The 54,799-nt window shown below is 72.1% G+C and carries 58 protein-coding genes and 2 pseudogenes (2 of these 60 cut by a window edge); 26 read left to right on the top strand and 34 right to left on the bottom strand.

Annotated elements, in window-relative coordinates:
- The 4 genes in view from AB0A90_RS28450 to AB0A90_RS28435 are tightly spaced (each overlapping or abutting the next) and all read right to left on the bottom strand, a layout consistent with a single transcriptional unit that may run on beyond the window.
- Positions 1-935, bottom strand: partial view of a uroporphyrinogen-III synthase gene (locus tag AB0A90_RS28450; RefSeq protein ID WP_357253884.1) — the 5' portion only. It extends 646 nt beyond the left edge of the window; only the first 935 of its 1,581 coding nucleotides appear in the window; its start codon is at positions 933-935; its stop codon lies beyond the left edge, outside the window.
- On the bottom strand, positions 932-1,900 hold the full coding sequence (gene hemC, locus AB0A90_RS28445) for a hydroxymethylbilane synthase (RefSeq protein ID WP_357253882.1): 969 nt from the start codon (positions 1,898-1,900) through the stop codon (positions 932-934). The genes AB0A90_RS28450 and hemC overlap by 4 nt, the downstream gene beginning before the upstream one ends.
- Positions 1,897-3,294 (bottom strand): glutamyl-tRNA reductase, encoded by a 1,398-nt coding sequence (locus AB0A90_RS28440; RefSeq protein WP_357253880.1) that lies wholly within the window; start codon positions 3,292-3,294, stop codon positions 1,897-1,899. Before AB0A90_RS28440 ends, hemC begins: the two co-directional genes overlap by 4 nt.
- On the bottom strand, positions 3,291-4,061 hold the full coding sequence (locus tag AB0A90_RS28435; RefSeq protein WP_357253879.1) for a redox-sensing transcriptional repressor Rex: 771 nt from the start codon (positions 4,059-4,061) through the stop codon (positions 3,291-3,293). Before AB0A90_RS28435 ends, AB0A90_RS28440 begins: the two co-directional genes overlap by 4 nt.
- Positions 4,062-4,429: 368 nt before the next feature.
- Here AB0A90_RS28435 and AB0A90_RS28430 point away from each other — a divergent pair, with 368 nt between their 5' ends.
- Positions 4,430-5,734 (top strand): sensor histidine kinase, encoded by a 1,305-nt coding sequence (locus AB0A90_RS28430; protein WP_357253877.1) that lies wholly within the window; start codon positions 4,430-4,432, stop codon positions 5,732-5,734.
- 53 nt (positions 5,735-5,787) lie between these two features.
- The gene (locus AB0A90_RS28425; protein WP_357253875.1) at positions 5,788-6,441 is read left to right on the top strand and encodes a response regulator transcription factor; all 654 of its coding nucleotides are present in this window, start codon (positions 5,788-5,790) and stop codon (positions 6,439-6,441) included.
- Here the strand turns inward: AB0A90_RS28425 and AB0A90_RS28420 are convergent.
- Entirely contained in the window at positions 6,422-7,084 is a 663-nt protein-coding gene (locus tag AB0A90_RS28420; protein WP_357253873.1) for an HAD hydrolase-like protein, read from the bottom strand. The genes AB0A90_RS28425 and AB0A90_RS28420 overlap by 20 nt on opposite strands.
- A gap of 20 nt (positions 7,085-7,104) precedes the next feature.
- Positions 7,105-7,359 (bottom strand): glutaredoxin family protein, encoded by a 255-nt coding sequence (locus tag AB0A90_RS28415; RefSeq protein WP_357253871.1) that lies wholly within the window; start codon positions 7,357-7,359, stop codon positions 7,105-7,107.
- 734 nt (positions 7,360-8,093) lie between these two features.
- Between AB0A90_RS28415 and AB0A90_RS28410 the strand changes: the two genes are divergently transcribed.
- From AB0A90_RS28410 to AB0A90_RS28400, 3 genes are all read left to right on the top strand, one after another.
- Complete coding sequence (locus AB0A90_RS28410; RefSeq protein ID WP_357253869.1) at positions 8,094-9,050, top strand: ECF subfamily RNA polymerase sigma factor, BldN family; 957 nt, start codon at positions 8,094-8,096, stop codon at positions 9,048-9,050.
- Between the two features lie 279 nt (positions 9,051-9,329).
- Entirely contained in the window at positions 9,330-10,217 is an 888-nt protein-coding gene (locus AB0A90_RS28405) for a DUF5667 domain-containing protein (RefSeq protein ID WP_357253867.1), read from the top strand.
- A gap of 127 nt (positions 10,218-10,344) precedes the next feature.
- Positions 10,345-11,220: an HAD-IB family hydrolase gene (locus tag AB0A90_RS28400; protein ID WP_357253865.1), complete on the top strand. Its 876-nt coding sequence runs from the start codon at positions 10,345-10,347 to the stop codon at positions 11,218-11,220.
- Between the two features lie 6 nt (positions 11,221-11,226).
- On the opposite strand, the gene AB0A90_RS28395 is transcribed toward AB0A90_RS28400, so the two are convergent.
- The 9 genes from AB0A90_RS28395 to AB0A90_RS28355 all read right to left on the bottom strand — a co-directional run bounded on the left by AB0A90_RS28395 (position 11,227) and on the right by AB0A90_RS28355 (position 20,121).
- On the bottom strand, positions 11,227-12,123 hold the full coding sequence (locus AB0A90_RS28395; RefSeq protein ID WP_357253979.1) for a lysophospholipid acyltransferase family protein: 897 nt from the start codon (positions 12,121-12,123) through the stop codon (positions 11,227-11,229).
- A gap of 179 nt (positions 12,124-12,302) precedes the next feature.
- Positions 12,303-13,376: an NAD-dependent epimerase/dehydratase family protein gene (locus tag AB0A90_RS28390; protein ID WP_357253863.1), complete on the bottom strand. Its 1,074-nt coding sequence runs from the start codon at positions 13,374-13,376 to the stop codon at positions 12,303-12,305.
- 122 nt (positions 13,377-13,498) lie between these two features.
- Positions 13,499-13,600 (bottom strand): AURKAIP1/COX24 domain-containing protein, encoded by a 102-nt coding sequence (locus AB0A90_RS28385; RefSeq protein ID WP_007465623.1) that lies wholly within the window; start codon positions 13,598-13,600, stop codon positions 13,499-13,501.
- 214 nt (positions 13,601-13,814) lie between these two features.
- Complete coding sequence (locus AB0A90_RS28380) at positions 13,815-14,024, bottom strand: helix-turn-helix domain-containing protein (protein ID WP_110563213.1); 210 nt, start codon at positions 14,022-14,024, stop codon at positions 13,815-13,817.
- A gap of 296 nt (positions 14,025-14,320) precedes the next feature.
- Positions 14,321-15,505 (bottom strand): ABC transporter permease, encoded by a 1,185-nt coding sequence (locus AB0A90_RS28375; protein WP_357253861.1) that lies wholly within the window; start codon positions 15,503-15,505, stop codon positions 14,321-14,323.
- The gene (locus AB0A90_RS28370) at positions 15,502-16,398 is read right to left on the bottom strand and encodes an ABC transporter ATP-binding protein (protein ID WP_357253859.1); all 897 of its coding nucleotides are present in this window, start codon (positions 16,396-16,398) and stop codon (positions 15,502-15,504) included. Before AB0A90_RS28370 ends, AB0A90_RS28375 begins: the two co-directional genes overlap by 4 nt.
- The gene (locus AB0A90_RS28365; RefSeq protein ID WP_357253857.1) at positions 16,395-17,786 is read right to left on the bottom strand and encodes an efflux RND transporter periplasmic adaptor subunit; all 1,392 of its coding nucleotides are present in this window, start codon (positions 17,784-17,786) and stop codon (positions 16,395-16,397) included. Before AB0A90_RS28365 ends, AB0A90_RS28370 begins: the two co-directional genes overlap by 4 nt.
- Positions 17,787-17,828: 42 nt before the next feature.
- Positions 17,829-19,118, bottom strand: coding sequence for a hypothetical protein (locus AB0A90_RS28360; RefSeq protein ID WP_357253856.1), 1,290 nt, complete (start codon positions 19,116-19,118; stop codon positions 17,829-17,831).
- 82 nt (positions 19,119-19,200) lie between these two features.
- Positions 19,201-20,121, bottom strand: a complete 921-nt coding sequence (locus tag AB0A90_RS28355) for a proline dehydrogenase family protein (RefSeq protein ID WP_357253855.1) — start codon at positions 20,119-20,121, stop codon at positions 19,201-19,203.
- Between the two features lie 107 nt (positions 20,122-20,228).
- On the opposite strand from AB0A90_RS28355, the gene AB0A90_RS28350 reads away from it, so the two are divergent.
- Genes AB0A90_RS28350 through AB0A90_RS28340 form a run of 3 tightly spaced genes read left to right on the top strand, consistent with a single transcriptional unit; the run spans position 20,229 to position 22,276 of the window.
- Positions 20,229-20,501 carry a hypothetical protein gene (locus AB0A90_RS28350; protein WP_357253853.1) on the top strand — a complete coding sequence of 91 codons (273 nt, stop codon included), beginning with the start codon at positions 20,229-20,231 and terminating at the stop codon, positions 20,499-20,501.
- A 1-nt stretch (position 20,502) separates the two neighbouring features.
- Complete coding sequence (locus AB0A90_RS28345) at positions 20,503-21,669, top strand: glutathionylspermidine synthase family protein (protein WP_357253851.1); 1,167 nt, start codon at positions 20,503-20,505, stop codon at positions 21,667-21,669.
- A gap of 19 nt (positions 21,670-21,688) precedes the next feature.
- Positions 21,689-22,276: a CGNR zinc finger domain-containing protein gene (locus AB0A90_RS28340; RefSeq protein WP_357253850.1), complete on the top strand. Its 588-nt coding sequence runs from the start codon at positions 21,689-21,691 to the stop codon at positions 22,274-22,276.
- A 31-nt stretch (positions 22,277-22,307) separates the two neighbouring features.
- Here the strand turns inward: AB0A90_RS28340 and AB0A90_RS28335 are convergent, their stop codons facing one another.
- Both AB0A90_RS28335 and AB0A90_RS28330 read right to left on the bottom strand, forming a co-directional pair.
- Positions 22,308-23,114, bottom strand: a complete 807-nt coding sequence (locus AB0A90_RS28335; protein WP_357253847.1) for a sugar phosphate isomerase/epimerase — start codon at positions 23,112-23,114, stop codon at positions 22,308-22,310.
- 75 nt (positions 23,115-23,189) lie between these two features.
- Positions 23,190-24,134, bottom strand: a complete 945-nt coding sequence (locus tag AB0A90_RS28330) for a Ppx/GppA phosphatase family protein (RefSeq protein WP_357253846.1) — start codon at positions 24,132-24,134, stop codon at positions 23,190-23,192.
- 80 nt (positions 24,135-24,214) lie between these two features.
- Between AB0A90_RS28330 and AB0A90_RS28325 the strand changes: the two genes are divergently transcribed.
- Both AB0A90_RS28325 and AB0A90_RS28320 read left to right on the top strand, forming a co-directional pair.
- On the top strand, positions 24,215-25,012 hold the full coding sequence (locus AB0A90_RS28325) for a hypothetical protein (protein ID WP_357253977.1): 798 nt from the start codon (positions 24,215-24,217) through the stop codon (positions 25,010-25,012).
- Positions 24,955-25,278 carry a type II toxin-antitoxin system death-on-curing family toxin gene (locus AB0A90_RS28320; protein WP_357253844.1) on the top strand — a complete coding sequence of 108 codons (324 nt, stop codon included), beginning with the start codon at positions 24,955-24,957 and terminating at the stop codon, positions 25,276-25,278. The genes AB0A90_RS28325 and AB0A90_RS28320 overlap by 58 nt, the downstream gene beginning before the upstream one ends.
- Positions 25,279-25,293: 15 nt before the next feature.
- Here the strand turns inward: AB0A90_RS28320 and AB0A90_RS28315 are convergent, their stop codons facing one another.
- Positions 25,294-25,872, bottom strand: coding sequence for a TetR/AcrR family transcriptional regulator (locus AB0A90_RS28315; protein WP_357253843.1), 579 nt, complete (start codon positions 25,870-25,872; stop codon positions 25,294-25,296).
- A 241-nt stretch (positions 25,873-26,113) separates the two neighbouring features.
- Between AB0A90_RS28315 and AB0A90_RS28310 the strand changes: the two genes are divergently transcribed.
- Positions 26,114-26,767, top strand: a complete 654-nt coding sequence (locus tag AB0A90_RS28310; RefSeq protein ID WP_357253840.1) for an NAD(P)-binding domain-containing protein — start codon at positions 26,114-26,116, stop codon at positions 26,765-26,767.
- 61 nt (positions 26,768-26,828) lie between these two features.
- Here AB0A90_RS28310 and AB0A90_RS28305 read toward each other — a convergent pair whose 3' ends face one another.
- Both AB0A90_RS28305 and AB0A90_RS28300 read right to left on the bottom strand, forming a co-directional pair.
- Positions 26,829-27,512 (bottom strand): response regulator transcription factor, encoded by a 684-nt coding sequence (locus tag AB0A90_RS28305; protein WP_039906992.1) that lies wholly within the window; start codon positions 27,510-27,512, stop codon positions 26,829-26,831.
- Between the two features lie 22 nt (positions 27,513-27,534).
- The gene (locus AB0A90_RS28300; protein ID WP_357253838.1) at positions 27,535-28,818 is read right to left on the bottom strand and encodes an ATP-binding protein; all 1,284 of its coding nucleotides are present in this window, start codon (positions 28,816-28,818) and stop codon (positions 27,535-27,537) included.
- Between the two features lie 205 nt (positions 28,819-29,023).
- On the opposite strand from AB0A90_RS28300, the gene phoU reads away from it, so the two are divergent.
- Complete coding sequence (gene phoU / locus AB0A90_RS28295) at positions 29,024-29,677, top strand: phosphate signaling complex protein PhoU (RefSeq protein WP_357253836.1); 654 nt, start codon at positions 29,024-29,026, stop codon at positions 29,675-29,677.
- Positions 29,678-29,726: 49 nt separating this feature from the next.
- On the opposite strand, the gene AB0A90_RS28290 is transcribed toward phoU, so the two are convergent.
- Complete coding sequence (locus AB0A90_RS28290; RefSeq protein WP_357253834.1) at positions 29,727-30,494, bottom strand: phosphoglyceromutase; 768 nt, start codon at positions 30,492-30,494, stop codon at positions 29,727-29,729.
- Between the two features lie 152 nt (positions 30,495-30,646).
- Between AB0A90_RS28290 and AB0A90_RS28285 the strand changes: the two genes are divergently transcribed.
- Entirely contained in the window at positions 30,647-31,930 is a 1,284-nt protein-coding gene (locus AB0A90_RS28285; RefSeq protein ID WP_357253832.1) for an MFS transporter, read from the top strand.
- A gap of 75 nt (positions 31,931-32,005) precedes the next feature.
- Positions 32,006-33,283, top strand: a complete 1,278-nt coding sequence (locus tag AB0A90_RS28280; RefSeq protein WP_357253830.1) for an MFS transporter — start codon at positions 32,006-32,008, stop codon at positions 33,281-33,283.
- Between the two features lie 373 nt (positions 33,284-33,656).
- On the opposite strand, the pseudogene AB0A90_RS28275 reads toward AB0A90_RS28280, so the two are convergent.
- The 4 genes and pseudogenes from AB0A90_RS28275 to mshA form a co-directional block, all read right to left on the bottom strand.
- Positions 33,657-34,181, bottom strand: a pseudogene (locus tag AB0A90_RS28275) (hypothetical protein); the annotation flags it as partial.
- Between the two features lie 372 nt (positions 34,182-34,553).
- Positions 34,554-34,856, bottom strand: a pseudogene (locus AB0A90_RS28270) (hypothetical protein); the annotation flags it as partial.
- 311 nt (positions 34,857-35,167) lie between these two features.
- On the bottom strand, positions 35,168-35,683 hold the full coding sequence (locus AB0A90_RS28265) for a YbjN domain-containing protein (protein ID WP_357253828.1): 516 nt from the start codon (positions 35,681-35,683) through the stop codon (positions 35,168-35,170).
- Between the two features lie 57 nt (positions 35,684-35,740).
- Positions 35,741-37,105 carry a D-inositol-3-phosphate glycosyltransferase gene (mshA, locus tag AB0A90_RS28260; RefSeq protein WP_357253826.1) on the bottom strand — a complete coding sequence of 455 codons (1,365 nt, stop codon included), beginning with the start codon at positions 37,103-37,105 and terminating at the stop codon, positions 35,741-35,743.
- 205 nt (positions 37,106-37,310) lie between these two features.
- Here mshA and AB0A90_RS28255 point away from each other — a divergent pair, with 205 nt between their 5' ends.
- Both AB0A90_RS28255 and AB0A90_RS28250 read left to right on the top strand, forming a co-directional pair.
- On the top strand, positions 37,311-38,072 hold the full coding sequence (locus AB0A90_RS28255; RefSeq protein ID WP_357253824.1) for an SDR family oxidoreductase: 762 nt from the start codon (positions 37,311-37,313) through the stop codon (positions 38,070-38,072).
- Between the two features lie 62 nt (positions 38,073-38,134).
- Positions 38,135-38,923 (top strand): class I SAM-dependent methyltransferase, encoded by a 789-nt coding sequence (locus AB0A90_RS28250; protein WP_357253822.1) that lies wholly within the window; start codon positions 38,135-38,137, stop codon positions 38,921-38,923.
- Positions 38,924-39,142: 219 nt separating this feature from the next.
- Here the strand turns inward: AB0A90_RS28250 and AB0A90_RS28245 are convergent, their stop codons facing one another.
- Positions 39,143-40,225, bottom strand: coding sequence for a UDP-N-acetylmuramate dehydrogenase (locus AB0A90_RS28245; RefSeq protein ID WP_357253820.1), 1,083 nt, complete (start codon positions 40,223-40,225; stop codon positions 39,143-39,145).
- Between the two features lie 69 nt (positions 40,226-40,294).
- On the opposite strand from AB0A90_RS28245, the gene AB0A90_RS28240 reads away from it, so the two are divergent.
- The 4 genes from AB0A90_RS28240 to AB0A90_RS28225 all read left to right on the top strand — a co-directional run bounded on the left by AB0A90_RS28240 (position 40,295) and on the right by AB0A90_RS28225 (position 43,695).
- On the top strand, positions 40,295-41,053 hold the full coding sequence (locus tag AB0A90_RS28240) for a maleylpyruvate isomerase family mycothiol-dependent enzyme (protein WP_357253819.1): 759 nt from the start codon (positions 40,295-40,297) through the stop codon (positions 41,051-41,053).
- A 201-nt stretch (positions 41,054-41,254) separates the two neighbouring features.
- Positions 41,255-42,262, top strand: coding sequence for a LacI family DNA-binding transcriptional regulator (locus AB0A90_RS28235; RefSeq protein WP_357253818.1), 1,008 nt, complete (start codon positions 41,255-41,257; stop codon positions 42,260-42,262).
- 121 nt (positions 42,263-42,383) lie between these two features.
- Positions 42,384-42,797 carry a RidA family protein gene (locus AB0A90_RS28230; RefSeq protein ID WP_357253816.1) on the top strand — a complete coding sequence of 138 codons (414 nt, stop codon included), beginning with the start codon at positions 42,384-42,386 and terminating at the stop codon, positions 42,795-42,797.
- A 1-nt stretch (position 42,798) separates the two neighbouring features.
- Positions 42,799-43,695 carry a GNAT family N-acetyltransferase gene (locus AB0A90_RS28225; RefSeq protein ID WP_357253814.1) on the top strand — a complete coding sequence of 299 codons (897 nt, stop codon included), beginning with the start codon at positions 42,799-42,801 and terminating at the stop codon, positions 43,693-43,695.
- Between the two features lie 36 nt (positions 43,696-43,731).
- Here AB0A90_RS28225 and AB0A90_RS28220 read toward each other — a convergent pair whose 3' ends face one another.
- Together AB0A90_RS28220 and AB0A90_RS28215 are read right to left on the bottom strand one after the other, a co-directional pair.
- Positions 43,732-44,247: an O-acetyl-ADP-ribose deacetylase gene (locus AB0A90_RS28220; protein ID WP_357253812.1), complete on the bottom strand. Its 516-nt coding sequence runs from the start codon at positions 44,245-44,247 to the stop codon at positions 43,732-43,734.
- A 1-nt stretch (position 44,248) separates the two neighbouring features.
- Positions 44,249-45,040: an EI24 domain-containing protein gene (locus AB0A90_RS28215; RefSeq protein WP_357253810.1), complete on the bottom strand. Its 792-nt coding sequence runs from the start codon at positions 45,038-45,040 to the stop codon at positions 44,249-44,251.
- A gap of 197 nt (positions 45,041-45,237) precedes the next feature.
- Between AB0A90_RS28215 and AB0A90_RS28210 the strand changes: the two genes are divergently transcribed.
- Genes AB0A90_RS28210 through AB0A90_RS28190 form a run of 5 tightly spaced genes read left to right on the top strand, consistent with a single transcriptional unit; the run spans position 45,238 to position 49,804 of the window.
- The gene (locus tag AB0A90_RS28210; RefSeq protein ID WP_357253808.1) at positions 45,238-46,146 is read left to right on the top strand and encodes an ABC transporter ATP-binding protein; all 909 of its coding nucleotides are present in this window, start codon (positions 45,238-45,240) and stop codon (positions 46,144-46,146) included.
- A 13-nt stretch (positions 46,147-46,159) separates the two neighbouring features.
- Positions 46,160-46,894, top strand: coding sequence for an ABC transporter permease (locus AB0A90_RS28205; RefSeq protein ID WP_357253806.1), 735 nt, complete (start codon positions 46,160-46,162; stop codon positions 46,892-46,894).
- Between the two features lie 11 nt (positions 46,895-46,905).
- The gene (locus tag AB0A90_RS28200) at positions 46,906-48,174 is read left to right on the top strand and encodes a sensor histidine kinase (RefSeq protein ID WP_357253804.1); all 1,269 of its coding nucleotides are present in this window, start codon (positions 46,906-46,908) and stop codon (positions 48,172-48,174) included.
- Positions 48,171-48,812, top strand: a complete 642-nt coding sequence (locus tag AB0A90_RS28195) for a response regulator transcription factor (protein ID WP_357253802.1) — start codon at positions 48,171-48,173, stop codon at positions 48,810-48,812. Before AB0A90_RS28200 ends, AB0A90_RS28195 begins: the two co-directional genes overlap by 4 nt.
- Positions 48,813-48,835: 23 nt before the next feature.
- On the top strand, positions 48,836-49,804 hold the full coding sequence (locus tag AB0A90_RS28190; RefSeq protein ID WP_357253800.1) for a YafY family protein: 969 nt from the start codon (positions 48,836-48,838) through the stop codon (positions 49,802-49,804).
- On the opposite strand, the gene AB0A90_RS28185 is transcribed toward AB0A90_RS28190, so the two are convergent.
- The 6 genes from AB0A90_RS28185 to AB0A90_RS28160 form a co-directional block, all read right to left on the bottom strand.
- Positions 49,795-50,709, bottom strand: a complete 915-nt coding sequence (locus AB0A90_RS28185; RefSeq protein WP_357253798.1) for an SDR family oxidoreductase — start codon at positions 50,707-50,709, stop codon at positions 49,795-49,797. The genes AB0A90_RS28190 and AB0A90_RS28185 overlap by 10 nt on opposite strands.
- A 55-nt stretch (positions 50,710-50,764) precedes the next feature.
- Positions 50,765-51,502, bottom strand: a complete 738-nt coding sequence (locus tag AB0A90_RS28180; RefSeq protein ID WP_357253796.1) for an alanyl-tRNA editing protein — start codon at positions 51,500-51,502, stop codon at positions 50,765-50,767.
- An 11-nt stretch (positions 51,503-51,513) separates the two neighbouring features.
- Positions 51,514-52,401, bottom strand: a complete 888-nt coding sequence (locus AB0A90_RS28175; protein WP_357253794.1) for an alpha/beta hydrolase — start codon at positions 52,399-52,401, stop codon at positions 51,514-51,516.
- On the bottom strand, positions 52,398-52,712 hold the full coding sequence (locus tag AB0A90_RS28170; RefSeq protein WP_357253792.1) for a DUF2516 family protein: 315 nt from the start codon (positions 52,710-52,712) through the stop codon (positions 52,398-52,400). Before AB0A90_RS28170 ends, AB0A90_RS28175 begins: the two co-directional genes overlap by 4 nt.
- Positions 52,713-52,783: 71 nt before the next feature.
- Positions 52,784-53,476 carry a hypothetical protein gene (locus AB0A90_RS28165; RefSeq protein ID WP_357253790.1) on the bottom strand — a complete coding sequence of 231 codons (693 nt, stop codon included), beginning with the start codon at positions 53,474-53,476 and terminating at the stop codon, positions 52,784-52,786.
- Positions 53,473-54,087, bottom strand: coding sequence for a helix-turn-helix transcriptional regulator (locus AB0A90_RS28160; protein WP_357253789.1), 615 nt, complete (start codon positions 54,085-54,087; stop codon positions 53,473-53,475). The genes AB0A90_RS28165 and AB0A90_RS28160 overlap by 4 nt, the downstream gene beginning before the upstream one ends.
- 112 nt (positions 54,088-54,199) lie before the next feature.
- On the opposite strand from AB0A90_RS28160, the gene AB0A90_RS28155 reads away from it, so the two are divergent.
- A protein-coding gene (locus AB0A90_RS28155) for an alpha/beta hydrolase (RefSeq protein ID WP_357253788.1) crosses the window boundary here: on the top strand, positions 54,200-54,799 show its 5' portion. 198 nt of this gene lie beyond the right edge of the window; only the first 600 of its 798 coding nucleotides appear in the window; it begins with the start codon at positions 54,200-54,202; its stop codon lies beyond the right edge, outside the window.

Here is a 54,799-nt window from a genome sequence, read left to right as displayed (position 1 = left end):
ACCGCGTTCACCGACGTGAAGATCACCCAGGCGTACCGGCCGTCGACCAGGCCCTTGACCGCCCGCTCCATCTGCGCCGGAGTGCGCGGCGGCTCGACCGCGATGGTCGGCACCTCACACGGGATCGCCCCGTACGCGCGCAGCCGCGCGCTCATCGCGCCGGCCTGCTCCTTGGTCCGGGGTACGAGCACCTTCCAGCCGTACAGCGGGCGGTTCTCCCACCAGCTCAGCTTGTCGCGCTGACCCACCCCGACACCGACGGTGAGCACCACCCGGCCGGTGAAGCCGAGCGCGGCAGCCACGAAGCTGTCCACGGTCGACGTGGTCGTGTACTGGGTCTCGCCGGTGCCGTCGCCGGTCACCCCGACGCCGGTGGTGCCGTCGACCCCGGCGGAGAGCAGCCCGTCCCGGACGGCGGCGAGGTCACCGGCGTCCACGGCCAGCGCGAGCGAACCCCGGCCGACGGCAGCGGCCAGCGCCTCGAAGTCCAGTGCGCTGACGTCCTCGACGTCGGCGGCGGTACGCACACCGGGCAGCGGAACACCCGCGTAGGTGGCCACACCCTCGGCCTGGCCGACACCGGGCACCACCTCGAAGTGGGCGGCGGTGCGGGCCACCGCCTGCACCTCCTTCACCACCGAGTCGTGGCCGAACGGGTCGCCGGCGACCAGGTGCACCGCGTTCAACCCGGATCGGGCCGCGGAGATCAGCACCTTCGCCACGTCCCCCGGCGCGCCTTCGGCGGGGGTGAACTCGGCATCGTCCCTGGCCTCGGCGCGAACGACGGCGAGCAACGACTCCGGGACTCCCCGGTCGTAGATCACCTGGTCAGCGTCGACCAGGGCGTCGTGGGCCCGACGGGTCAGCAGCCCAGGGTCACCGGGGCCAGCCCCGACGAACGCGATACGGCCGACGGGCTTACGGGTGCGGGTCATTCTGTGCTCCCAAATTGCTGGGTCCCCGGGCCGGTGTGTCCATCGTGGCCGAGGATCGAGTCGGCGCCGAGGTCGAGGAGTTCGGCGGCGAGTGCCTTACCGATCTCCGTCGCGTCGGCGGGCGTTCCGGTGCGGGACAGCCGGAGGTCACGAGTGCCGTCCGGGCTGATCACCGCCCCGCGCAGGTAGATCTCATCGCCGGTATCGCCCTCGGCGAGTTCCGCGTAGGCGGCGACGGGTGCGCTGCACCCAGCCTCCAGGGTTGCCAGAAACGCGCGTTCCGCGGTGACCGCGGCTCGCGACGGTGCGTGGTCGAGCACCGCGAGCAACTCGACCAGGCTCTGGTCGTCGACCCGGCACTCCACGGCCAACGCTCCCTGGGCGGGGGCGGGCAGCATCAGCATCGGATCCAGCGTCTCGGTGATCTCGTCGGCCCGACCGATCCGGGTCAACCCGGCCCGGGCCAGGACGACGGCGTCGAGGTCGGCCTCGGGACCGACCACCCGCGCCAGGCGGGTGTCGATGTTGCCGCGGATCGGGGTGACCTCGAGTTGCAGGCCGAGCGCGTGCAGTTGGGCGATCCGGCGCAGCGCGCCGGTGCCCACGGTGGCGCCGGGCGGTAGTTCGGCGAGCGTCCGGCCGCCCCGGGCGATCAGCGCGTCGCGCGGGTCCAGTCGGGCCGGCACCGCCGCGATGTGCAGCCCGGCGGCGATAGCCGTGGGCAGATCCTTGTAGGAGTGCACCGCGAAGTCGATCGTCCCGGCGGTCAGGGCGTCGCGCAGCGCGGAGACGAACACCCCGACGCCGAGCCGGTGCACCGGTGCGTTGGAACGATCGCCCGCGGTGACCACCTCGACCAGCTCGACCGGGCGACCGGTGGCGGCGGTCACCGCCTCGGCGACCTGGCCGGACTGGGCCATCGCGAGGGCGCTGCCGCGCGTGCCGAGGCGTAGGGGGGCGGTCATCGCGCACCTCCGGTGGGTGGGGTGGGCTCGGGGGCGTCGGCAGCGGACACCGGGTCGACACCGGGCAGCGCCATACCGAGGTCGGGGGTCAGCACGTCCGGGACGGTGTCCACCGGAGAGGTCTGCGGCACCTCGAGGTCGAACAGCTCGCGCAGCAGGGCCGCGTACTGGTCGCCGCCGGGCTCCGCGGCCAACTGGCGGACCTTGACGGTGGGCTGGTGCAGCAGCCGCTGCACGACCCGGTGCACGGTACGGGCGACCTCGGCGCGCAGGTCGTCGCCGAGGTCGGGGCGACGTTGGGCGAGCCGGCGCAGCTCGGCGGTGACCACGTCGTCGGCTCGGCCGCGCAGCGCGGCCACGGTGGGCGCCACGTCGGCACCGCGCAGCCAGGTGAGGAAGCTCTCCACCTCGCCCCGCACGATCCGTTCGACGGCGGCGGCGTCCGCGGCGGCCGGACCGTCGGCGAGCAGCGCCGCCATCCGGTCGATGTCGATCACCTCGACGCCGGACAGCTCGGCGACACCGTCCTCGACGTCACGCGGGACGGCAAGGTCGAGCAGGACCAGCGGGCCCCGGACCGGGTCCCGTTCGGCGAGCGCCGCGCTGACCACCGCCCGGGTGAGGACCGGTTCGGTGGAGGCGGTGGCGGCCACTACGATGTCCACTGTGGAAAGGGTGTCGGCCAGCTCGGTCATCGGCGCGGCACTCGCCCCGTACGACTCGGCGAGCCGGACGGCCCGGTCGGCGCCCCGGTTGCTGACGGTGAGCGGACCGGCGCCCCGCCGGGACAGCGTGGCCACCCCGAGTGAGCCCATCGCGCCGGCGCCGACCACCAGGGCCGGGTGGCCGGCGAGGTCGCCGTCGAGGTGCCCGGCGGCCAGCTCGAGCGCGGCGGTGACGACGCTCTGGCCGGCACGGTCGATGCCGGTCTCGGCGTGGGCGCGCTTGCCGACCCGCAGGGCCTGCTGCATCAGCTCGTGCAGCAGGCGGCCGGCCGAGTCGGCGCCGGTGGCCCAGTGGTACGCGTCACGCAGCTGGCCGAGGATCTGCGCCTCGCCGACCACCATCGAGTCCAGACCGGTGGCGACCCGGAAGACGTGCTCCACGGCGGCGGTGTCGTAGTGCACGTACAGGTGGCTGGCGAGTGCCGCCGGCGAGGTGCCGGCCTGCTCCGCCAGGACGGCGCACACGTCGCCGAGCCCACCGTGGAAACCGGACACGGCGGCGTAGACCTCCACCCGGTTGCAGGTGGAGACGATCACCGCCTCGGCCACGTAGGGCTGGGCGACCAGGCGGTCCAGGGTGCGGGTGAGGTCTGCGGGAGGCACGGCCAGTTGTTCCAGCGTGGCGACCGGGGCGGTCCGATAGGACGCGCCGACGACGAGCAGTTTCACGTGCCGATCGCCTCCTGGGTGTCGGTGGCCGCGAACCCGCCCGGCAGGGCCGTGAGAGCGGACCCGCCGGTGGCGGGCAGCGCGGTCAGCGACGCCTTGCGGTGCTCGTGGAAGGACAGAATCTGCAGCTCGATGGCGAGATCGACCTTGCGCACGTCGACCCCCTCCGGAACCGAGAGTACGCACGGCGCGAAGTTGAGGATGCTCGTCACGCCGACGGCGACCAGCTGGTCGGCGACCTGCTGGGCGGCTGCGGCCGGGGTGGCGATCACGCCGATCGCGAGGGATTCCTCCGCGGCGACCGTCGCCAGATCGTCGACATGCCGGACCACCAGGCCATTGATCTCTTCGCCGACCCGGGAGGGATCGGCGTCGAGAAGTGCGGCGATCCGGAAGCCCCGGCCGGCGAAGCCGTCGTAGCCGGCCAGAGCGTGACCGAGATTACCCACGCCGACCAGGGCGACCGCCCGGCGTTGGGTGAGCCCGAGCACATTCTCGATCTGCTCGATCAGCAGCGTGACGTCGTAGCCGACGCCCCGGGTGCCGTACGAGCCGAGGTGCGAGAGGTCCTTGCGAAGCTTGGCGGAGTTGACGCCGGCGGCTGCGGACAGCTCCTCGCTGGAGACCGTCTCGTGCCCGGTGTCGGCGAGGTTGTGCAGCGCGCGCAGGTATTCCGGGAGCCGAGCGACGGTGGCCTCGGGCAGATCCGGGAGCGCTGGTACGGCACCGGCGCGGCCGGGCGCGCCTGGGTGACGGTGCTGACTCATGAGACTCCGTGCGGTGCGATCCTCGGCCAACTCCGCTGGTCGGCCGCTTATGGACTCCCGCTGGCGACCGAGGTTGCCGGCTGTGCTAGCAGGGCGCGTCGGAGTCACAGAGTAGGCGCTTGTGAAGACGTGCACAAATCGCGATCTTGTCGCTGCGTGCCGCGACTCCACCAACAGCTCCATTCCGCAAGATCGATTTAGCGACTTTCGTCCGTGCCGCCCAGGCAATTATTGCTCAATACCGACTTCTCTGACCAATCCCGCGCTGAGCCTCACCGGGCCGTTCCGCAGGTGGTAGGGGCAGCACTACGGGGGAGAGGCAGGGCTTCGGGATGGGGACCGGAAGTCGGAATGCCTAGCCTTTTCCCATGACCGCCGTTGCCGCCACCAGCGACCCACCGACGCTGGCACCGAGCATTCCCCGCCAACTCTTCGTCGACTCCGGCTACGTGCTCCTCGGTCTGCCTCTGGCGGTGGCCAGTTTCGTCGTCCTCATCCTCGGCACCGCGGTCGGCATCGGCCTGGTGGTCACGGTGATCGGTCTGCCGATCCTCAGCGGCACCCTGTACGCCGCCCGTGGGCTGGCCGACATCGAACGGCTACGGCTGCCCGCGGTGCTCCGGCAACCCCGGATCCGGCCGCACTACCGGCTGCCCGAGGCGGGCGCGAACGCCTGGCGAAGGATCTTCGTGCCGATGCGGGACGCCCAGTCCTGGCTCGACCTGGCGCACGGCATCCTGCGGCTCATCGCGGCGGCCGGCACGTTCGTGGTCGCCGTGGTCTGGTGGGCCGGAGCGATCGCCGGCTCGCTGTACTGGGTCTACGACTGGGCCCTGCCCCGCGCCAGCGGCGAGGGTGACCAGGACCTCGCCCAACTGCTCGGCCTCGGCGACTCGACCACCGCCCGAATCGGCCTGAACACCGCGATCGGGGTGTTCTTCCTGATCACCCTGCCGATCGTGGTGCGGGGATGCGCCCTGCTGCAGGCCAGCTTCGCCAAGGCCATGCTGACCGGGGTGGCCGAGATGCGCGACCGGATCACCGTGCTGGAGGAGCAGAAACGGGCCGCCGTGTCCGCCGAGGCGTCCGCGCTGCGCCGGCTGGAACGCGACATCCACGACGGCCCCCAGCAGCGCCTGGTCCGCCTGGCCATGGACCTCAGCCGCGCCCGGATGCAGCTCGCCTCCGACCCGGAGGCCGCCGGCCGGACCATCGACGAGGCGGTCACGCAGACCCGGGACACGCTCGCCGAGCTGCGGGCACTGTCCCGGGGCATCGCCCCGCCGATCCTCGTCGACCGGGGCCTGCCCAGCGCCCTGGCCGCGATTGCCGGTCGCGGGCTGATCCCGATCGAGCTCCAGGTTGATCCGCAGCTCGGCACTCCGGGCGGGCGGCTCGACCCGGCGGTGGAGAACACCGCCTACTTCGTGGTGTCCGAGGCGTTGACGAACGTCGCCAAGCACGCGCGGGCCACCGAGGCCGTGGTGGCCGTCGCCCGGCAGGGCACCCACCTCCAGGTGCGGGTGGGCGACGACGGTCAGGGCGGCGCACACCTGGCCAAGGGGCACGGGCTGGCCGGCATCGCCGACCGGGTCCGGGCCGCCGGCGGTGAACTGGCGGTGGTGAGCCCGATCGGCGGCCCCACCGAGATCCGCGCCGAGCTACCGCTGTGAGCAGTCCCGCGCCGCCCCCGCACGACGCGTCGGACGTGGTAGACAACACAGCCATGCGCATCGTGATCGCCGACGACGGCGTCCTGCTCCGCGAGGGACTGGTCCGGCTGCTGACCGAGAGTGGCCATCAGGTGGTGGCCGCCGTCGGGGACGGCGACGCGCTCGTCGAGGCGGTGGTGGAGCACCAGCCGGACGTGTCGATCGTCGACGTCCGGATGCCGCCGTCGCACACCGACGAGGGACTCCGGGCGGCGGTGGAGGCACGCCGGCTGGTGCCGCGTACCCCGATCCTGGTGCTCTCCCAGTACGTCGAGGTCTCGTACGCCGATGATCTGCTGGCCACCACCGGCGCTGCCGGCGGCGGTATCGGCTACCTGCTCAAGGATCGGGTCGCCGCGATCGACGAGTTCCTGGACGCGCTGCGCCGGGTGGCGGCCGGCGGCACGGTGCTCGACCCGGAGGTGGTCGGCCAGCTCTTCGCCCGACGCCGCCGCGACGACCCGCTGCGCGAGCTGACGCCCCGCGAACGTGAGGTGCTCGCCCTGATGGCCGAGGGACGCTCGAACACCGCCATCGCCCGCGCCCTGGTGGTCAGCGACGGCGCGGTGGAGAAGCACGTACGCAACATCTTCACCAAGCTCACCCTGCCGCCGGACACCGAGCAGCACCGGCGGGTGCTGGCCGTCCTCACCTACCTGCGGAACTGACCTCCCGCGCCAGGTTGACCGCGTCGAGGAGGGTGTCGGCCACCGGGTGGCCGGAGGCGCGCAGCCGGGCCGGGTCGGTGAACCCGCCGGTGTAGAGCACCGCACGACCGCCGACCGCGAGCGCGGCGTCCGCGTCGTCGATGGAGTCCCCGATCAGCACCACCGAGGCGCCGTCCACGCCCAGCTCCGCCAGGTGTGACCGGAGCGACTCGGCCTTACGGCCGCCGCCGACCGTGGCCCGCAGCCCGTCGACCCGGGTGAAGTGGCCGGTCAACCCGTACGTGTGCACGGTCGGCACCAACTCCTCGTGGAACCACATGGAGAGCAGACTCTGGCTGCCCGGCCAGGAGGCCATCGCGTCGCGCGCGTCGGCGGCCAGCTCACAGGTGGTGAGGCCGGTGCGGTACGCCTCGTGGAAGATCCGGTCCAGCCGGCCGAACTCGTCGTCGTCGACGGCCTGCCCGAGCACCTCGGCGTAGTACTCGGCGATCGGCCGCCGGAACCGCACCCGGTGCTCGTCCAGGGTGACGGTCGGCCCACCAAGGCTCGTGAACACGACGTTGGTGGCGGACACCACCAGGCTGAGGTCGTTGAGCAGGGTGCCGTTCCAGTCCCAGACGAGGTGCGGGGGTGCGGAGGTCATCGGAGCACCATAGGTACCGCTCAGAGCTGAGGTGTGGTCAGGTCCCGCAGCAGCCGGTCCTCCTCGACCCGCCAGTAGCCGTGCTCCTTGCCGTCGAGCAGCACCACCGGCAGTCGGTCTCCGTACTCCCGCTCCAGCCCCTCGTCGTCGGTGACGTCCCACTCGACCCACTTGTCGCCGGTCACCGCCACCACCCGGTCGAGTGCCGCCTTGGCGTCGTCGCACAGATGGCAGCCGGGTCGGGTGATCAGGGCGAGCCGGGCGTCACTGGACATCGGTTACCTCCGTATGGGGTTTTCGGCGCTCGCCGGCAGTTCGGTCGGCATCGTCACCGGTCGCGCCGACGCCGCCACCACGTACGCCCGCACAGTCTCGCCGGTCCGCGGGGGCGGCACACCCGGTACCGCCGACTCGGCCGGCGCGGTGATCAAGTCTGGCACAGCGGCCGACGACCCGGCCACGACCGACGGTGCGAACAGGTGCCCGAGCGGCGCGAGGGCGACCGTCCCGTACACGGGACTGTCAGGTGTGCCATCGGTGGTCCGATCAAGTCCCGCCGATGGGATGGTCGGCGTCGTCCGCAGACGTTTCGGCCACGCCCGCGCCGCCACCCGCAGCGACCGGTCCAACCGAACGGGCGACCCACCCCACCAGGGCATCCACCGAGGAACACCGGGTCGACGGAAAGTCAATCGCACACGACGGACAACCGGTCCGGCACCGCACGGAGGGAGCGGGAAATACTTCCGCCTTGTGTAACGGACTTGCCACGCGCGGGTGACGTTGGCCCTATCATCACTCGGGTCGGCTCACCCCATTTGCCGTGAGTCGACACCCCTCAGCCCGAGGAGGCCCCCGTGCCTGTTAGCGCATTGGACCAGCACCTCCAGGGGATTTGCCGCCCATCGGCAACCCCCGTGACCGTCCTGCCCGGCCGACTCCCCGGTCGGTCCGCCCCGACGACGCACAGACCGGCCCATCCGGCGACCGACGGGACGGGGGTAACCCGGTGACCACCTTCGGTTACGCGGAACGCCCAGTCGGCCTGACCGGCCAGCCGGCACGCTCGCACGTCAACGAGAGACCGACGGCCCGTGCCCCACTCGACGAACCCCACGGCGCCGCCGTGCTCGGCGACGGCACAGCCCCCCGCACCCGCAGCCGGCCGCACCACAACGAGCCGCCGCCGCGGCCCGTGGTGCCCGGCGGGAACGCGCGGCCGACCGGCGGCCGGGTCGCCGTTCCGCCTCGACCGACGATGCCGGCGCAGGGTCGACGGGTCAGCGAGACACCGACGGTGACCACCGATCCGGCGGCGGGCGAGACGGCGGTGATCCCGGCGGTGCCGGCCGCCACCGCCACGACCCCGACCGGCTTTCCGAGCCGCCCCGACCCGTCCGACCCGGCCACCGAGGTCTGGACGCTGATCGAGCGCGCCCAGGCCGGCGAGTCCGAGGCGTTCGGCCTGATCTACGACCGGTACGTGGACACCGTCTTCCGGTTCATCTACTTCCGGGTCGGCAACCGCCAACTCGCCGAGGATCTCACCTCGGACACCTTCCTGCGTGCGCTCAAGCGGATCGGCAGCTTCACCTGGCAGGGCCGCGACCTCGGCGCCTGGCTGGTGACGATCGCCCGCAACCTGGTCGCGGACCACTTCAAGTCGGGCCGGTACCGGCTGGAGGTCACCACCGGTGACGTGCTCGACGCCGATCGGGAGGACCGGGGCCCGGAGGGCAGCCCGGAGGCGGCGGTGGTGGAGCACATCACGAACGTCGCGCTGCTCACCGCCGTGAAGCAGCTCAACCCGGAGCAGCAGGAGTGCATCGTGCTCCGCTTCCTCCAGGGCTTCTCGGTGGCCGAGACGGCCCGTGCGATGGGCAAGAACGAGGGTGCCATCAAGGCCCTCCAGTACCGGGCCGTACGCGCCCTGGCCCGGCTGCTCCCGGACGGCTTCCAGCCGTAGTTTGCGACGGCGGGACCGATGGGCGTCGATCGACGTCCGCGCAGCTCAGGGTCGGTCCCGCCCGGTGACGACGATCACTTTCTGTAATTTCCGCTCCGCCCGGCCCGTAACCCGTGAACGGTCCGCCGCGTTTCTCCGGGTGCGACCGGTGGTTGTCCCGGCAGGCCGGGTCACCGAGGTCCGACCGGCAAGCCGGCGGCGCCTCACCTCCGTGGTGTCACACTGCCGCCCGGTCTCCGGCAAGGACGGCGGCCGACCGGCCGTGACCAGCGAGAGGAGGTGCCTGCGGTGGACGACATCCTCATCTCCCGCCGGCGCGCCGAGCGCTTCGCGCAGCTTCTCGACGAGGCCAACGGCGCTCGGCGACACCACGTACGAGCCCGGGTGGACGGTCAACTCGCGCCCCTCGTCGCGGTGGGCCAACGGATCAGCACCGACCCCCCGACGGTCGAGGTGGACCAGGACTTCCGGACCGGCCTGCGGGCGATGCTGCTCGCCACCGCCGAACGGGAAGGGCTGGGCACCACACCGGCGGCCAGCGAACCGGCCGCCACGCGTCCGGCCACGACCACCCGGGGACGGCTTCTGCCGGCGGTCACCGCCCGGCGGGCCCGAGCCCGGGGCGCGATCCTGGTCGGGATCGCCGCGGGCGCCATCGCCGTCTCCGGCATTTCCGCCGCCAGCGAGAACGCGGTGCCCGGTGACGCGCTGTACGGGATGAAGCGCTCGACCGAACGGGCTCAGCTCGCCCTGGCCAGCTCCGACATCAGCCGCGGTCAACTCTTCCTGGACTTCGCCCGGACCAGACTCGGCGAGGCCGCCGAGTTGCGCGGCGACCGGATCGGCTACAGCGCCGTCCTCGACGACATGGACGCCGACACCCGGCAGGGTGTACGCCTGCTGACCACCGCCGCGGCACAGCGGGCGGAGCCGGGCAGCCTGGACACGCTCAACACGTTCGTCACCGGGCAACGCCGGGCGGTGAGCGGTCTGCTCGACGGGAGCACCCGCGTCGACCGGGAACGGACCCAGCGGTCCCTGCGCCTCCTGGACAGCATCCGGGAGCGCTCGGACTCGCTGCGCGCGGCGATCGCCTGCGGCCTGCCGGCCCCGACCGCCAGCGACACCCTCGGCCCCGACCCGAGCACCTGCCCCGGGGCTCGCTGACCTCCCACCCCCTATACCGCACGTCCGACCGGCCTCGCCACAGTTCGTGCTGTGCCCGGCCGGTCGGCCGCGCACGGCGGCTACCCTCGCTGGGGGCATCCGTCGTATCGGTGAGGAAGGGAGTCGCGTGGCGCGCAGCCGTAAGGTGACGGTCAGCACCGACGCCGAGGGGCACACCGCGGGCTGGGCCGAGACCGACCTGACCCCGGCCGTCGCCTCCGCACCGGACCCGACCGCTGCGGCCTTCTTCGACGTGGACAACACGATGATGCAGGGCGCGTCGATCTACTGGTTCGCCCGTGGGCTCGCCTCCCGCAACTACTTCACCTCCGCCGACCTGGCCCGCTTCGCCTGGCAGCAACTCCGGTTCCGGTTGTTGGCCCGTGAGCACGCCGGTGACATGTCGCTGGCCAAGGAGGCCGCGCTGGCCTTCGTCGAGGGCTGGCGCGTCGACGACGTGGAGCACCTCGCGGAGGAGATCTTCGACGAGATGATGGCACCCCGGATCTGGGCCGGCACCCACCAACTCGCACAACGGCACCTGGCGGCCGGCCAACGGGTCTGGCTGGTCAGCGCCGCCCCGGTGGAGATCGGCCGAGTGATCGCCGCCCGGCTCGGCCTGACCGGTGCCATCGGCACGGTGGCCGAGGTGGTGGACGGGGCATACACCGGGCGGTTGGTGGGTGACCTGATGCACGGGCCGGCGAAGGCCGAGGCGGTCACCCAGCTGGCCGCGGTGGAAGGGCTCGACCTGGCCCGCTGCGCGGCGTACAGCGACTCGGCCAACGACCTGCCGCTGCTCTCCGCCGTGGGCCGGGCGGTGGCGGTCAACCCGGACGGCGCCCTGCTGCGGCAGGCCCGCCAGCACGGCTGGGAGGTACGGGACTTCCGCACCGGTCGGCGAGCGGTCAAGATCGCCGTACCGTCCACCGCGGCCGCCGGGCTGGTCGTCGGCGCGGTCACCGCCGGGCTGGCGTTGCAGCGCCGCCGCCGCGCCGGCTGAGATACGTCAGGGACCGAACGGGTCGGGTCGGCGCTCCAACAGTGTGTGCAGGGTCTGCTGAATGGTCTCCCGCACCTGGTCGGCGAGGTTGAAGACCACCAGCGGGTCGTCCGCCGAGTCGGTCAGGTGCGCGGTGGGGATCGGCGGACAGAACTCGATGAGCCACTTGCTGGGCAGCGGCACCATGCCCAGCGGCCCGAGCCACGGGAAGGTCGGCGTGACCGGGAAGTAGGGCAGCTTGAGCAGTCGCGCCAGGGGCTTGATGTCGGCGAGCATCGGGTAGATCTCCTCGCCGCCGACGATGGCGACCGGCACGATCGGGGTGCCGGTGCGCAGCGCCGCCGAGACGAAACCGCCCCGCCCGAACCGTTGCAGCTTGTACCGGTCGGCGTACAGCTTGCCGATGCCCTTGAAGCCCTCGGGGAACACCCCGACCAGGTCGCCGCCGCTGAGCAGCCGCTCGGCGTCCGGGTTGCAGGCCACCGTGCCACCGGTCTTGCGGGCCAGCTCGGAGACCACCGGCATCCGGAAGACCAGATCGGCGCCGAGCAGCCGAAGGTAGCGGTGGGCGGGATGCTTGTCGTGCAGCGCCGCCGAGAGGATCAACGCGTCCAGCGCCACCGTCCCCGAGTGGTTGCCGACCACCAGGGCTGGTCCGTCGACGGGCACGTGCTCGACGCCGCTGACCTCGGTGCGGAACCAGTCCCGGTAGAGCAGCCGCAGCAGGGGGTGGAAGACCGCGTCGGTCAACTCCGAGTCGAAACCGAACTCGTCGACCTCGTAGTCGCCGGAGAGACGCCGGCGCAGGAAGGCCAGGCCGTTCGCGACCCTGCGGTCCCAGTGGTCCCCCGGCCGGTCCGGCACCGCCGGTTCGGTGCCACCCGACGTCGGAACGTCGACCAGGTCCCCGGCGGGCTCGTCGGTGGTCGCGGTGTCGATCTCGTCGGTCGGCGTCGGGGTCGGCGCGGCCTGAGCGGCCGGTCGATGTCCGTTCCGCCGCGCCGGCTCCACGTCCGCCGCCAACGGCTGCGGTACGTCGAAACGCCCGACCCCCCGCGGATCGCGCCCCTCACCGGGCCCGGTCACGACCGATCCCGAACTGCGGAGCGGACCTGCCGGATGCCGTCCAGGACGAGTTGCTCGGCGGCCGCCAACTGCCCCCGGGTGACGACCACCCCACCGTGGTGGGCGCGAATGAAGTCGTCGAACGCCTCGGCGGTCGATCGGGGTGTGAAGCCGTACTCCTGCTCAAGCTGGCTGGTGTCGACCACCCGTCCGTGCACGAAGAGGTCGACCTGGTCCAGGCCGTAGCGGCCGAACCCCATGGTGCGGGCCAGCGCGGCGGCACCGGAGAGACTCGGCTCCAGCACCGGTACGGCGACCCGACCGGCCCGCCGGATCGCCTGCGACAGCGACAGCACCCCCGGACCGGCGACGTTGTAGGTGCCCGGATGGTCCTCCACGATCGAGAGGTGCAGCACCTCCAACGCGTCGTCGAAGTGCAGGAACTGCAGACGGGGGTCCCGGCCGAAGACGGTGGGCACGAACGGCTGCGCGAAGTAGCGGGTCAACGTGGTGTCGGCGGTCGAGCCGATGAACGGGGCGAAGCGCAGCACCGTCGCGGTGACGTCGGACCGGCGGCGCCGGAAGCCCCGGACGTACCCCTCAAGGTCGAGAATGTCGCGGCCGAAACCGCCACGCGGCACCTCGCGGGGCTCGGTCTCCTCGGTGAAGACCGCCGGATCCCGGAACGACACCCCGTACGCGGCAGTCGACGACCGGACCACGAGCTTGCGCAGCCGGGGAGCCCGTTGGCAGGCGGCCAGCAGGTGCATGCTGCCGATGACGTTCTGGTCCTTCATCGCGGACCGGCCACCGTGCTGCTTGTCGGGGGAGCTGACCAGGGCGAGGTGCACGACGGCGTCGACGTCCAGGTCGGCGAGGAGGCCACCGAGCGAATCGTTGTCGACGCGGATCCGTTCGACCCGGTCCAGCAGATCGGTGAACTCGGTGCCGGAATCCGGTGCGTCGACGCCGATGACCCGCTCGATACGCGGGTCGGCGGCCAGGCGGGCCGCCACGTGGGCACCCAGATAGCGGCCCACCCCGGTGACGAGGACGACCCCCGGGGCACCTGAGGTGCCACCGAGGGTCATCTGACGCACCTACCCCGGCAGGAAGGACCGAGCCGGGACGACCACGGCCTGATCACCTGAGCCTCCGGGGGTCGACAGTTTGGCAAGTGCCGCCGAATGCCGGGCTCAGCGCCCGGCGGCGATCACTTGCCGAGACGGCGACGCTGGACGCGGGTCTTACGCAGCAGCTTGCGGTGCTTCTTCTTAGCCATGCGCTTACGGCGCTTCTTGACCACCGAGCCCATACGACAGCCTTTCGATACAACGTGCGGGGCGGACCGGATGACACCACGCAGGTGGCGACGGCGACCGCTTGCGGACAACGGACCGGACCAGTCTGGGCGGCGGGGCGCACCGGTGGGGTCTCGGTCGGGCTCCAGGGTAGCCGGAGGGCCTCGGCCGGACCAACGCGCCCCCGTCGATGCCGGTTGGACGGCACCCGGGGAGCCGAACGACGGCTCAGGCGGTCTCTTGGAAAGCGCCCCGGAGATATTCGTGTACCGCGTGCTCGGGCACCCGGAACGACCGGCCGACCCGGACGGCGGTGAGCTCACCGCTGTGCACCAGGCGATAGACAGTCATCTTCGAGACCCGCATGACCGTCGCCACCTCCGCGACGGTCAGGAACCTGACCTCCGACAGTCGCCCGTCGGACTGTGACCCGGCCATGGCTCACCAACCCATCCCATGCCCGGCGCGTGCCAACCCGACGGATGCTCCGGGCCGGGCGGCGACGCGCGTGTTACCAGTACGGTAGCGGGGCGGCTGTGACCGGCGCGATCCCTTCGTACAACTGATCATGTTTCTTCTCGCCGTTCACCCGATCCACACTCCCGGAATCTCCCCGCCCGCGCCCGGCGTCCCGGTTCCACCGACGCCGCCCGGCGTCCCGGCCAGCTCCGACGCCGCCCGGCGTCCCGGCCCGCTCCGACGCCGCCCGGCGTCCCGGCCCGCTCCGACGCTGTTCACTCGGCGCGTAGCGCGACCACCGGGTCGAGTCGGCCGGCGCGCTGCGCGGGGACGACCCCGAAGACGATGCCCACCACCGCGGACACGCCGAAGGCGAGCGCCAACGACCACCAGGTGATCGCGGCCGGGATCGGTGACAGCCCGTTGATCAGCAGGGCGGTGCCCACGCCCAACGCCATTCCGGTCACCCCACCGATCGTGGTGAGCAGCACCGCCTCCAGCAGGAACTGCACACCGATGTCGCGGGGGCGGGCCCCGACGGCCTTGCGTAGCCCGATCTCCCGGGTCCTCTCCCGAACGCTCACCAGCATGATGTTGGAGACTCCGACACCGCCGACGAGCAGGGAGATGCCGGCGATGGCCGCCAGTACGCCGGTGAGAACGCCGAGGATGTCGCCGAGCACACCGAGGATCTGCTGCTGGGTGACCGCGCTGAACTCGGTGTCCGGGTGCCGGCGGTTCAGCTCCGCGACGATCCGTTCGCCCAGCTCGTCGATCCGTTCCCGGTCCGGGGCCTTCACGGCGATGCCGTCCACCCGCTGGGTGCCCCAGAGCCGCTGCGCGGCGGTCACCGGCACGTGCACCTCGTCGTCCCGGTCGACGCCGAGGCTCTGCCCGAGGGGCGCGAAGACGCCGATCACCCGGAACCGCACCCCGGCCAGCGTCACCTGCTGGCCGAGCGGGTCCCGGTCGGGGAAGAGCGTGCGGGCCACCGAGTCGCCGAGCACCGCCACCCGGCGGCTGGTGTCCACGTCGGTGCCGGTGAGGTAGCGACCCCGGGCCAGCGACCGCGTGAACACCGTCGGGGTGGTCTCCAGCACTCCCTGCACGGTGGTGAAGTCGGAACGGGCACCGGCTCGCGCGGTCGCCCCGGAGGCGACGGTGACCGCCACCCGGTCGGGGTCGCCGACCACCCGGGTGACGGCGTCGACGTCCTTCAGGGTCAGCGGCGAGACCACCGGGGCGTTGCCCACCTCGATGCGGCCGGGCACGACCAGCAGCAGGTTGGAGCCGAGGCCCTCGACCTGCTGTTCGACCTTCTGTTTGGTGCCGGTGCCGATGGCCACCAGCAGGACCACCGAGGCGACTCCGATGATCACCCCGAGCATGGTCAGCGCGCTGCGCAGCCGGTTGGCCCGCAGGGCGTCCAGCGCCACCCGCCACGCCTCGGCGACCCTCACGGCTCGCCCCCCGGCCGCTCGACCTCGGGCCGGCCCGGGTCCACCTCCTGCGGAAGGCGCCCGGTGGCTCCGGCGGCGCCACCGGAGCCACCGGACGGGTGCCCCGGAGCGCTTCCGGACGCGGACCGGGGCTCCGCGCTGGGAGCGGAGACCAGTGTCGCAGGTCGACCGGGATCGACGGACGGCGGTCGATCATGAGGGTCGTCGCTGTCCGCCACGACCACTCCGTCGCGCATCGTGATCCGCCGCTGGGCCCGGGCCGCCACCTCCTGGTCGTGGGTGACCATCACCAGCGCCACCCCGGACTCCACGTTCAACTGTTCCAACAGCTCCAGCACCGCCGCACCGGTGACGCTGTCCAGGTTGCCCGTCGGTTCGTCGGCCAGCAGCACCGTCGGCTCGGTGACCAGAGCGCGGGCGATCGCCACCCGTTGCTGCTCCCCACCGGACATCTGGTTGGGCCGGTGGTCCAGGCGGTGCCCGAGGCCGACCCGGCCGAGCATCGCCGCCGCCCGCTCCCGACGCTGCCGCGCCGGCACGCCCCGGTAGACGAGCGGGAGGGCCACGTTCTCCACCGCCGAGGTACGCGGCAACAGGTGGAACGCCTGGAAGACGAAGCCGATCGTCTCGTTGCGCAGGGCGGCCATCTCCGGCGGCGTGAGGGCGTTGACGTCCCGACCACCGATCACCAGACGCCCACCGGTCGGCCGGTCCAACCCTCCGAGGAGGTGCATGAGGGTGGACTTGCCCGAGCCGGACGGACCGACCAGGGCCACGTAGTCACCCGCTCGCACGACCAGCGACACCCCGCGCAGGGCCTCGACGGACACCCCGTCCAGTTGGTACGTCCGGGACACCTCCACCGCCTCGATCGCCGGCGGGGCGTCGGTCACCGCACCTCCTGGCCGTCGCGCACCTGGTCGGTGCCGCGCACCACGATCCGGTCGCCGGGCTGCACGCCGTTGATGATCTGCACCAGATCCGACCCCTGGACGCCCACGGTGACCGCCGCCCGCCCGGCCCTGCCGTCGCGGACCACCCAGACCGCGTCCCGGCCGTCGGCGGAGAACACCGCCGAAGCGGGTACGGTCACCGCGTCGGCGGCCTCACGCACCCGCAGATGGACTATCGCGTTCATGCCCGGGCGGGGCGTCGGAGCCGGCTCGTCCTCGGCCAGCTTTCCGGCGCCCAGCGCGAGGCGCACCCGGTAGGTCACCCCGCCCTGGGCGGAGTTGGTGGGCAGCACGTCCACCGAGCGCACCGTCGCGTCGTAGCTGGCGCCGCTGACGGCGTCCAACTCGACGGTGGCGGTCACCCCGGCCTTTACCAGCAGCACGTCGGTCTCGTCCACCTCGGCGAGCAACCCCAACTGCCCGGTGTCCACCACGGTCAGCACCGGTGTGCCGGCGGTGACCTGGCCGCCGACCGCGACCGCGTCGTCCACCCCGGGAGGAGGCCCGCCCTGGCCGGACGTCAGCGCGGACGGGTTGAGACCGGCGGCCTGGGCACCACCGGCCTGCTCCAACAGCCCCGCGAGGCCACCGGTCGCGCCACCGCCCGCCCGGGTGCCGCCCGGTTGCACGATGCCGGCGATCGGGGCGCGCAGGGTCAGCGCGTCGACAGTCGCCTTCGCCAGGTCGTACGCCTGCTGGGCCTGGAGCCGTTGGGCCGCGGAGAGCGCGCCGACGGCCGAGCTCAGCCCGTTGATCCCCCGCTGCACCGCGCGGACGGCCTGGTCGGCGCTGCGCGCGGCGGCCGCGTACTGCCGCTGCGCGGACGTCACCTGGGTCAGCAGGGCGTCCCGCAACTGCGGTTCGGCGATTTTCTCGGCGGCCTTGCGGGCGGCGTCGAACGCCTCGTCGGCCGCCTTGTCGGTGCCACGTCGACTGCTTGCCAGGTTGCCCGTGGAGACACCCCGACCGGCGCGCTTGGCCGCGTCCAACGCCTCCTTCGCCTGGCGCAGCCGCTGCCGGGCCGAGGGCGAGTCGACCACGGCGAGGACCTGGCCGGCTTTGACCCGCTGTCCGGGCTGGACACGCAGGCTTGCCAGCGAGCCGTCGGCGGGGGCGGTCAGGGTCGCGGCGGCGCGGGCGGTGACGGTAGCCGGAGCGTCGATCAGCTCGCTGACCGGGTTGCGGGCGGCCGACGCCAGCGCGAGGTCGGGGCCGTCATCGCCGCACGAGGCGGCGGTGGTGGCGGTGAGGACGACGGCGGCGGTCAGGGCGACGAGCAGGCGGGGCCGGACGGTGCTGCCCGGCCGAGCTGACTGAGGGCGGCGCACGCATCGATGGTACGGCGCGCCGTCCCGCCACCTGCGAGCACGTCAGGCGGTGGCGGCGCGGACGTACGCGACGCACTCGTCGTGCAGCGTCGACCACTGCTCGCCGAACGCCTCCTCGGCAGCCACCTCGAGGGTCTTGCGCTCGTGCACCACAGCCTTGAAGAAGGTGAGCAACCGCTGCGGCCCGTACCTGTCGACGAGGTGCCGGACGGCCAGGTAGCCGACGCCGTAGCTGCCGGCGACCTGCTCGGCGGAGGCGTCGTCGGCCGGGTTGACGCCCGCCAACTTGCCGTCCCAGCCGGCCCGGACCAGTTTGCGCACCTCGGCGAGCCCTTCGTACCTGTCGACCGCCTGCCCGCCGGCGCCCGCGAACTCGGCCAGCCCCTCCACCAGCCACCAGGTGGTCTTGCCCGGGTAGCCGCGTTCCGGAAGCGAGGCCGCGTGGGTCAACTCGTGCCGGAGCAAATCGTCGGTGCCGCTGCTGGAGAGCCCGTCGGCGTTGAGCACCACCTCGTGGTGGCCGCCGCCCACGGTGACCGCGTAACCGCCGGTCCACCCTGGCCGGTCGCCGCCGTACCAACGCTTCCACTCGGCGGGGCCGGCGTAGAAGATCCGGTAGCGGTCCGGCGGCGAGCCGGCGACCGCGTACCCGTCGGCGACCTTTGCGGCCGCCTCGGCCTGGGCGAGCAGGCCGGGCAGCTTGCCGCGCAGCGCCGGGGTGGTGGCGACGATGGTCCGCGCGCCGATCGCCACGGCCAGGTCGCTGATCTCCCACGGTCGGGTGCCGGTCTCCACCGACTTGGATTCCTCCATGGCGACCAACCGGGGCTGGTCGCCGGACTCCCGCCAACGGGTGCCGATCAGCACCGGGCTGGGCCGGCAGTTCGGGGCGACGAAGCAGTACTGGAAGCGCACCAGGAGCCGCCACTCCCCCGGCTTGCCGACGATCGGCGCGGGCAGGCCGCTCGGTTCGGCCCGCCAAACGGTCACCTTCAGCTCGCGTAGTGCCGCGAAACGTCGGCGCAGGTCGGCGTGCACGGCGGGTTCGGCGATCGCGAGGAACCCGGCGCGGTCGCCGCCGAGCAGCGCCGTGGACTGCCGGTCGAGCTGGGCGGTCATCCGGTCGGTCAGCTCTCGGGCCGCTGCCGTGGCGGGATCGTCGGCCGTCGAGACACCGGCCCGGCTGATCGTGGACCGGGCGCCACTCTCCCGGATCACGCCCGCGACGAGCAGGGCCGGCAGGCCGCAGCCCAGCAGCAGGACGACCACCACGAGCACCGTCCACAGCGGCCAGAGCCGCCGTGGTGCTGGCTGCTGCACCCCGTCAGTCACCCGCCGAAGGGTACGACCAAACCCTGAACGCGGCGAGGCCGCCCCGGCCGATCGGTCCGGCCCGTCGGCCGGGGCGGAGGAACTACTTCTTGGAGATCAGGGCGCGGCCGAAGAAGACCAGGTTGGCGGGGCGCTCGGCGAGCCGGCGCATCAGGTAGCCGTACCACTCGTCGCCGTACGGGACGTACGTGCGCACGGTGTAGCCCTCGCCGGCCAGTCGGGCCTGCTCCTCGGGGCGGATGCCGTAGAGCATCTGGAACTCGAAGCGCTCCGGTCCCCGGTCGAACCACCGGGCCCGGTCCTCGCCGATGGCGATCATCCGCGGGTCGTGGGTGGCCAGCATCGGGTACCCGTCGCCGGACATCAGGATGTTCATGCAGCGCACGTACGACTTGTCCACCTCACGGGCCGACTGGTACGCCACCGACTCCGGCTCCTTGTACGCGCCCTTGCACAACCGCACCCGCGAACCGGCCGAGGACAGCTCCCGGCAGTCCGACTCGGTCCGGCGCAGGTACGCCTGGAGCACGGCACCCGTCGACGGGAAGTCCTTGCGCAGCCGGCTCAGCACCTCCAACGTCGAGTCGGTGGTGGTGTGGTCCTCCATGTCCAGGGTGACAGTGGTGCCCGCGGCGTCCGCCGCCGCGCAGATCGCCCGCGCGTTGTCGTACGCCAACTGCTCGTCGAACATCTGGCCGAGGGCGGAGAGCTTCACGCTCACCTCGGCGGGCGGGGTGAGCCCGGCGCCACCGAGCATCTTCAGCAACTTCAGGTATTCGTCGCGGGTGGCGATGGCCTGCTCGGGGGTGACGGTGTCCTCACCGAGGTGGTCGAGGGTGACCGCGAGACCGTCGTCGACGAGCCCGCGGGTCGCGCGCAACGCGTCGTCGGTGGTGGCGCCGGCGACGAACCGGCGAACGACGTCCCGGGTGTACGGGGCGGTCGCGACGAGCCGCTCGACCTGGGATGACCGGGAGGCGGCGAGGATGACGGAACGGAGCATGAACCGAGCGTATCGCCCCTGCCAGGAGCCCCGCCGGGGGGCGGGGAGAGCCGCCTCGCGCGGGGGGCGGGGCGGCGGCGGTGGCGCCCATCGGCTACAACGATGCCGTGGACCAACGCCCCCGCCGCCGGCTACGGTCGGCCTCCGTGCAGCTCGGCGCGCTCACCGCTCTCGCGCTCGCCCTCTCCGGCTGCAACATGACCTCTGACGACGACGATGACGACGACTGCGCCCTCGGGCCGGTCGGCGGCGGCGACACTGTCGCGTTGGCGATGCGGGTCCCCGACCCGGCCACCGGCCGCGCCGCCCCGGAGCCGACCACAGCCGCCGTGCCCGACCGGGGCGGGTTCGGCACCCACCTCGCCTCCTGCGGCGGCTGAGGTGCGCCGCGAGAGGGTCACGCCCCGCCCCGACTGGGACACCACGATCCGGGCGCAGGGACTGGTCTACGTCGACACCGAGCTGCCCGATGGCGACATGATGTCGTACTGGGACGAAACCGGCGCGTACGCCTTCGACCTCGACGAGGTGCTTCGGCTGGAGGAGGCCACCGAGGAGCTGCACCGGATGTCGGTGGCCGCCGCCGAGCACGTGGTGGCCACCCGCCGGTACGCCGAGTTCGGCATCCCGGAGTGGGCGACCGAAGCCGTGGCCCGGTCACTGCGGGAGGCCCCACCCACCCTCTACGGGCGCTTCGACCTGGCGTACGACGGCACCTGGCCGCCGAAGATGCTGGAGTACAACGCGGACACCCCCACCGCGCTCGTCGAGGCCAGCATCATCCAGTGGTACTGGCTGGAGCAGACCCGACCGGAGCTGGACCAGTGGAACAGCCTGCACGAGCGGCTGGTCGGCGCCTGGGCCAAGATCGGGGCCGGGCTGCACGAGCGCCGGGTGCACGTGCTGTGGTCGAACGAGGAGGAGTCCGGCGAGGATCACATGACCGCCGGCTACCTCGCCGAGACCGCCCGTCAGGCCGGACTGGACGTCGAGTTGCAGCCCATCCAGAAGATCGGCTGGGACGGCCGGCGCTTCGTCGACGCCGACGACCGCCCGGTGACCACCTGCTTCAAGCTCTACCCGTGGGAGTGGATGCTGGCGGAGCCGTACGGGCCGGCGGCGCTGGCCCCGGGCACCCCGACCACCTGGATCGAGCCGGCGTGGAAGCTGCTGCTGTCGAACAAGGCGCTGCTCGCCGTCCTGTGGGAGCTGTACCCCGACCACGACTACCTGCTCCCGGCGTATCTCGACTCGCCACGCGGCATGACGGAGTACGTCGCCAAGCCGCTGCTCGGCCGGGAGGGCGGCTCGGTCCGCATCGTCACGGCCGAGCAGGAGATCACCAACCCGGGGATCTACGGCGACGAGGGCTGGTGCTACCAGGAGTTCCGGGCGTTGCCGCAGTTCGACGGCAACCGGATGGTGCTGGGCAGCTGGATCGTCGACGGTGAGTCGGCCGGCGTGGGTGTGCGGGAGAGCGCCAGTCTGATCACCGATGGCTACGCGCGGTTCCTGCCGCACTACATCGACGCGCCGCGTACCGCATGAGTCGTCTACCGTTGGGGGCGTGAACTTCGACGCGTACGCCCGGACCGGCGTTGACCTGGTCAACGCCCGCCTGGACGACCTCGACGACCTGCGGGCACTCTTCCCCGACGACAATGCCTGGATGCGCGACGAGGTCGCGGACCGGGACGTCGCGATCTTCCGGCGGGCACAGAAACGGTTGCGCGACGTCTTCGAGTACGGCACCTCGGGGCGGGACGGCCAGGCGGTTACCGAGCTGAACGCGCTGCTCGAGGCGTTCCCGGTGCAGCCGCGCATCTCGGGGCACGACTCCAGTGACTGGCACATGCACGTGACCAGCCGGGGCGCCTCCGTCAGTGCCGAATACCTGGCCGGCGCGGTCTGGGGGCTGTCGGTCTGGCTCTGCGAGTACGGCAGTGCCCGGTTCGGGGTCTGCGCCGACGAGCGGTGCGGCAACGTCTACCTGGACACGTCGTCCAACTGCTGCCGGCGGTTCTGCTCGGAGCGCTGCGCCACCCGTTCGCACGTGGCGGCGCACCGGGCCCGCAAGCGGGCGGCGGTCGGTGAGCAGTTGAGGGTCGCCCCGCAGCCGACGAGCGCCGCGGACTCGCTCTCACCGGTCAGCTGACCCCGGCGCCGCCCGTCGCGGGCGGACGTGGTCAGGCGTCGACCGGGGACGACGCGGTCAGGTGCTGACGGGCGAACTCCAGCGCGGCACGCAGGTCCGCCTCGCGTACCGCGCGGCTCTTCGCGCCCCGGGTGGCGACCTCCACCGCCACCGCCCCGGTGAAACCCCGACCGGCCAGCGAGGAGAGCAGCTCACCGCAGGGCTGGGTGCCGCGCCCGGGCACCAGGTGCTCGTCGCGGCCCTCGCCGGTGCCGTCGCCCAGGTGCACGTGCGCCAGTCCGGCGCCCATCCGGTCGGCCATCTCCAGGGGGTCGCTGTGCGACGCCGCGCAGTGCGACAGATCCAGGGTGTACGACGGGTAGCCGGTGTCGGTGGGATCCCAGCCCGGCACGTACGGGACGAACTGCCGGCCCGCCATCCGGACCGGGTACATGTTCTCCACCGCGAACCGCAGCCCGTTGAACCGGTCCGCGACGGTGGCCAACCCCTCGGTGAAGTTGCGCGCGTAGTCACGCTGCCAGGTGAACGGCGGGTGCACCACCACCGTCGGCGCCCCCAGCGTCTCGGCCAGCTCGGCGGCCTTGCGCAGCCGCTCCCACGGGTCCGGGCTCCACACCCGCTGGGTGACCAGCAGGCAGGGCGCGTGCACCGAGAGCACCGGCATGCCGTAGTGCGTGGAGAGGCCGCGCAGCGCGCCCGCGTCCTGGCTGACCACGTCGGTCCAGACCATCACCTCCACCCCGTCGTAGCCGAGTGCCGCGGCCAGTTGGAACGCCGCGGCGGTCGGCTCGGGGAAGACCGAGGAGCTGGACAGGAGCACGGGAACGCGGGAAGTCACATCAGCCAGCGTAGCCCGGCAGCGCTGTCGTCATTGCGACGAGCGCCGGCAAATCGGCCGAAACCGACCCCCGGGTCAGCTCGGTTCGAGTTGATCGAGTCGACGGAGGATGACGCCCTCGCGCAGCGCCCACGGGCAGATGTCGAGCGAGTCCAGATCCAGGCGGCGCATCACCGCCTCGGCGACCACGGCACCCGCCAGCAGCTGGTGCGCACGACCCGCGCTGACCCCCTCCAGCTCCATCAACTGGGCCGGCGGGATGTGCCGGATGAACCCGATGACCTGCCGCAGGCCCGCCCGGGTCAGGCTGCGCCGCGCCCAGAGCCCGGCGCCGGAGGGCGCGGCCCCGGCCAGTCGGGCCAGGGTTCGGAACGTCTTCGAGGTGGCCACCACGCGGTCCCAACCGACCTGGGTGATCTGGTCGACCACCTTGTCCAGCCGGCCGTCCACGTACTCCCGGAGCTTTTCGACGGCCTCCGCCGACGGTGGGACCGCGCTGGCCGGGTCGACCCCCAACCGCTCCCGGGTCAGCCGGCCGGCCCCGAGCGGCAGCGAGACCGCGACGTTTGGGTCCTCGTCGATGCCGGCGGCGATCTCCAGCGAGCCGCCGCCGATGTCCAGCACCAGCAGCCGACCCGCCGACCAGCCGAACCACCGCCGGACGGCCAGGAACGTCGACCGTGCCTCGTCCGCGCCGGAGAGCACCGCGAGTCGTACGCCGGTCTGGTCCCGGACCCGGGTCAGCACCTCGGCCGCGTTGGTGGCGTCGCGCACCGCGGACGTGGCGAAGGCGATCAGGTCGTCGGCCGCCAGGCCGGTGGCCGCCGCCTTGGCCATGCCCACGGCCTTGACCAGGCCGTCGGCACCCGCCTCGGTCAGCGCGCCGTCGGGGCCGATCTGCTCGGCCAGCCGGAGCACCACCTTCTCGGAGTGCGCCGGCCAGGGGTGCGCGCCGTGGTGCGCGTCCACCACCAGGAGGTGCACCGTGTTGGATCCGACGTCGAGAACACCCAGTCGCATGGTGAAGACCCTAGGTGCAACACGTTTGCGCGGCTCGCCGGCCTGCGCCCCACACCGCGCGTACGCTGGGCCGGGTGACGATGGAGCTCCGTGTGCTGGTGGACGACCCAGGCGACCCGCGCAGCCGTGAGGTGGCACTGGACTTCCCGCGGGAGTGGATCGAGTTCACCGATCCGGCTGACGAGACGCACCTGATCCGCGCCGACCTGACCTGGCTGCTCTCCCGCTGGACCTGCATCTTCGGCAAGGGCTGCCACGGCATCATCGCCGGGCGGGCCGCCGACGGCTGCTGCTCGCACGGGGCGTTCTTCACCGACTCGGACGACGAGAAGCGGGTCCGCAACGCCGTCAAGCGGCTCACCCCGGCGACCTGGCAGCACTTCCGGCGCGGTTTCAAGAACTGGACCGACGAGGACACCATCGACGGCAAGAACCCGGCCCGCCGCACCGCCACCCAGGGCGCCGACGGCCCCTGCGTGTTCCTCAACGACGCCGACTTCGCCGGCGGTGGGGGCTGCGCCCTGCACGGTCAGGCGTTGCGCGACGGGGTGCACCCGTTGGAATACAAGCCGGACGTCTGCTGGCAGCTACCGATCCGCCGCGATCAGGACTGGGTCAAGCGGCCGGACAACTCCAAGGTGCTGGTCTCCACCCTGTCCGAGTTCGATCGGCGCGGTTGGGGCGCCGGTGGGCACGACCTGGACTGGTGGTGCACCTCCTCGACGGATGCGCACGTCGGCACCGAGCCGATGTACCTGTCGTACGCCCCGGAGCTGAGCGCACTGATCGGCGCTGCCGCCTACGAGCGGCTGGCCGAGCTGTGCGCGGCGCGGGTCAAGCAGGGCATGGTCGCCCCGCACCCCGCCGACGAAATCTAGCTGATCTTGGTAGCAATCTTGCTACCATTTGCCGCAAGGCCGCCGCGCTGCTGCATTCACTTGTCAACAACCACCCGTTCGTGGATGGCAACAAGCGGATCGGCTGGATCGCGGCAATCGCCTTCCTGCTGCAGAACCGGGCCATCACGATCGCGCAGCTCGACGAGGTCGACCAGGACGTCGCGTACGACCTGGTGATCAGCGTGACGGAGAGCCGGCTGACCGAGGTGGCCGAGATCGCCGCCGCGCTGCGCAAGCTGTTCTGAGCGCTCGGCGGCGGGTCAGCGCAGGGCGTCGTCGACCAGGGTGCGGGCGCTGCGCCGAGCCGCCTCGGCGATCGTAGGGTCGCCGTCCAGCACACCGCTGGCGAGCCCGCCGTCGAGCAACAGGGTGAGCTGCCGGGCGAGCAGTTCCGGTTCGGCAGCGCCGGCCTGCCGGGCCAGCTCGGTCACCCAGGCGCGGACCACCGTCTTGTGCTCGACCGTCCGGGCGTGCACCGGCCCGCCCGCAGGTGACTCGGCGGCGGTGTTGATGAACGCGCAGCCGTGGTAACCGTCCCGGCGACAGGCGCCGACCAGCGCGTCGAACATCCCGACCAACTGGTCGCGCGGCCGCTCGCCGGCGTCCCGGGCCGCCGCCCGCAACGCGCCGAACCACGCCTGGTCAACCCGATCGAGGTAGGCCAGCACGAGATCGTCCTTGCGCGGGAAGTGCTTGTAGAGCGTCGCTTTCGCCACGCCGGACTCGGCGATCACCGTGTCCACGCCGACGCCGCGCGGCCCGTGCGCGTAGAACAACCGGAACGCGGTATCCAGGATCCGGTCCCGGGCCGAGCCGGCCGGGGTGCGGGGCGCGGGCATCGACACTCCCTCGATCTGCTGGTGGCGGCACAGATCCTACAGACAGTTCCGTCTGCACATCCCACCGCGTCAACGGCCGGCATCGCCTGGGCGCGTCCTCGCGCCCCGCCCCACCCCGGCGTTTGCACGTGCCGTTGCTGCGCACGACGCTTTTCGCGGGGCAGCAGTAGACAGACCTGTCTGTTAGCCTGCTGGTACTCGGCATGAGTCCACTTGGCACACCGACGGAGGATCGATCGACATGCGTATCGCAGTTCTCGGAACCGGCTCGGTCGGGCAGGCGATCGCCGCTCGCACGGCGGAGCTGGGCCACCAGGTCGTCATCGGCACCCGCGACGTCGCGGCCCTGCGGGCCGGCGCACAGGCCGCCTGGGTGGCGCAGCACCCCGAGGTCGGCCTGGCCACCCTGGCCGAAGCCGCCAGTGCCGCCGAGCTGGTGGTGAACGCCACCAACGGCAACGGCTCGCTGCCCGCCCTGACCGCGGCCGGCGCACCGAACCTGGCCGGCAAGGTCCTGCTCGACATCGCCAACCCGCTCGACTTCGGCGCGGGCTTCCCGCCCACCCTGTCGGTGCACAACACCGACTCCCTCGCCGAACGCATCCAGCGCGAGTTTCCACAGGCCTTGGTGGTCAAGTCGCTCAACACGCTGACCGCCGAGCTGATGGTGCATCCGCGTCAGCTCGCCGACGGCGAGCACAGCGTCTTCGTCTCCGGTGACGACGCGGAGGCCAAGCGGATCGTCACCGGGCTGCTCATCAGCTTCGGGCACACCGACGTGATCGACCTCGGCGACCTCTCCACCGCGCGGGGCACCGAGATGCTGCTGCCGCTCTGGTTGCGGCTCTACGGCCGGCTCGACACCGCCATCTTCAACGTCAAGGTCGTCCGCTGACCGAGCGCGAACAGCCCGAAGGGGGCCTGCGTCGAACGCAGACCCCCTTCGGGTACGCCGATCACGGCTCGAACTTGTAGCCCAGGCCCCGAACGGTGACGATGAAACGCGGCGCGGACGGCTCCGGCTCGATCTTGGAACGCAACCGCTTGACGTGCACGTCCAACGTCTTGGTGTCACCGACGTAGTCGGCACCCCAGACCCGGTCGATGAGCTGGCCGCGGGTGAGCACCCGGCCCGCGTTACGCAGCAGCAGCTCCAGCAACTCGAATTCCTTCAGCGGCAGCTGCACAGCTCCGCCCTCGACGGTCACCACGTGCCGTTCGATGTCCATGCGCACCGGGCCGGCGGCCAGCGTCGGCGCCCCCGCCTCGGCCACCTCCGGGCTCTGCCGGCGCAGGACCGCCCGGATCCGGGCAACCAGTTCCCGCGGCGAGTACGGCTTGGTGACGTAGTCGTCGGCGCCGATCTCCAGCCCGACCACCTTGTCGATCTCGCTGTCCCGAGCGGTGACCATGATGATCGGCACGGCGGACCGCTGCCGCAGTTGCCGGCAGACCTCGGTCCCCGACATCTCGGGCAACATCAGGTCGAGCAGCACGATGTCGGCGCCGGTCCGGTCGAACTCGGTGAGGGCGTCGGTGCCGGTCGCAGCGACCGAAACCTCGAAGCCCTCCTTACGGAGCATGTACGACAAGGCGTCGGAGAACGACTCCTCGTCCTCGACCACCAGAACGCGGCTCAACGGGGATTTCCTTTCATTGCTGTCAGACCTGCCGTAGCCCAGCCGGACCGGACTCGATCCCAACCGGCGGCAGTGTCGCCAGCAGGTCGTCCGGTGGGCTGGCGGGCAGCCGGAGGGTGAACGTCGATCCACCACCAAGAGTGCTCGACACCTCGACCCGTCCGCCATGGTTGCTCGCGATGTGTTTCACGATTGCCAGGCCGAGTCCGGTGCCGCCGGTGGCCCGCGAACGGGCCTGGTCGGCCCGGTAGAACCGCTCGAAGATCCGGTCCACGTCGGTGGGGGCAATGCCGATGCCCTGGTCAGCGACCGCGATCTCGACGTGTTCGTCGTCGCCGCGGAGGGTGACCCGCACCGCCGTGTCCTCACCCGAGTAGTTGATGGCGTTCTCCACCAGATTCGCCACCGCCGTGGCGAGTTGGGAGTCGCTGCCGTACACGGTGAGGCCCCGCTGACCGTCGACTGTCACCTCGACATTGCGGGCGGAAGCCGTGGTGCGGGTCCGGTCGACCACCTCGGCGATCACCCAGTCCAGCGCGACCGGCTCGGGTGGCGGTTGCGGTTCGGCGCCCTGCAACCGGGTCAACTCCAGCAACTCCTGCACCAGCCGACCCAGCCGGGTCGACTCGTGCTGGATCCGCTCGGCGAACCGGCGCGCGGCCACCAGGTCCTCGGAGAGGTCGGGCGCCGCCGCGTCGGCCGGCTCGGTGGCGTCGAGCAACGCCTCGGCGAGCAGTTGGAGCGCCCCGATCGGGGTCTTCAGCTCGTGACTCACATTGGCCACGAAGTCGCGTCGTACGCGGGTCAGCCGGTGCGACTCGGTCACGTCGACCGCTTCCACCGCGATGAAGCCGTTGCCGAGACCCATCGCCCGCAGGTGCACGCCGAGCGGGTTCTCCCCCGCGCTGTCGCGACCCCGGGGCAGGTCAAGTTCGATCTCGCGCCGCACCCCGGTGCGTCGCACCTGGCCGGCAAGGGTACGGATCAGCGGGTGCGCGGCGATCGAGCCGGGGGTGCTGCCGGTACGCAGGAGCCCCATCGCGCGGGCGGCCGGGTTGATCAACACAGGGACGTCGTCGTTGTCCAGTACCACGACACCGGCCCGGAGTGAGTCGATCGTCCGGCGGCCGAGCCCGGCCTGCTGCTCGTCGGCTATCGCGGGCCTCCCCCTGCTTGAGCGGGAGTTGACACTCCCCGTCGACGTGGAGCGTCCGTCCCGCGAGGGCAGGAACCGGGGCAGCAGGAGACCGGCGACCAATCCGGCCACCAATGCCACGGCCACCACGACCGCCACCGTCCACTCCACCCGGCGATCGTAGGGTCATTGTTAACCTGGCTACCACACAGAACGGGACGAACCACCCTCACTTTCAGAAGTGTTCACCCCCGCGTCCGGCGTCGTTCACCGTGGTTCATCCGAGGTCCGCCCGCGCCCCATACCGTTGGCGTCGCACCTGCTCAACCCCCCTGCGCCGGCACCCGCCGGCGGCGACCGACCACAGGACGTGATGATGCGCGACGAGTTTCGGGCCGACCTCCAGATCGTCAGCCAACTGCTGGTGGACATGGCGGAGGGCGTCCGCGCCGCCATGCGCCAGGCCACCCGCGCCCTGCTCACCGCCGACCGGCAGGCCGCCGAGACGGTCATCGAGCGGGACGGCGAGATCGACGACCTCTACCGACACGTCGAGGAGCGGGTCTGTGACCTGCTGGCCCGACAGGCACCGGTCGCCTCCGACCTCCGGGCGATGATCACCGCGCTGCACGTGGCCGCTGATCTGGAGCGGATGGGCGACCTCGCCGAGCACGTGGCCAAGACCGCGCTGCGCCGGCACCCCTCCCCCGCCGTCCCGGCCGAGTTGCGGACGGTCTTCACCGAGATGTCCGAGATCGCCGACCGGATGGCTGTGAAGATCGGCTCGGTGCTGGCGAAGCCCGACGCCGACCTGGCCGGCGAACTGGACCGCGACGACGACGCCATGGACGAGCTGCACAAGAACCTGTTCGCGGTGCTGCTCGGCGACGACTGGCCGTACGGGGTGGAGACCGCGATCGACGCCACCCTGCTGGGCCGCTTCTACGAGCGCTTCGCCGACCACGCGGTCAACGCCGGCGAGCACGTGATCTACCTGATCACCGGGCAGAGCGGACCCTCCGCGAGCTGAACCGACCAGGACGAAGGCCCCCGGAATCCCGGGGGCCTTCGTCGTCGGCTCAGCGGCCCTGGTTCGCGACCGCGGCGGCGGCTTCCTTCGCTGCCGTGGGGTCGAGGTAGGTGCCGCCCAGGGTGAGTGGGCGCAACTGCGGGTCGAGGTCGTAGCGCAGCGGGATGCCGGTCGGGATGTTCAGCTTGGCGATCGCCTCGTCGGAGATCTGGTCGAGGTGCTTGACCAGGGCGCGCAGCGAGTTGCCGTGCGCGGCCACCAGCACCGTCCGGCCGGCCAGGATGTCCGGCACGATCGAGTCGTACCAGTAGGGCAGCATCCGCTCGACGACGTCCTTGAGGCACTCGGTACGCGGCATCAGCTCGGTCGGCAGCAGCGCGTAGCGGGGGTCACCCACCTGCGACCACTCGTCGTTGTCGTCGATCGGCGGCGGCGGTGTGTCGTACGACCGGCGCCAGAGCATGAACTGCTCCTCGCCGTACTCGTCGAGGGTCTGCTTCTTGTTCTTGCCCTGCAGGGCGCCGTAGTGGCGCTCGTTGAGCCGCCACGACCGGCGCACCGCGATCCAGTGCCGGTCGGCGGCGTTGAGCGCCAGCTCGGCGGTGCGGATCGCACGGCGCATCACGCTGGTGTGCACGACGTCCGGCAGCAGGCTGTGCTCGCGCATCAGCTCGCCGCCGCGCCTCGCCTCGCGCTCGCCCTTCTCGGTCAGGTCGACGTCCACCCAGCCGGTGAAGAGGTTCTTGGCATTCCAGTCGCTCTCACCGTGTCGCAGCAGGACCAGCGTCCCGACGGTGGGCCCTTCGCTCGCAGTCATGCGGATCATCCTGCCTCAACCGCCGAGGGGACACGCGGGCAGCCGTCGTGACGACCACCACGTGAATATGCGGATGACCAGCGGCCGCGCCCGCCGCTAGGGTTGTAAGGCACGACAGTCACATCGGTCATTACTTGCAAGCGGGGCGCCATATGCGGACGATGCGGAGCTGGTTCCGGGACACCACCGGAGGCCTGCCCACCACCTTCTGGTACCTGTGGTCTGGCACCCTGATCAACCGGCTCGGCTCGTTCGTCCTCGTCTTCCTCGCCATCTACCTCACCCAGGAACGCGGCTTCTCGGCCTCTCAGGCCGGCCTGGTGATCGGCCTGTGGGGCGTCGGCGGCGCGTTCGGCACCACCGCCGGCGGCACCCTCGCGGACCGGTGGGGTCGCCGGCCGACACTGCTCACCGCCCACGTGGGCGCGGCCGTGATGATGCTCGGCCTCGGCCTGGCCCGGGACCTCTGGGCGGTGGCGCTGGGCGCCCTGCTGCTCGGCATGTTCGCCGAGGCGGCCCGGCCCGCGTTCGGGGCCATGATGATCGACGTGGTGCCGGCGAAGGACCGGCTGCGCGCCTTCTCGCTCAACTACTGGGCGATCAACCTCGGCTTCGCCTGCGCCGCCGTCCTCGCCGGCCTCGCCGCACAGGCCGACTACCTGCTGCTCTTCGTGGTCGACGCCGGCACCATGCTGATCACCGCGCTGATCATCTTCACCCGGGTGCCGGAGACCCGGCGGTCCGGTATCGCCGCCACCGCCGCGACGACCGCCCCGCGCGGCGCTCTGCGCACGATCCTCACCGACCGCGTCTACCTCGGTTTCGTGGCTCTCAACCTGTTCGCCGCGCTGGTCTTCCTCCAGCACATCTCGATGCTGCCGATCGCCATGGGCGACGACGGCCTGAGCCCGGCCACCTACGGCTCGGTGATCGCGCTCAACGGGATCCTCATCGTGGTCGGCCAGCTCTTCGTGCCCCGGTTGATCCGGGGTCGGAGCCGCTCCCACGTGCTCGCGCTGGCGTCCGTGGTGATGGGCGTCGGGTTCGGGCTGACCGCGTTCGCCGGCACCCCCTGGTTCTACGGGCTGACCGTGCTGATCTGGACGGTCGGCGAGATGCTCAACTCGCCGTCCAACTCCACGCTCATCGCCGAACTCTCCCCGGCCGAGCTACGCGGCCGCTACCAGGGCGTCTTCTCCCTGTCCTGGCAGATCGCCGGGGCCAGCGCGCCGATCCTCGGCGGCCTGGTGCGCGAGCACGTCGGCAACGACGCGCTCTGGTACGGCTGCGCCGCGCTCGGCGTCCTGACCGCCGTGGCCCACCTGGTGTCGGGACCGGCCCGGGAGCGGCGCGCCGCCGCGCTGCGCCGATCCGGCGAGGCACTGGCACCTGTCGACACCAGCCGGACGCCGCAACCCGCCGAGGCAGCCGCCTGACGACTGGCGCCGGGGCGGCCCGATTTCCTACCCTGCACTCGGAACAGTTAAGAAAGCGAACTGTATGGAGGTCGGGTGCACGCCCTGCGGCGCTGGTGGCACGACACCGCGGGCGGGCTTCCCGCCACCTTCTGGTACCTCTGGGCCGGACTGCTGATCAACCGGGCCGGCGCGTTCGCCATGCTGTTCCTCTCGCTCTACCTCACCGACGTACGCGGAGCGAGCATCGGGCTGGCCGGCACCGTGGTCGGCGCGTACGGGGCCGGTGGTGCGGCCGGCGTGCTGCTCGGTGGCGTCCTCGCCGACCGGTGGGGCCGCCGGGCGACCCTGCTCGCCGCGCACGTGAGCACGGCCGCCCTGATGGTGGCACTCGCCTTCAGCCAGCACCTGCTCCTGATCGCGGTGCTCTCCGCGCTCGTCGGCGTGGTCCACTCGATGCCCAGTCCGGCGTTCGTCGCGGCGATCGTCGACGTGGTGCCCGCCGAGCGCCGCTCCCGCGCGTTCAACCTTCAGTTCTGGGCGTTCAACCTGGGCATGGCGGTCGCCTCGCTGCTCGCCGGGGTGCTGGCCGAGGCGAGCTTCACGGCGCTGTTCCTCGTCGACGCCGGTGCCACCCTGACGGCGGCCGCCGTGATCGCCTGGAAGGTGCCGGAGACCCTGCGCCTGGCCGCCCCGCCCGCCGACCCTGCGCCGGCCAGTCGCGCGTCGGTCCGGCCTCGCCGGCAGGGGCTGCACACCGCGCTCACCGACCGCACCTTCCTGATCTTCGTCGGGCTCACCTTCGTGCTGGCCGTCCTCACCATGCAGACGTCCACGATCATGCCGCTGGCCATGCGCGCGGACGGTCTGGGCCCATCGGCGTACGGGCTGGTGGTGGCGCTCGGCGGCGCGCTGATCGTGATCGGGCAACTGTTCGTGCCCAGGCTGATCGACAGGCACCGCAAGGACGTCGTACTGGCCGCGTCCACCGCGCTGCTCGCGCTCGGCTTCGGGGCGCTCGTCGTCGCCGACGAACTGGCCGTCTACCTGGGTGCCGCGGCGGTCTGGACGATCGGTTCGATGCTCGCCGCCCCGCCCAACGCGCAGATCAATGCCGACCTGGCACCGCCGCGGCTCCGTGCCCGATATCAGGCGGTCTTCTACCTGACGTTCCCGGCGGCGGCGTTCGTCGCTCCCACCCTCGGCGGGGTGAGCCTGCAACACCTCGGCGACCGGCACTGGCTGCTCGTGGGTGGGCTGGGCATGGCAGCGGCGGTCGGGCACCTGGTCGCCGGACCACCCCGGGAACGACACGTCGCCGCGCTACGGCGGGAGCAGACATCGTCGTCCGCCGACCGGGTGCCCACCGCATGACCCCTCGACACGGCAAAGCGCCCACCTCGACCCTGAGGTCGTGATGGGCGCCCGCCGGTGGGGCCGGCGGCGGCGGGCAAACACTCACCCCCGTAAGCATCGCCCGCTCAGCCGCCGGTCCAAACAGGTGGGCCACCGTCCCCCAACGGTAAATCCACCCGTCCCCTCGCGCCTCGCCTGGTGCGCGGATCTGATCGATCCGCCGCTCCCCCGAACGTTTCCAAGCGTGGCGCGGTGCAATAAAGTTAGTTCGCCCGGATTCTGGATTCAACCCAGAACGTCTGTCTCGCCGGTCACAACTGACGAGTATCCGCTGCTCGGGCCTCAATCTCTGGCAACAGCCGGGTACCCGTCAGCCATTCCCGCAAACGCCTCAACCGTCCTCCCGATCGGGTGACTCGGTCCGGAAGAAGCTGCTCTGCCGACCGCTGCGCAACTGTTCCTGATAAATCAGGTTCAGTCGCCGCAGATCAAAGGTATGGAACCACTCATCCCAGGTGATCTCGCGAATTCGGCTACTTTCCCGGTAACCGGGGATGTTGAAGGTCAGAACGCCCGCCCGACCGTCGCGTTCGGTGCCCGCGATGGTCGCCGGCTTGGCCCCACGCTCCCGGGCCCACCGCTGGATCACCTCGTGATTCGTGGTGATCAAACTGCGCCCCGGCCGCTCCGGCCGGTCCAGCATCGACGAGATCACCTGCGAGCTGCGGACCGACCGCCCGGTGCCCCGTCCGGTCCGAATCCCACCGGCCGTCGTCCCGCCACCGGTCGACGGCGTCAGCGTGCGCTTCGCCGACGTGCTCTTGGCCGGCGTCGCACGCTTCGCTGTCGTGCGCTTAGCCGCCGTGCTCTTGGCCGGTGTCGTGCGCTTCGCTGTCGTGCTCTTGGCCGGTGCCGTGCGCTTCGCCGCCGGCCGGGCCGGTGCCTTCTTCGCCGGCGCCTTCCGCGCGCGCGCCGTACGCGCCGTCGCTGTCTTGCGGGCCGCTGCGGTCTTGCGGGCGGCCGTGGTTTTGCGTGCCGCGGTGGTCTTGCGTGCCGCCGTGGTCTTGCGTGCCGCCGTGGCCTTGCGTGCCGCCGTCGACGCCGCCGCTGTGGTCCGCTTCGCGGCGGTGGCCTTCGTCGCGGCGGTGGTCTTCTTCGCCGGCGCCCTCTTCGCCGCCGCCGTCGACTTCCGCGTGGCGGTCGCCTTCGTTGCGGCGGCCCGCTTCGCGGGAGCGCTCTTGTTCGCCGGTGCGGCCTTCGCGCGGCTCGATGCCGGTCTGGCCGCCGACTTCTTCGTGGCGGCGGCACGACCCGCCGACGCCCGGGTGCCGGTGGCCCGGCCCGTCGGGCCGGTGCTGCTCCGACCTGCGCCGGCCCGCATCGAGCGCACCAGCTGTTTCACCAGGTCGGGCTTACGCAGCGCGGAGATCCCGGAGACCCCGCGTTTGCGCAGTTGCCCGCGGATGTCGTCCACCCGCATCCGGGAGATCTCCGACTCGGAGACTCCCGGGGTACCCGGCGTCTGGTTGCCGGCCTGTCGCTTCGTCCTGGTCGCAGTCGCGCCGCGACCTGAGCTGTTCCGCTGAGCCATGGGACGCTCCGCTCCTTGACACTCCGTCCTCGGCGCGCGGGGGTCCCTCGCCGCACCGCGCGGAGCGGCATACCCGTCAGGAGCAGTCCGAACCACCGTCAGCTCGCCATGATCGTGCTCGATCCAGGATCGAGTGGCCTCGCCACGTCGACGAGACCCCTACATCCTGGTTCGAGCACGATCTTGCGACAGAGGACGCCGGGCGCGCGCGGACGCACGGCGCACGCGGACGCCAGGCGCGCGCGGGCGCCGGGCGCGCGCGCCCCCCGCGCGCGCGCGGGGGGACGCAGGGCGCTCACGGGGCGCAGGGGTCAGGAGTGGTCGGGGCCGGAGCCGGAGGGCTCGAAGAGGTGGGCGAAAGCGGCCAGGTTGGCTGTCGACTCGCCGCGCCTGACCCGCCACTCGTACTCGCGGCGGATCGAACTGCCGAAGCCGATCTCCAGCATCGTGTCGAACGACTCGTCGGCGTACGTGAGCACGGAGCCGAGCAGCCGGTCCAACTCGTCGGCGTCCACGCCGGCCGGGTTGACCCGCCCGGTGAGGTACACGTCGCCGACGGCGTCGGTGGAGAAGGAGACGCCGTACATCCGGGCGTTGCGCTGCAACAGCCAGGCCCACAGCTCCTCGCGGCGCTCGTCCGGTTGGCGCATCACGAACGCCTCGACCCGCAGTGCGTGCTCCCCGATGATCAGGTTGCAGACCGTCTTGAGTTTGTGCGTGCCCGGCAGGGTCACCGCGTACGAGTCGGGGCCGGTCGACTCCCAGGCCAACTCACGCTCGGCGCAGACCGACTCGATCAGGGTCGCAAGATCGCTCTTCGGGCTCACCGGACCCACTCTACGACCGACCCGCCCGGCGCACCCGTTGACGGCTTCACCCCTCGGTCACCAGGAGCAGGAGAGTGCCGGGTTGGCCACCAGGTCGGCCGCGAGCCGGGCGCGGTGTGCGGCGATGGCCTCGCCGTAGACGCCGAGCAGACCGGCGACCGTACGGTCCCAGGAGAAGTTCCGGGCGTGCTGCTCGGCTCCTCGGCCAAGGGCCGCCCGGAGGGCTCGGTCCGGCAGTAGACGGCCCAGCGCCCCGGCCCAGTCGACCGGGTCGTGGCCGTCGATCAGTACGCCGCTGACCTGATCCCGCACGGCGGTGACCAGTCCTCCGACGGCGGCGGCCAGCACCGGCGTACCGCAGGCCTGTGCCTCCAGGGCGACCAGCCCGAACGATTCGTTGTGGGATGGCACCGCGACCAGATCCGCCGCCCGGTACAGGGCAGGGAGGTCGTCTCCGGTGAGCGGCGGCAGGAACCGCACCCCGTCGGTGACACCGAGGGTGCTGGCCAGTTCGATGAGCGCGGTGGGCCGATCCAGCCCGCTGCCGCTGGGTCCGCCGCAGATCACCACTGTCACCTGGTCGGCCAGCGCCGGGTCGCGTTCGCGCAGCGCGGCGATCGCGCGGATCAGCACGTCGGGGGCTTTGAGCGGCTGGATCCGACCGACGAAGGCGACGACGTACCCGTCGGACGGCAGCCCCAGCCGGCGGCGAGCCTCGCGGGTGGCCGCGGGCCGGTTGCCCGGCGCGGGCCGGAACCGACCCAGGTCGACACCCGGCTGCACCACGCTGACCCGGTCCGGGTCGGCGTCGTAGCGGGTGAGGAGGTCGCTGGCCTCGACCCTGGTGTTGGCGACCAGCCGGTCCGCCTCGGCGACGACCTGCTCCTCGCCGATCACCCGGGCCTTGGGCTCGGGCCGGTCACCGGCCGCGAGCTGGGCGTTCTTGACCTTCGCGAGGGTGTGCGCGGTGTGCACCAGCGGCACGCCCCAGCGTTCCTTGGCCAGCCAGCCGACCTGGCCGGAGAGCCAGTAGTGGGAGTGGATCAGGTCGTAGTGCCCGGGTGGGCGGGACGCCTCGGCGCGCAGCACCCCGGCGGTGAAGGCGCAGAGCTGGCCGGGCAGCTCTTCCTTGGTGAGGCCCTCCAGGGGGCCGGAGGTGATGTGCCGGACCTGTACGCCGGGCGCCATCTCGACCACCGGGGGGAGGTCGCCGGAGGTGGCCCGGGTGAAGATCTCCACCTCCACGTTGGCCTCGGCGAGACGCCGGGCGACTTCGAGGATGTAGACGTTCATGCCACCGGCGTCACCCGTGCCGGGCTGGTGCAGGGGGGAGGTGTGGACCGACAGGGTGGCGATGCGGCGAGGCCGGGGCCACGGCTGGGCACCTCGCTGACGCCCGACACCGGTGTGCATTTCCGCCACATCCGCTCCTTTGTCACGGTTGATGCCGTCTCGCACGACCGGCGCTTCTCGGTCAACCTGTACGCCGGATGTCATCTTCCCCATCGGGCTTCGGAAATTCCCCGGCGCGGCCCCGCGGCGTGACGGACCTCATCACCCGACGCCCACCCACGGCCGCCGTACGCCCGGTCGGGGCGGGTCGTACGCCCGGGGTGACAATGTCGGGATGACCTCAGTCGCCATCGTCACCGGAGCGTCCAGCGGGATCGGCGCGGCCACTGCCCGCCGGCTCGCCGCCGAAGGCTTCCACGTACTCGCCGCCGCCCGCCGCGCCGAGCGGCTCGCCGACCTGGTCGCCGAGATCACCGCCGCTGGTGGGCAGGCCACCGCGGTGACCTGCGACATCACCTCGGACGAGTCGGTGGCCGGGCTGGCCGAGGCCGCCGCCCAGGCACCCGGACCTGTCACCCTGCTGGTGAACAACGCCGGCGGAGCGCGCGGGCTGGACCCGGTGGAGTCCGGCTCGGTCGCCGACTGGCAGTGGATGTACGACGTCAACGTGCTCGGCACCCTGCGGGTCACCCAGGCGCTGCTGCCGGCCCTGGAGGCGTCCGGCTCCGGCACCATCGTGGTGGTCTCCTCCACCGCCGGCCTGACCGTCTACGAGGGCGGGGGCGGCTACACCGCCGCGAAGCACGCGCAGACCGCGATCGCCGGCACGCTCCGCCTGGAGCTGTGCGGCCGACCGCTGCGGGTGATCGAGATCGACCCGGGCATGGTGAAGACCGACGAGTTCGGGCTGGTCCGCTTCGAGGGCGACGCGGATCGGGCGGCCGCCGTCTACGCCGGGGTGCCGGGGCCGCTCGTCGCCGAGGACGTCGCCGACTGCATCGCCTGGTGCGCCACCCGCCCCGAGCACGTCAACATCGACCGGCTGGTGGTCCGACCCCGGGCACAGGCCGCCCAGCACAAGGTGCACCGGGTCTAGCGAGAAGCGCGCCGGGTCTTCGAGCCCCGCGGTCGCGAACGGAGATTGGCCCGGAGGTCGACATGAGCCCTGTGGCGCGGCGCCGGCCGCTCGGCGTGGTCACCCGCGGGACGACGAACCCGAACCGACTCCGGCGGGTGGACAACTGGATCGTCGCCACCTGCGCCGACCGGCTCCTGGCGGCGGAGGACCCCCTGGTGGTCGACCTCGGCTACGGCGCCACCCCGGTGACTGCGGTGGAGTTGCGCGCTCGACTGGCGGCCGGGGTCCGTCCGGACGTACGGCTGGTCGGATTGGAGATCGACGCGGCCCGGGTGGCGGCCGCGGCCCCGGCCGCCGACCCACCCGGGCTGACGTTCGCTCGGGGTGGGTTCGAGTTGGCCGGGCTCCGGCCGGTGCTGGTCCGCGCGTTCAACGTGCTGCGACAGTACGACGAGAGCGAGGTCCCGGACGCCTGGCGCACGATGACCGCCGCGCTCGCCCCGGGTGGGGTGCTCGTCGAGGGCACCTGCGACGAGTTGGGTCGGCTCGCCAGTTGGCTGCTGGTCGACGCCGACGGCCCGCGGACGCTGACCCTGTCCGCGAAGCTCAGCACGCTGGGCAGCCCCGCCGAGTTGGCCGAGCGGCTACCCAAGGCGCTGATCCACCGCAACGTTCCCGGTGAGCCGGTGCACGAGCTGATCCGCGCCCTGGACGACGCCTGGCAGGCCGCCGCCCCGTACGCCACCTTCGGCCCCCGCCAACGCTGGCTGCACGCGGTGACCCGGCTCCGCGAGACCGGCTGGCCCGTCCTGGACGGCCCCACGCGCTGGCGCCAGGGCGAACTAACCGTCCCCTGGCCCCTCCCGTAACCAGCCCGCCCCGCCCCAGCCCAGCCCAGCCCCGCCCCGCCCCGCCCCGCCCAGCCCAGGCCAGTCCAGCCCAGTCGATCATGGAGTCGTGGTGGGCGCTTTAACCCCGAAGGCGGCAATTGTCCCCCGCCACAACTCCTTGATCAACGCGGTCGGGCCGGGGGTGGAGGCGTGCCGGGGCGGGGTGGGGTGGGGTGGGGTGGGGTGGGGTGGGGTGGGTTAGAGGGCGCAGTTGATGAGGACTGGTTCGGGGTGCAGGGTCACGCCGAAGCGGTCGTGCACCGTGTCACGGATGTCGCGGGCCAGGGCGAGCAAATCACCGGTGCTGGCCGTGCCGCTGTGGTTGGTCAGGGCCAGGGTGTGCTTGCTGGAGATCGACACTCCGCCCTCGCCGGGGTGGCCCTTGGTGAAGCCGGCCTTGTCGATCAGCCAGGCCGCGCTCACCTTGACCAGGCCGTCGGCTCCCGGCCAGGCGGGCGGGTCGCCCAGCTCGGCGGCGCGCTCCAGGAGCAGCTCGTACGTCGCCTGGTCCAGCACCGGGTTGGTGAAGAAGGAACCGACCGAGCGAGTGTCCGGGTCGGTGGCGTCGAGCACCATGCCCTTGCCCGCGCGCAACCGCAGCACCGCCGCTCGGGCGTCGGCCAACGGCACCTGGTCACCCACCTCGACACCGAGCGCACGAGCCAGCTCGGCGTAGCGCACCGGGCCGGAGAGCGGGGACGGGGTGAGCCGGAAGTCGACGGAGAGGACCACCCACCGGTCCCGGTACTTGAAGATGCTGCCTCGGTAGGCGAACCCGCAGTCGGCGGCGGGGATGCTGTGGCGGGTGCCCTCGGCCCGGTCGTACACCTCGACGGCGCTGATCGTCTCGGCGACCTCCTGGCCGTACGCGCCGACGTTCTGGATCGGGGTAGCGCCGGTCGAGCCGGGGATGCCGGAGAGACACTCCAGCCCGGCCCAGCCGTTGGCCACCGTGGCGGCGACCAGGTCGTCCCACGGCTCGCCGGCGTCGACCCGTACGGTGACCGATCCGGCGTCCTCGCCGATGACGCGCAGCCCACGGGAGCGCACCAGCACGACGGTGCCGGGGAAGCCGGAGTCGCCGATCACCACGTTGCTGCCGCCGGCCAGGACCAGGACCGGCTCGTCCGCGGCGCGGACGGCGCGGATGATCTCGTCGGCACTGTCGGCGACCACGATCCGCTGGGCCGCCCCACCCATTCGTAGAGTGGTGTAGCTGGCCAGTGGACCAGGGATGGCACGATCGGCTTCGGTTGTCGGCTGGGCGGAGGCGTCTGGCACGCCCTTCACCTTAGGCTGACCGATAGCCGTGGCACCCACTGGTCGTCCGGCACCCCCGGGAGGATGGCGATGAGCAGACTGCAGGGCAGCAAGGATTTCTGGGTCGGGGCACTCCGAACGGAGGGTCCCGCGTTCGCGGCGGCGGTGGCCGAGGCGCCGCCGGAGACACCGGTTCTGTCCTGTCCGGGCTGGACGGTCGGCGACCTCACACTGCACCTCGCGGGCATCTACCAGTGGGTTTCGTCGTTCGCCGGTGCCGGCCAGACCACTCAGCCGGCCCGCCGGGAGCCGCTTGAGGCGGCCCCGGGCGTGCCCCCGCTGCAGCTGTGGCAGCAGGGGTACGACCAGCTGATGACGGTCTTCGACGGGCTCGACCCGGAGGCGCCGGCGTGGAACTGGGCTCCGCAGCCGAAGAAGGCCGGCTTCTGGCCGCGCCGGATGGCGCACGAGACGGCTGTGCACCGTTGGGACGCCCAGCTCGCCATCGCGGCCGGCGAGCCGGTGGAGGCGAAGCTCGCGGCCGACGGGGTGAGTGAGGTGCTGGACACCTGGCTGCCGGCGGGTCGACGGCGGACGCCGGGCGACTGGCGCGGGGTGGTGCAGCTCACCGCGACCGACGCGGCTCAGGAGTGGTATTTGCGGCTGCGCGGCGAGGGTGTGGCGCTGCTGGACACGGCGACCATTCTCGACCACGACGATCATCACGCGCGGGCACAGGTCAGCGGCACGGCGAGCGACCTGCTGCTGGCGCTCTGGGGTCGGGTGAGCTTCGAGACGCTTGACGTGGCTGGTGACCGCGCCCTGCTGGACGGCCTGCGGGCCAAGTGATCCTTTGGATCGACGAGGGCGTCACCCCGACGGGTGGCGCCCTCGCCCGTTCCGGGGCCAACCCGCAAGATGCTGAGAGAGCGCTCTCTTGACAGCGCGGGAAGCGCCGGTCACGCTGTCGTGACTCAGCGGCGCACACTGATGGCCAGGTGCCGGCGTTGAGCACCAGGTACGGGCGGTGACGAGCGTGAGGAAGGCGCGATGACGACGGTGCAACGGCCGACGCTCGAAGCGGTGGCGGCGCGGGCCGGGGTGTCCCGGGCCACCGTGTCCCGTGTGGTCAACGGCTCCACCACCGTCGCCGAGCCGATCCGGGAGGCGGTCACCCGGGCGGTCGCCGAGCTGGGCTACGTGCCGAACCTCGCCGCCCGCAGCCTGGTCACCCAACGCACCGACTCGATCGCCCTGGTCATGCCGGAGGCGGCCACCCGGGTCTTCTCCGACGACCAGGTCTTCCCCGGCATCATCCGTGGCGTCAGCCAGGAACTGGAGGCCGCCGACAAGCAACTGGTGCTGATGCTCGCCGGCTCGCCGGCCGGACACCACCGGGTCGAGCGCTACACCACCGGCCGGCACGTCGACGGGGTGCTCTTCGCCTCGCTGCACGGTGCCGACCCGCTGCCCGGCACACTTGCCCGGCTCGGCATCCCGGTCGTGGTCAGCGGCCGGCCGCTCGGCGATGGGCCCGTGCCGTACGTCGACGTCGACCACGTGGGCGGGGTGACCGCAGCCGTCCGACACCTCGTCGCCAGCGGTCGACGGCGGATCGCCACCATCGCCGGCCCGCAGGACATGATCGCCGGAATCGAACGACTCACCGGTTACCGCAGCGCGGTCCACGACGCGGGGCTGCCCGAGTTGGTCGCCGTCGGCGACTTCACCAGGGAGTCCGGGTCGGCGGCGATGCACCGGCTGCTCACCGAGCACCCCGACCTGGACGGTGTCTTCGCCGCCTCCGACCTGATGGCGCACGCCGCCCTGCGGACGCTGCGCGAAGCCGGCCGACGCGTGCCGGAGGACGTCGCGGTCATCGGCTTCGACGACATCGAAACCGCCGCCTACACCGAGCCACCGCTGACCACCGTCCGGCAGCCGATCGTGGAACTCGGCCGGCGGATGACCCAGCAACTGCTCCGCCTCGCCGCCGGCCAAACGATCGAACAGTCGGTCATGCTCCCCACCGAACTGATCCGCCGCGTGTCCGCCTGACCGCGCCGGGCGCGGTCAGGCGCCCGCGCGCTGCGGCAAGATCCGCACAACTGCCTCCTCGCCGTACGGGCGCGAGGTTAATGCCTCGCTGCGGCGGGCGATCGTGGTTAGTCTCGCCGGCATGCCGGACCATGTCGCGCTGCTGCACGTCCCCGCACTCTCCGACGTCGCCGAATACGCCTACGCGGCCACCGTCGAACCAAACACGCGACTGGTCTTCACCGCCGGTGCCTGCCCGCTCGACGCCGAGGGACGCACCGTCGCGCCAGGCGATCACGCCGCGCAGGCCCGGCAGGTGCTGGCGAACCTCAAGACCGCCCTCGCCGCGGCCGGCGCCATCCCCACCGACGTCGTCAAGACCACGGTGTACGTGGCGTCCTCCCGGCAGGCCGACCTGGTGACCGTCTGGGAGGTGGTGCGCGACTTCTTCGGCGACCACGACCCACCCAGCACCCTGCTCGGTGTTGCCGTTCTCGGCTATTCCGACCAACTCGTCGAGGTCGAGGCCGTCGCCGCCGTACGGACGGGGGCCTGACATGCGGATTCGGGTGGCAACGCCGGACGACGCCCCGGCCGTGGTGGCCCTGCGGGCGACGGTCGTTCCGTACCTGGTGCGCGGTGTCGAGTCGACCCGGAAGATGATCGCCGAGCCGCCGCCCGAGGAGGACTGGGCCGCCTTCGTGGCCGAGGTCGACGCGCGGGTCGTCGGCTGGGTGTCCGCCGAACGGATCACCTCGACATCGGTGGCGAGCGTCGGCGGCATCAACCTGCTGCACGTGCACCCGGAGCACCGGGGGCGCGGCGTCGGGACGGCCCTGCTGACCGCCGCGACCGACCACCTTCGCCCCTTGGGAATCCGCCGGGTGCGTGCCATGGCACAGCCGGAGGCGCTGCCGTTCGCCCGCCGACACGGTTACGAGCCGAGCCGAGAGGTGCGCTACTCGGCACTCGACCTGAATCCGGCGCCAGCACTGCCCGAGCCGCCCCCGGGCGTACGACTGCGCCCGATCGCCGACCTGGACCCCCACCTGCTGTACGTGGCGAATGTGGCCTCGGCAGCGGACGAACCGGGCGACGTGCCGGTCGACGCGATCAGCTACGAGAGCTGGCAGTACGACGTGTGGGACAACCTCGGGCTGGACAAGACGGCCAGCACCGCCGCCGAGGTCGACGGTGAAGTGGTGGCCTTCAGCCTCGTGAAGCGGGACGGGGACCGGATGTGGTCGGACTACACGGGCAGCATCCCCGCGTACCGGGGGCGTGGGCTGGCCCGGCTGGCCAAGACGGCGGCGCTGCACCGGGCCGCCGCCAACGGCGTACGGATCGCGTACACCTCGAACGACGAGACCAACGCCTCGATGCTGGCGATCAACGCCCGGCTGGGGTACCGCCCGGTGGCGTCCCAGTGGACCTGCCTGGCCGACCTGACCTGACCAGGACGGCGTGATCGAGGCGGTGGCGCGCCGACGTCAGGCGGCGTCGAAGACCTGGCGGGCTGTCGCGTGGGTGTCGGCGCCGAAGAGCACCAGGCGTGCCTCGGTGACGGCGACCGGCGTGGCCGAGCGCAGCACCGACAGTGCCTGCCGGACCGCGTCGTCGATCGGCCACCCGTAGATGCCAGCGGAAATCAGCGGGAACGCCACAGTGGACGCGGCCAACTCGTCGGCCACCCGCAGGCTGTTGGCGTAACAGTCGCGCAGCAGCGCCGACCGGTCCTCGCTCGCCGACCAGACCGGACCGACGGTGTGGATCACCCAGCGGGCCGGCAGTTCCCCGGCCGTGGTCGCCACCGCCTGACCGGTGGGCAGGCCCTTGCCGTAGTGGGACGCCCGCAGCGCCCGGCACTCGGCCAGGATGGCCGGCCCACCGCGCCGGTGGATCGCACCGTCGACTCCTCCGCCCCCGAGCAGGGACGAGTTCGCGGCGTTCACGATGGCGTCCGCCCGCTGGGTGGTGATGTCCCCCTCGACCAGGGTGATCTCCATGTCAGTCCTTCTCGATCGACTGGCCCATCGAGCGGCGGGCCAGCAGGGTGGCACCGGCGACCGCCGCCGGCATGATCAGCACCGCGCCGAGTGGGATGAGGAAGCAGAGGAAGACCGCCACCCCGAAACCGAGCGAGGTGGCCCGGTCGGCCTTCAGGATCGTCCGGCGCTGCGGCAGCCGCATCCCGCGCCGGTAGAACGGCGCGCCGACCAGCTCCACGGCGAGGAACCACCCGCCCACCGCCGCCCCGATGACCGGGACGACCGTCTGACCGACCACCGGGATGAAGCCGGCGATGAACAGCGGAATCCCCACCAGCACCGTGAGTGCCACCAGCCGTACCGAGTCGGCGAGGCTGCGCCGCAGCGACGACCAGAACGGCACGTCCACCGCGCCGGGCGTGCCGCCGTACCGCTGCTCGACCCGCTCGGAGATCTTCTCGTAGAACGGGTCGCCGATGACCAGGGTCACCGCGGTGAAGGTGAGCACTCCGAGCAGGCCGCCAACGCCCAGGAAGGCCAGCCCGGCGATCACCCGGACCAGGCTGCGGGACGTGGTCGACCAGTCGTCGGCGAACGGGGTGACAAGCGCGGCGAGGTCGTCCACGAAGTACACCAGGGTGGCGAGCGCGGCCAGGAACAGCGCGCCGGAGATCAGCGCCGGCACGACGCCGAGCAGCATCAGCCCCGGGCTGCGGACGTAGAGACCCAGCCCGCGCAGGAGCAGCCCCGCTCCGGCGAAGAAGCGTCCGACGACCCCGGTGACCGGGCTGGCGACTCTGCTGACATCCACGATCGAGCAGCCTAGCGAGCGGTGATCGAATCCGCCGGGCAGCGCGCTAGCAGCGACCCGCACCGCACGCATCAACCGGTTGACGGACGGAGGCGATCAACCGGGGCCACGGTCGATCATCGCCGACCGGTCGATTCGCCGCCGGGTCACCCCGACGACCCTTGAGGGGTACGAGGCCAGCGGCGGGAGGCGACACGATGTCGGTCATCGAGGTGACCCACCTGAGGAAGCGGTACGGCGATCTGGTGGCCGTGGAGGACGTGTCGTTCGCGGTGGAGCCCGGGGAGATCTTCGGCGTGCTCGGCCCGAACGGCGCCGGCAAGACCACCACCGTCGAATGTGTCGCCGGGCTGCGTGTCCCGGACGGGGGCGAGGTGTCGGTCCTCGGGCTCGACCCTCGCCGGGACGCGGCCCAGCTACGCCAGCGGGTCGGGGTGCAACTCCAGGAGAGTCAACTGCCGGACCGGCTGCGGGTGGCCGAGGCACTGGAGTTGTACGCCTCGTTCTACCGCAACCCGGCCGACCCGGCCGCGTTGATCGAGAAGCTGGGTCTCGGCGAGAAGCGGAACACCGCGTACAAGAAGCTCTCCGGTGGTCAGAAGCAGCGCCTCTCCATCGCGCTGGCACTGGTGGGCAATCCAGAGATCGCCATCCTCGACGAGCTGACCACCGGGCTGGACCCGCAGGCCCGCCGGGACACCTGGGGCCTCATCGAACAGGTCCGCGACAGCGGGGTGACGATCGTGCTGGTCACCCACTTCATGGAGGAGGCCGAGCGGCTCTGCGACCGGGTCGCGGTGATCGACCGGGGCCGGGTCGTCGCGCTGGACAGCCCGGCGGGCCTGGTGTCGACGGTGGCGCCGGAGCAGCGGATCCGGTTCCGGCCGTCGGCCCCGGTCGACGACCGGCTCCTCACCGACCTGCCCGAGGTCACCGACGTGCACCGTACCGGCAGCCAGGTGGTGGTGACCGGCACCGGTGAGTTGCTGCACGCGGTCACCTCGGTGCTCGCCCGTCACCAGATCGTCGTCGCGGACCTGCGGTTGGAGCAGTCCACCCTCGACGATGCCTTCGTGGAGCTGATCGGGCACCGGTCCACCAACTGAGAAGGGAGCCACCATGCACGCCTTTCGCCAGATCCTGAGGATCGAGGCGCGGCTCTACCTGCGGGACCGGCCGACGCTGCTCACCACCGTCGGGCTGCCCACCCTGATCCTGACGGTGCTGGGGCTGATCCCGGCGCTCCGTGAGCCGGATCCGAACTTCGACGGGCAGACCTTCGTCAGCTACTTCGCGCCGTCGCTGCTGGTGGTCACCCTCGCCATGGTGGGGGTGAACACCCTGCCCGCCGTGTTGGCCACCTACCGGGAACGCGGCGTGCTGCGCCGGCTGGCGACCACCCCGGCGCACCCGGCGGCCCTGCTCGCCGCCCAACTGGTGCTGGCCCTGGCCGGGATCCTGGCCAGCGCGCTGCTGCTCATCGTCGTCGCCCGGCTGGCTTTCGGGGTGCCGCTGCCCCGGCACCCGCTCGGCTTCACCGTGGCGTTCCTGCTCGGTACGGCGGCGCTGCTGGCGCTCGGCCTGCTGGTCGCCGCCGTGGCCCGGACGACGAAGGCGGCCCAGGCCCTGGCCGCACCGTTGTTCATGGTCACCATGTTCTTCGGCGGGGCCTACCTCCCCCGGTTCCTGCTTCCGGATTTCGTGGCGCGGATCGGTGACTACACGCCGCCCGGGGTGCAGGCGCTCCTCGACGCCTGGACCGGCACGTCGCCGCAGCCGCTGCACCTGGGAATAATGGCGGTGATCGCCGTGGCGGCCGGCGCCGGCGCGGCGAAACTGTTCCGCTGGGAGTGAGCGGAGATGCGATGACCTGCAACGGTGGGCACGACCGTCTGACCGGTTGGCGTGAGCGCGAGGCGAGCCTCTATCGGGTGTTCCCCTTCGGCGGGCTGGCCCTGGGCACCTTGCTGGCCCTCGTCGCACCGGCGCCCCGCAGCCTGGGGGCGATGCCGACCCTCGCCGTCGCCGCGGCGGCCGGGTGCTGGGTCGCCTGGTTCATCACCCTGCACCCCGGGTGGCAGAGCCGGCGCGGGTTGATGGCGGTCTACTACGCCGGGCTGCTCACGTTCGCCGCCGTGCTGGTGGCCGCCAGTCCGTGGTACGGCTTCTTCGCCTGGGTCGGTTACATCCACGCCTTTTCGGTGCTACGCACTCACTGGCGGATCGTCGGTGTCGTCACCACTGCCACCCTCGTCGCCACGTCGCAGGGCGGCGGCCTGACGGTGGTGACGTCGAACCTGCCGCTCTGGCTGGTGCTGGTGCTGTTCAACCTGGTGGTGGCCGGCTCGGTGAGCTGGTTCGCGATGGTCGCCGAACAGGAGGACGCCAAGCGCCGGCGGTTGGTGGTGGAACTCGGCGAGGCCAACCGCCAACTCACCGAGACGGTCCGGGAGAACGCCGGGCTGCACGCCCAACTGCTCACCCAGGCTCGGGAGGCCGGGGTGCTGGACGAGCGGCAACGGATGGCGCGGGAGATCCACGACACCCTGGCGCAGGGGTTGACCGGCATCATCACCCAACTGGAGGCGGCCGAGCAGGGCCGCGACCGGTCCGCCGACTGGCGCCGGCACGTCGACAACGCGCTCGCCCTGGCCCGGGAGAGCCTCACCGAGGCCCGTCGCTCGGTGCAGGCGGTCCGCCCGGAACCGTTGGAGACGGCCCGGCTGCCGGACGCCCTCGTCGAGCTGGGCGGGCGCTGGGCGGCCCGGAACGGGGTACGGGCCGACGTGGCCACCACCGGCACGCCCCGCCCGCTGCACCCGGAGGTCGAGGTGACCCTGCTGCGGGCCGCCCAGGAGGCGCTGTCCAACGTGGCCCGGCATGCCGACGCGTCGCGCGTCGGGCTGACCCTGTCGTACATGGCGGACGTGGTCACGCTCGATGTCCGGGATGACGGGACCGGCTTCGACGTCACCGACCGGCCGGCGCCCCGCGAGCCGGGCGGCGGGTACGGGCTGACCGCCATGCGGCAGCGGGTGACCCGGGTCGGTGGCGAGTTGGCCGTCGAATCCGAGCCGGGCGGCGGCACCGCAATCTCGGCGTCCGTCCCCGCGCTACCCGGAGGTGCCGGTTGACCGCCCCGATACGACTGCTGATCGTCGACGACCATCCGGTCGTGCGGGACGGCCTGCGGGGCATGTTCACCGGCGACCCCGATTTCGAGGTTCTCGGCGAGGCCGTGGACGGCTCGGAGGCGTTGGCCCTGATCGCGACGCTGCGGCCGGACGTGGTGCTGATGGACCTACGGATGCCCGGGATGGACGGGGTGACCGCCATCGGCCGGCTGGCTCGCGCCGGGAGCACCGCCCGGGTGCTGGTGCTCACCACGTACGACACGGACGCGGACGTGCTGCCGGCGATCGAGGCCGGTGCGACCGGTTACCTGCTCAAGGACACCCCTCGGGAAGACCTGGTGCGCGCGGTCCGGGCGGCGGCCCGTGGTGAGTCGGTGCTCGCGCCGAGCGTCGCCGGGCGGCTGATGGGTCGGCTGCGCGCTCCCGCCGAGGAGCCGCTGAGTCAACGGGAGCTGGAGGTGCTCACCCTGGTGGCCCGGGGTGCCTCCAACCGGGAGGCGGCGACCCGCCTGTTCATCAGCGAGGCCACCGTCAAGACCCACCTGCTGCACGTGTACGCCAAGCTCGGGGTCAACGACCGCGCTGCCGCGGTGGCCACCGCGTACGACCGGGGGTTGCTGACGCCCGGCGGGCGGTGAGCGGCACCGGGCAGGATGGGCGGGTGCGCGCGTCCCGGCTGATCTCGTTGCTGTTGCTGTTGCAGGCGCGCGGGTCGATGACCGCGAGCGAGCTGGCGCGGGAGTTGGAGGTCTCCGAGCGGACCGTCTACCGGGACGTGCTGGCCCTCTCCGCCGCCGGGGTGCCGGTCTACGCCGATCGGGGTCGGGCCGGCGGTTACCGGCTGCTCGGCGGCTACCGCACCCGACTGACCGGGCTGACCCGGGACGAGGCGGAGGCGCTCTTCCTCAGCGGGCTGCCCGGGCCGGCCGGTGAGATGGGGCTGGCCGACGCGGTCGCGTCCGCCGAGCTGAAGGTGCTCGCCGCGCTGCCGCCCGCCCTGCGCGACGCTCCGGCCCGTGCCGGGCAACGGTTCCACCTGGACGTACCGGGCTGGTTCCGGGAGACCTCGCCACCGCTCTGGCTTCCCGAGTTGGCCCGGGCGGTCTGGGCGGACCGGGTGGTGGAGCTGCGCTACCGGCGCGGCGACCGGGAGGTGACCCGCCGGGTCCAGCCGTACGGCCTGGTGCTGAAAAGTGCGGTCTGGTATCTGGTCGGCCGGGCCGGCGACGACGTGCGCACCTACCGGGTGGACCGGGTCACCGGGGTCGAGGTGGGCGACGAGCAGTTCGACCGCGACGAGGGCTTCGACCTGGCCGGGCACTGGCGCGAGCAGGCCGGGTCGTTCCTGCGGACCATGCTGCGGGCCGAGGTCGCCGTCCGGCTGAGCCCCGCCGGCCTGCGCCAGCTCCGGCACCTGGTCGATGCCCCCTTCGTGTACGACGAACTGGTCGCCGCCGCCGGTCCGCCCGACGGGCAGGGCTGGGTGGTGGCCCGGCTGCCCGTCGAGTCGGTCCCGGTGGCGTACCGCCAACTGCTGGGGCTCGGCCCCGAGGTGGAGGTGCTCGATCCACCCGAGTTGCGGCAGTTGTTGGCCGAGGCGGCGGACCGCCTCGGCGCGCTCTACCGGTAGCCGGTGACGTCCGCCGGCTTGCCCGCGTCGACCACCTCGGTGATGTAGCGGAAGCCCTCCGGTTGGCTGCCGTCGAGGTCGGTGAAGCCGTACACCTTGGACAGCGTGCCGGCGTCGACGGACTGGCCGTTCCAGCGGGCCTTGTCCTCGTCGGCGGCGAGCGCGGCCACCGCGCGGCCGACGAAGGCCGGGGTCTCCGAGATGAGGAAGTTCGGGTCGGTGGCGGCGCCGTCACGCCAGTTCTCCTCGGTCACGCCGAAGTGCTCAAGCATCGCCTCGGAACGGATCCAGCCGGGGGTGAGCGCCACGGCCGTGCAACCGTGCGGCTTCAGCTCGTGCGCCTGAATGAAGGCGAGCCGGTTGACCGAGACCTTGGCCAGGTCGTAGAAGACCGACAGCCGGTAGTTCTCGTCGTTGTACGCCTTGGTGCCGTCCCCCATCTCCACCACCAGACCGCCGGGCTTGCGGATCAGCAGCGGCAGGGCGAAGTGGCTGGTGATGATGTGCGTGTCGATGGCCAGCCGCAGGGTGCGGAAGCCGGCGTCCAGCGGCTGCTCCCAGACCGGCTTGTCCCAGGTGACCAACGGGTCGCCACCCCAGATGTCGTTGACCAGCACGTCGAGCTGGCCCTGCTCGGCGTCGATCCGGGCGACCAGGTCGCGGACCTGCTCGGGCACCAGGTGGTCGACCCGAACGGCGATGCCGGTGCCGCCAGCCGCGGTGACCGCCTCGGCGGTCTCCTCGATGGTCTCCGGCCGGTTCATCTCCGAGCGGCCGGCACTGCTGCTGCGGCCGGTGGCGTAGACGGTGGCGCCAGCGGCACCGAGCTGGATCGCGATCTGCCGACCGGCGCCCCGGGTGGCGCCGGCGACAAGCGCGATCTTTCCTGCGAGCGGTTGTGTCATGCCTGCGACGTTGCCAGCGATACCTGACAACCGGCGTCCGAATTCGTCACCCGATCTAGTCCACCAACCGGACGCGGACGCGGCGGTTGGCCCGGCCCTTGCTCTCCACCTTCACGACCTGCACCTTGCCGATCTGCGCGGTGGACGCGACGTGGGTGCCGCCGTCGGCCTGCACGTCCAGCCCGACGATGTCGACGATCCGGACCTCCTGCTCGTCCGGCGGAATGAGGTTGGACTGGGTACGGATGATGTCCGGCAGGGCCAGCGCCTCGGTGCGCGGCAGCACCCGGGTGGCGACCGAGCGGTCGGCGGCCACCTCGGCGTTGACCAGCTCCTCGATCCGGCTCTTGAAGTCCGGCGGGACCTCGGGGAGGTTGAAGTCCATCCGAGCCTCGCCAACGTCCATGGAGTTGCCGGTCACCAGCGCGCCGAAGTCGCGGAACACCACACCGCAGAGCACGTGCAGGCCCGAGTGGGTACGCATCAACCGGGTGCGGCGCTCATCCTCCAGCGCGCCGACGACCTCGGTGCCGACCGGCGGCAGCGGGTCACCCTCGGCGGGGATCAGGTACGGGTCGTCGCCCTTGCGGGTGCCGACGATCCGGGTCTGCACGCCCTGCCACAGCAGCACTCCGTGGTCCGGCGGTTGGCCGCCGCCGCCCGGGTAGAACGCCGAGCGGTCCAGCACGATGCCCTGCTCGGCGTCGGCGTGCAGGACCGTGCACGTCCACTCGCGCAGGGTCGGGTCGGCGAGGTCGAGCCGGTGCGTGCGGCCATGTTGTGTGACGCCCATGACAGGGCAGGTTACTCGTTCAGGAAGCCGGCGATGCGGTCCCGCAGGTCGGCGCGTTCCGTCCAGAGGACGCCGGGCCTGTCGTACACGTGCAGGGTGGCCTGGGGCAGCGCGACGGCGAGCCGCTCGGCGACCTCGACCGGATGCAGGTCGTCGCCCGCGCAACCGATGACAAGCGCCGGCGCGGTGACCGCCGCCAGGTCGCCGATCTGGCGCAGCGACGTCTGCTCCGCAAGCGTGCCCAGCCCCTCGGCCAGACCGTCGCGCAGCAGCTGGTCGAGCCGCTGCCGCAGGTACGCCCAGCCGGCAGGTGTGTTGCGCACTGCCGCGGGCAGCTCCAGCGCGACGACGTCGGCGACCGCCGAGGCCTCCCCGCTCTGCACCGCCGCCAGCAGATCCGTGATCCGTTCGTGGGCGACCGGCCCGCGCGGCTCGTCGAGCACCGCCGGCAGGAAGAAGACCAGCTTCTCGAAACGCTCCGGGCTCTCCGCGAGCAACCGGCAGAGGGCACCGGCGCCGAGGCTGGCGCCGAACGCCCGGCTGGCCCCGCCGAGGTCTGCGATCGCGCGCAGATCCCGGGCCAGGTCCAGGTAGTCCCACGACCCGTCCGGGGCGTCGGAACGGCCGTGCCCGCGGAACTGGAAGAACACCTTGCGGCCGGTCACGCCACTGCCGAACGGGCGGGTGGTGGCGATGCCGTTGCCCAGCCCGTGCGCGAACACGGTGACCGGATCACCGGTGCCGGTGACCAGCCGTTCCAGGCGTACGCCGTGCGGGGTGGCGACCAGCTCGGTCTCCGGCTCCGGCAGCGCCGGTCGGCCGGTACGCGGCCCACCCGGGCCGGGACCCCAGGTGCGGGGTCCACTGTCCGGTGGGGGTGGCCAGCGAAAACCTCTCACCAGAACCCTTTACCGTCGCTCAGGTCGCGCAGACCGACCCGAACGTCGAGGAGGTAGATCAGGCCGGCGGCGATCCCGATCAGACCGAAGAGGCTGATCGGGCCGAAGCCCAGCAGGGTCAGCACGAGGCAGACGGCGAGGATGGCGATCCAGCCGCCCTTCGGGAGGGTGCCAATGGCGGGGAAGGCGTCGGAGCGCTGGGTGATCGCGTGCACCAGAGCGACGCCCTGGACGATCAGCGCGAAGACGAGCAGGATCAGCTCGATCACGGAGCGGACTTCGAACGCGAAGATCGGCGCGGCGTTGGCCATGCCGGCAAGCTTATGTCGAGGACCCCGGCTACGTCCGACAAGGACGCCGCCGGGGTCGTCGACCTGACGAACTACTCGGCCGCCGGGCGGGTCCGCTTGGTGGCACCGGGAAGCTTCGCCGACGGGGTCGCGGCCGGCTTGGCGGCCTTCGGCGCACGGGCGGCCTTCTTGGCGGCGGCCGGCTTGGCCTCGACGATCTCGGCCACGTCGGCCGGGGTCGGCACGTCGGCGGAGGTCGACACGTCGGCGGGGGTCGCGACCGGGGCGGCCGGGGTGGCGGTGACGGGCGTCACTGTCTCGGTCGCCTCGATGTCGGCGTTGACCGTCTCGGCGGCCTCCAGCACGCCGGCGCCGACAACCCGCTCGCCGCGGGCGACAAGCGCGCCGTACGCCGCGTAGGCCCGTTCCTGGGCGGCCTGCGCGCCCGCGAAGACCATGATGGCGTTGCGGGTCGCGGCTGCCCGCAGCTTGTCGAGGTCGGCGGCCTCGCGCAGCTTGGCCAGGTCGGCCGACTCGCGGAGCTTGGCCAGGTCCAGCTCGCGCAGCGTGCCGGCGGTCTCGTTGGCGGTACGCAGCGTCTCGGTGGCCTTCTGCCGCAACTCGAAGCCGGTCAGCACGGCCCGGCCGCCGAGGTCGGCGACGACCCGGGTGCCGAGGACGCCGACCACGGCCGGCAGCTTGCGCAGCTGCTCGATGGCCAACTCACCGGCGCCAGCGGCGGCGTAGATCGGGGCGGGGATGCGGTTGGTCTTCGGCTCGCTCATGAGGTCTCCTCTTCGGCCACCGTGGCGGCCTCGCGGGCCGCCGGACCGGCGGCCTTCTTCTCGGGGGTGCTGGTGCTGCCCGGGGCGGGTGCGGTGCCCGCCTCGGTGACGGCGACCGACTCGAGCACGGCCTCGGTCGGGGTGCCGCCTGCGGTGGTGGGGCCGGTGGCGGCCAGGTTGGCCACGTCGGCGGGCTGGTCGGCGACGTCGGTCGGAGTGGTCGCTCCGGTCGCGCCGGTGCCCTCGGCCTCGGCCCGGGCCTCGGCCAGCCGGGTGTTCTCCCGGCGGAACGTCTCGTAGATCTGGCTGAGCGACTGCTTCTGGGCCATCGTCAGGTCGGTGTCCACCGCGATGGCGGCCAGCACACCGTGGCCCTCCTTGTCGTCGAGCAGCCCGGCGCGCAGGTACATCGCCGGGGTGGAGACCCGCAGCGCGCTCGCCAGTTGCTGAAGCACCTCGGCGCTCGGCTTGCGCAGCCCGCGCTCGATCTGGCTCAGGTACGGGTTGCTGACCCCCGCCTGCTCGGCGAGCTGTCGCAGCGAGATCTTGGCGTTGCGCCGCAGATCGCGGATGAACCCGCCGACGTCGGGAAGGTCCTTGGGTGTGGCCATGGGAGCGACGCTAACCAATCGCGCTAGCTGTTGCAAGCAAAACGCTAGCCGTAGTTAGCAACGTCTCAGCGCCCTGTTTGCGCGCCGCAACGCCGATCCGTACGGTCCGTTCGTGCACACGATCACAGTCAACGGAGCAAGCATCGCGTACGACGAGGCCGGCACCGGTTCGCCGGTCGTGCTGCTGCACGCCGGCATCGCCGACCGGCGGATGTGGCGGGGGCAGGTGCCCGCGCTCGCCACTCGGCACCGGGTGATCGTTCCGGACCTGCGCGGCTACGGAGACTCGGAGTTGCCCCCCACCCCGTTCACGCACCACGACGACGTGGCCGGGCTGCTGGACGCGCTCGACCTGCCCCGGGCCGCCCTGGTCGGCTGCTCCTTCGGTGGGTCGGTCGCCATCGACACCGCGCTGGCCCACCCGGACCGGGTGAGCGCGCTCGCGCTGTTCGACACCGCGGTCTCCGGCAACGAGTGGTCCGAGGAAGCGAACGACCTCTGGGACAGCCTGGTCGGAGAGGTCGACCCGGACGACTTCGTCGCCGGGGCGGCCGGCGAGGTGCGGTTCTGGGTGGTCGGCCCGGCCCGCCAGCCGGAGGACGTCGACCCGGAACTGCTCGCGTTCGCGCAGGAGATGGACCAGCGTGCCCTCGCCGCCGAGTTGGCGCTCGGCGCGGTCGAGGTGGGCGAGCTGACGCCACCGGCGATCGGT

Source organism: Micromonospora sp. NPDC049204, from assembly GCF_040647935.1.
GTDB lineage: Bacteria > Actinomycetota > Actinomycetes > Mycobacteriales > Micromonosporaceae > Micromonospora.
Note: the sequence above shows the minus strand (reverse complement) of the source record. Positions and strands in the feature narration are given on the sequence as shown.

What these genes read in the sequence shown, in the direction of transcription:
- hemC (WP_357253882.1), bottom strand. Translation starts at nt 1,900, where the DNA reads ATGACCGCCCCCCTACGCCTCGGCACGCGCGGCAGCGCCCTCGCGATG.
- AB0A90_RS28435 (WP_357253879.1), bottom strand. Translation starts at nt 4,061, where the DNA reads ATGAGTCAGCACCGTCACCCAGGCGCGCCCGGCCGCGCCGGTGCCGTA.
- AB0A90_RS28430 (WP_357253877.1), top strand. Translation starts at nt 4,430, where the DNA reads ATGACCGCCGTTGCCGCCACCAGCGACCCACCGACGCTGGCACCGAGC.
- AB0A90_RS28425 (WP_357253875.1), top strand. Translation starts at nt 5,788, where the DNA reads ATGCGCATCGTGATCGCCGACGACGGCGTCCTGCTCCGCGAGGGACTG.
- AB0A90_RS28420 (WP_357253873.1), bottom strand. Translation starts at nt 7,084, where the DNA reads ATGACCTCCGCACCCCCGCACCTCGTCTGGGACTGGAACGGCACCCTG.
- AB0A90_RS28415 (WP_357253871.1), bottom strand. Translation starts at nt 7,359, where the DNA reads ATGTCCAGTGACGCCCGGCTCGCCCTGATCACCCGACCCGGCTGCCAT.
- AB0A90_RS28390 (WP_357253863.1), bottom strand. Translation starts at nt 13,376, where the DNA reads ATGACCCTCGGTGGCACCTCAGGTGCCCCGGGGGTCGTCCTCGTCACC.
- AB0A90_RS28385 (WP_007465623.1), bottom strand. Translation starts at nt 13,600, where the DNA reads ATGGGCTCGGTGGTCAAGAAGCGCCGTAAGCGCATGGCTAAGAAGAAG.
- AB0A90_RS28380 (WP_110563213.1), bottom strand. Translation starts at nt 14,024, where the DNA reads ATGGCCGGGTCACAGTCCGACGGGCGACTGTCGGAGGTCAGGTTCCTG.
- AB0A90_RS28355 (WP_357253855.1), bottom strand. Translation starts at nt 20,121, where the DNA reads ATGCTCCGTTCCGTCATCCTCGCCGCCTCCCGGTCATCCCAGGTCGAG.
- AB0A90_RS28330 (WP_357253846.1), bottom strand. Translation starts at nt 24,134, where the DNA reads ATGCGACTGGGTGTTCTCGACGTCGGATCCAACACGGTGCACCTCCTG.
- AB0A90_RS28325 (WP_357253977.1), top strand. Translation starts at nt 24,215, where the DNA reads ATGGAGCTCCGTGTGCTGGTGGACGACCCAGGCGACCCGCGCAGCCGT.
- AB0A90_RS28315 (WP_357253843.1), bottom strand. Translation starts at nt 25,872, where the DNA reads ATGCCCGCGCCCCGCACCCCGGCCGGCTCGGCCCGGGACCGGATCCTG.
- AB0A90_RS28310 (WP_357253840.1), top strand. Translation starts at nt 26,114, where the DNA reads ATGCGTATCGCAGTTCTCGGAACCGGCTCGGTCGGGCAGGCGATCGCC.
- phoU (WP_357253836.1), top strand. Translation starts at nt 29,024, where the DNA reads ATGCGCGACGAGTTTCGGGCCGACCTCCAGATCGTCAGCCAACTGCTG.
- AB0A90_RS28290 (WP_357253834.1), bottom strand. Translation starts at nt 30,494, where the DNA reads ATGACTGCGAGCGAAGGGCCCACCGTCGGGACGCTGGTCCTGCTGCGA.
- AB0A90_RS28285 (WP_357253832.1), top strand. Translation starts at nt 30,647, where the DNA reads ATGCGGACGATGCGGAGCTGGTTCCGGGACACCACCGGAGGCCTGCCC.
- AB0A90_RS28255 (WP_357253824.1), top strand. Translation starts at nt 37,311, where the DNA reads ATGACCTCAGTCGCCATCGTCACCGGAGCGTCCAGCGGGATCGGCGCG.
- AB0A90_RS28250 (WP_357253822.1), top strand. Translation starts at nt 38,135, where the DNA reads ATGAGCCCTGTGGCGCGGCGCCGGCCGCTCGGCGTGGTCACCCGCGGG.
- AB0A90_RS28240 (WP_357253819.1), top strand. Translation starts at nt 40,295, where the DNA reads ATGAGCAGACTGCAGGGCAGCAAGGATTTCTGGGTCGGGGCACTCCGA.
- AB0A90_RS28235 (WP_357253818.1), top strand. Translation starts at nt 41,255, where the DNA reads ATGACGACGGTGCAACGGCCGACGCTCGAAGCGGTGGCGGCGCGGGCC.
- AB0A90_RS28230 (WP_357253816.1), top strand. Translation starts at nt 42,384, where the DNA reads ATGCCGGACCATGTCGCGCTGCTGCACGTCCCCGCACTCTCCGACGTC.
- AB0A90_RS28225 (WP_357253814.1), top strand. Translation starts at nt 42,799, where the DNA reads ATGCGGATTCGGGTGGCAACGCCGGACGACGCCCCGGCCGTGGTGGCC.
- AB0A90_RS28220 (WP_357253812.1), bottom strand. Translation starts at nt 44,247, where the DNA reads ATGGAGATCACCCTGGTCGAGGGGGACATCACCACCCAGCGGGCGGAC.
- AB0A90_RS28210 (WP_357253808.1), top strand. Translation starts at nt 45,238, where the DNA reads ATGTCGGTCATCGAGGTGACCCACCTGAGGAAGCGGTACGGCGATCTG.
- AB0A90_RS28205 (WP_357253806.1), top strand. Translation starts at nt 46,160, where the DNA reads ATGCACGCCTTTCGCCAGATCCTGAGGATCGAGGCGCGGCTCTACCTG.
- AB0A90_RS28200 (WP_357253804.1), top strand. Translation starts at nt 46,906, where the DNA reads ATGACCTGCAACGGTGGGCACGACCGTCTGACCGGTTGGCGTGAGCGC.
- AB0A90_RS28185 (WP_357253798.1), bottom strand. Translation starts at nt 50,709, where the DNA reads ATGACACAACCGCTCGCAGGAAAGATCGCGCTTGTCGCCGGCGCCACC.
- AB0A90_RS28180 (WP_357253796.1), bottom strand. Translation starts at nt 51,502, where the DNA reads ATGGGCGTCACACAACATGGCCGCACGCACCGGCTCGACCTCGCCGAC.
- AB0A90_RS28170 (WP_357253792.1), bottom strand. Translation starts at nt 52,712, where the DNA reads ATGGCCAACGCCGCGCCGATCTTCGCGTTCGAAGTCCGCTCCGTGATC.
- AB0A90_RS28165 (WP_357253790.1), bottom strand. Translation starts at nt 53,476, where the DNA reads ATGAGCGAGCCGAAGACCAACCGCATCCCCGCCCCGATCTACGCCGCC.
- AB0A90_RS28160 (WP_357253789.1), bottom strand. Translation starts at nt 54,087, where the DNA reads ATGGCCACACCCAAGGACCTTCCCGACGTCGGCGGGTTCATCCGCGAT.